Origin of the sequence: Actinokineospora sp. PR83, from assembly GCF_021056305.1 — a bacterium.
In the GTDB taxonomy this organism is placed as follows: domain Bacteria; phylum Actinomycetota; class Actinomycetes; order Mycobacteriales; family Pseudonocardiaceae; genus Actinokineospora; species Actinokineospora spheciospongiae.
Genome location: NZ_JAJCXD010000040.1, coordinates 269,514 through 327,184, shown reverse-complemented (window position 1 = coordinate 327,184; position 57,671 = coordinate 269,514). Strand labels below are relative to the sequence as shown.

Sequence of the window (57,671 nt, the reverse complement as noted above, 5' to 3'; positions counted from 1 at the left end):
TAGCCGCGGTCGGTGGCGATGGAGTTGCCGCACAGCGGGGCCGTGCGGACCTCGGGGACCCACTCGCGGACGTAGTCGAGGACCTGCCGCTCGGCCTCGGCCAGGGTCAGCGTCGAGGCGCGGACCTCCTCGGTGAGCCCGGAGCGGGCGTGCATCTCCCGCACCACGTCGGGCATGCCCGCCAGGGTGTTGTCATCGGTGTGGATCACCAGGTCCACGCCGTCCCCGAGGACGTTCAGCTCGGAGTCGGTGACCAGGGCGGCGATCTCGATCAGGGCGTCCTTGCCCAGGTCGAGCCCTGTCATCTCGCAGTCGATCCATACCAGGCGGTCCGTCACGCGTGGCAGCTTAGCCGGGGGCCGCCGCCGCCCACCGGCGCCGCGCGCCCGTGTCGGGTTCCGGCGGGCGCGTCCGGATGGGCCGGCGTGTGGCGGCGGGCGCCGCGATGGATCACGCTGGGGGCATGGGCAAGGATGTCGAGTCGACGGAGTTCACCCGGGCCGATCGCCAGCGGTTCCGGCAGAAGGTGCGGCGCTGCCTGGACGTGTTCGCGCAGATGCTGGCCGAGTCCCGGTTCGACGCGGGCCGCCCCATGGCGGGGCTGGAGATCGAGCTGAACCTGGTCGACGGGGACGGTGACCCGTCGATGCGCAACGCCGAGGTGCTGGCGGCGATCTCGGACCCGGCCTTCCAGACCGAGCTGGGGCGGTTCAACATCGAGATCAACCTGCCGCCGCAGCCGCTGGGCCCGCACGGCCTGCGCGCATTCGAGGAGCTGGTGCGCGACGACCTCAACGAGGCCGAGCAGAAGGCGCGCAGGGCCGGTTCGCGGATCGTGATGGTGGGCATCCTGCCCACGCTGCAGCGAAAGCACATCAGCCTCGACGTGCTCAGCACGAACCCGCGCTACAAGCTGCTCAACGAGCAGGTGTTCGCCGCCCGCGGCGAGGACCTGGAGATCAACATCGGCGGTCCGGAGCGGCTGGTCGCGCACGCCGACTCGATCGCCCCGGAGAGCGCGTGCACCAGCGTGCAATACCACCTCCAAACCGCGCCGGAGGACTTCGCCAAGTACTGGAACGCCAGCCAGGTCGCCGCGGGCATCCAGGTGGCGCTGGGGGCCAACGCGCCGTACCTGTTCGGCAAGCAACTGTGGGCCGAGACCAGGATCGCGCTGTTCGAGCAGGCCACCGACACCCGCCCGGACGAGCTGAAGGCCCAGGGCGTGCGCCCCAGGGTGTGGTTCGGCGACCGGTGGATCACCTCGATCTTCGACCTGTTCGAGGAGAACGTGCAGTACTTCTCCGCCCTGCTGCCGCTGACCGACGAGGAGGACCCGGTGGAGGTCCTCGCCCGCGGCGACACCCCGGAGCTGCACGAGCTGCGCCTGCACAACGGCACGGTCTACCGCTGGAACCGCCCGATCTACGACGTGGTGCACGGCCGCCCGCACCTGCGGGTGGAGAACCGGGTGCTGCCCGCCGGGCCGTCCGTGGTGGACACCATGGCCAACGGCGCGCTGTACTTCGGCCTGGTGCGCGCGCTGGCCGACCAGGACCGTCCGGTGTGGACGCAGATGAGCTTCGCCGCCGCCGAGGACAACTTCCACGCCGCGGCCCGCAACGGCATCGACGCCCGGGTGTACTGGCCCAACGTCGGCGAGGTCCCGGTCACCGAGCTGGTGCTGCGCCGCCTGCTGCCGATGGCCCACCAGGGGTTGGACGCGTGGGGCGTGGACCCGGCCGACCGGGATCGGCTGCTCGGCATCATCGAGCAGCGCTGCATCACCGGGCGCAACGGCGCCACCTGGCAGGTGGAGACGGTGAAGTCGGTGGAGGCGGCGGGGTCGGTGAGCCGGGAGCAGGCGCTGCGGGAGATGGTGCGCCGGTACGCGGAGTTCATGCACAGCAACGAACCCGTGCACACCTGGCCGGTCGACTGATCTCGCGCTTGGTGCCGGGACGTGGTGGTGGTGCCCGGCTGGGTGGATGTGCTTGGCCGGGGCCCCTACGGCGATCATGTGGCCCAGCGTGACAGGGTGGGGCTGAAGGGATGCCCCACAGCCCAGGGCAGGCTTGCACATGATCGCCACCCCCGGCCAAACACATCCACCCACCCGGGCATCTGCGTAGCCGGGCCTGCGGTTTGTTGGGTGGTCGGCTGGCTTTGAGGACAGGTCCTAGGGCTGCAACCAGGGGGCCAAGAGGGCCGGGTCGGTGACCGAGTCCTCGACGCGGTGGTGGTCCTCGGGGGGCAGGGCGAGGTCGCGGAGGCGGGTTCCCCAGACCGGCACCTGGTCGGTCTTGCCCAGGGCCGTGGCGAGTTCGACGAGGCCCGCCAGCGCGAGGGCCCGCTCCACGGTCGGCGCCGCCTCGCCGTGGCGGCGCAGGCCCGAGTCGAGGGCGCGGTAGGCGGCCCGGTCGTCGTTCTTGAAGTCGCGGAGGATGCGGGCGTTGTCCAGGACCCTGGCGAGGCCGTGCAGCTTCTTCGATCCCCCGTACTCGACCTCCTCCGGTTCCTCGCGGTTGATGAAGATGATCGAGTTGCCGGAGGGGTCCAGAACGGTGAACCGCGAGGCGCCGGGCCGGTGGCGGGTGATCCTGGGCAGCCCCGTGGACAGCACCTTGCCGTACGCGCGGCGCATCCCCTCGGTGAACGCCGCGTGGTAGGCGGCGACGGAGCCGACCATCACCAGGCAGCCGCCGGTGTCCTCCCGCGCCGGGTCCACCGTCGCCGCCGCGCGCCCGTAGTGCAGGGCGAAGCCGCTCCACTGGAACGCCAGGTACAGGTAGGGCTTCTTCTGCTCGTAGGTGACGGTGAACCCCAGCGCCCGCCAGAACTCCAGCGTCTCCTCCGGTGCCGTGCAGTGCAGCAGCGGCACAACGGTCTCATCGGGTCGTACGGTCTCGTCCAGCATCCTCGGTCCCCCAGTGATCGTTCCGGTCGACGACGCCGGATGCTGTCACAGCGCGCGCGGCGGCGCACATGACCAAGATCAACTCCCGGCTGCCCGGTGCTCCAGGAACTGCGCCAGCAGGTCCGGCACGGCGGCGTCGGCGAGGGCGAGGCCCTGCGCCTCCCCGACGTCGAGGACCCGGTAGCCGCCGGACCCCGCCGCGGTGACGGCGGTGATCGTCAGCACGCCCGCGCGCCGCTGGAACAGGGTGCGGCTGATCTTCCAGCCCACGATCCCGGTGCGCTGCAACGCCACCGTCGACCGGTCCAGCGAACCCGACCGGCTCACCAGGTACCGCTCGGTCAGCGCGTGCCCGAGCCCCCGGTAGCGGTCGTACCCGACCAGCGCGGCCACCGGCACCAGGACCGCCACCACGACCCACGGCCAGTGCGGCCAGTCGGCGAGCAGCGCCAACCCCAGCAGCACCACCGCGACCGCCACCGTCGGCACCACCGCCCGGACCAGCCGACGCACCAGCGCGCGCGGCGGGTGCGGGCGCAGCGGCACGTCGACCCGCGCGCCCAGGACCTCCACCGCCACCCGGTGCGCCTCCGCGCGGGGCGCGGGCGGCAGCAGCAGCGCGCTGCCGCTCATCCGGCCCAGCCCGGTCGTCACCGCGCTGAGCCGCGCGCCCCGGCCCGCGCGCAGCAGCAGCGGTTCGTGCAGGTCCACCCCGCGCAGCCGGTCCTCCTCGATGGACACCGACCGGGTCGTCAGCAGCCCGCGGCGCACCCGCAGGGTCCGGTCTGCCTGGCGGGTCAGCCGGTAGCGGTGGTTCTGCAGCAGGTAGCCCAGCAGCGAGGCCAGCGCCGCGAGCACCACGGTGGCCACCGCGGTCACCGGCACGATCGTGGCCGGGCCGGACTCGGCGAACCACGTGTAGACCGAGCGCAGCACGCCGACCTCGGAGAACTCCAGGTCCAGTTCGTTGGCCAGGTTCATCAGGAAGCCGACCGAGGCGCCGACGCCGATCAGCCCGGACAGCGACAGCGGCGCGTACCGGTACCAGGAGCCCGACAGCGCCGCGATCGGCGCACCGTCGTCGGCGGCGTCCTCGGCGGCGTCGCCCGCACCGACCTCCGGGGCGCCCGCGCGGCGGTGCAGGAACACCTGGCGCAGCCGGTCGGCCTCCGCGGCGGTGACCGCGTCGAGCACCACGCCCTCGCCGCCGCCGCGCTCCTGCTTGCCGGTGCCCACCCGGACCGCGGCCAGGCCGAACAGCCGGTGCCCGAGCTTGGCGGTCAGGTCGACGGTGCGGATCCGGTCGCGCGGGATGGCCAGGCGCTGGCGGAACAGCACGCCCTTGTGCAGCTCCACCTGGGTGTCGGTGATCCGGTACTTGGTGGTCAGCCAGGACAGCAGGCCGTAGAGCACCACGAAGGCCACCGCGCCTGCCCCGGACAGCGTGCGCACCAGGTTGACGTCACCGACGAAGACCAGCGCGAACAGCGGCAGCAGCAGCCCGACCAGCTCGTTGAGCGGTCGCACGACGATCATCCTCGGGTCCAGCCGACCCCACTCCGGGGCGGGTTCGACGTACTCCGGGGCGGCGGGCAGGGGCGGGGTCACGTGGCGTCCCCGGGGGTGGCCTGGGTGGTGGCGGTCAGCTCGTCGACGATCCGGGCGGCCACCTGCTCGTCGAGGCCCTCGATGGTCACCGGCCCCTGCGCCGAGGCGGTGGTGACGGTGACGGTCGCCAGCCCGAGGAGCTGCTGCAGCGGGCCGCGGGCGGTGTCGACGGTCTGGATCCGCGAGATCGGGGCCAGCCGCCACTCCTGGTTGACCCAGCCGCCGCGGGTGAACACGGCGTCCGGGGTGGTCTCCCAGCGGTGCACCCGGTAGCGCCACTGCGGCATGACCACCACGTGCGCCACCGCGACCAGCGCGCTCACCAGCAGCGTCACCCGCAGCCAGGTCGGCGCCTCCGCGGCGAGCACGACCGGGGCGGCCTGCGCCAGCAGGACCACCAGCCAGCCGAGACCGGCGCGCAGCGCCCAGTGGCCGATGGCGCGGCGGCTGACCAGGTTCACGGGTGCGCGCAGCCGGGGGCCCGCGCCGCTGGTGGTCTCACTCACCGGGCCAGTCTGCCGGTTCGCAGGTCACCGGGCGTCATCCCGGGGTCGTAGGGGGTGATCGACCCTCCCCACCTTCGGGACCCCTCCCGGGGAAGTTCCGTTATCTCGTGCCTTGCGGCGTCACGTCTCGTCACGGCCCGCGTCGGAAGTGGTGAAGGGGACAGTCGGGGGATGAGAGGTGGGCCGCAGTGACCAGCCACAGGGAGTGGAGTGTGAGCTGTCGTGACCTGGCAGGGCGCAAGCGCGAGGTGACCGTGTTCGTGCGGGCGGGGCGGGTGGTGCTGGTGTCCCCGCCGGGGGAGACGGCCATCTTCACACCGCTGGACGTGGGCAGGCTGCGGGCGGCGCTGCGGGACGCGGTGGTGGACGCGTCGATCGAGCCCGAGAACTGACCGGTCGGGCCCCGGCAGTACTACTGTGCAGTAGATACTGGCGGAATCCGCACGGAGGCACGGCATGGCCACCTACTTCATCACCGGCGCGACCGGGTTCCTGGGGCGCAGGCTCGTCGAGCGGCTGGTCTCCCGCCCGGACTGCGACCGGGTGTACGCCCTGGTCCGCCCCGAGTCGACCGACCGCTTCACCGCGGCCTCGGCGCACTGGTCCCGGCCCGACCTGGTCGTCCCGGTCGCCGGTGACCTCACCGAACCGGGTCTGGGCGTGGACCCCGCCGCGCTGCCCGGACCGGTCGACCACGTCGTGCACCTGGCCGCGGTCTACGACTTCACCGCCCCCGCCGAGGCCAACCACGCCGCGAACGTGACCGGCACCGCGAACGTGCTCGCCTTCGCCGCCGCCACCGGCGCGGGCCTGCTGCACCACGTGTCGTCCATCGCGGTCGCCGGTGACCACCGGGGCCGCTTCGCCGAAACCGACTTCGACCTGGGCCAGCGCCACCACAGCCCCTACCACGCGACCAAGTTCGCCGCGGAGGGGCTGGTCCGCGACCAGGACGAGGTCCCGTTCCGGGTCTACCGCCCGGCCGCCGTGGTCGGCGACTCCACCACCGGCGAGATGGACAAGGTCGACGGCCCCTACTTCTTCCTGCCCGCGCTGGTCCGCCTCGCCCGGCTGCCCCGGGCGCTGCCGCTGGTCCTGCCCGAGCTGGGCCGGACCAACGTCGTCCCGGTCGACTACGTGGTCGACGCCATGGCGCACCTGATGCACCTCGACGCGCCCACCGGCACCACCTACCACCTCACCGAACCGGGCGGGCAGCCCGTGCGCGAGGTCTACAACGCCCTGGCCGCGGTCGTCGGCGCCCCCCGGATCGCGGCCACGCTGCCGGTGCGGCTGCCCGCGGTGCGCACCGTGCCCGCCCCGGCCGCCGTCGTGCTCGCCGAGCTGGGCATCCCGGCCGAGGTGCTGCCGCACCTGGACCTGCCGACCGAGTTCGAGACCGGCGCCACCGCCGTGGCGCTGGCGGGCAGCGGGGTGCGGCTGCCCCCGTTCGCCGACTACGCCCGCGTCCTGGTCGAGTACTGGGCCGAGCACCTGGACCCGGACCGGGCCTGGGTCGACTCCGGGTCGCTGCGCGGGCGGCGGGTCGTGGTCACCGGAGCGTCCTCCGGCATCGGCCGGGCCACCGCGCTCGCCGCCGGGCGGCGCGGGGCGACCGTGCTGCTGGTCGCGCGCAGGCGCGCGGAGCTGGAGGAGGTGCGCGGGGAGGTCGAGGCGCTCGGCGGCCGGGCCTCGGTGCACCCGTGCGACCTGACCGACGGCGACGCGGTGGACGCCCTGGTCAAGGAGCTGGGGGTGGTCGACATGCTGGTCAACAACGCGGGCCGGTCGATCCGCCGCGCGGTGCACCTGTCGGTCGACCGGCTGCACGACTTCGAGCGCACCATGTCGCTGAACTACTTCGCCCCGCTGCGGCTGACCCTCGGGCTGCTGCCCGGGATGCGGGCCCGCGGCTTCGGCCGGATCGTCAACGTCACCACCATGGGGCTGCAGTCGGACACGCCGCGCTTCTCCGCGTACCTGGCGTCCAAGGGCGCGCTGGAGGCGTTCGGCCGGGCGGCCGGGCGCGAGCTGGTCGCCGACGGGGTCACCGTCACCTCGGTGCGGATGCCGCTGGTGCGCACCCCGATGATCGGCGCCACCGGCGTCTACCGCGGCGTGCCCGCGGCCACCCCGGAGAAGGGCGCGGCGATGGTCCTGCGCGCGCTCACCCGGGGCGGCGACGTGGTCCAGCGGCCGGAGGGGTTCGCGCTGGAGCTGCTACGCGTCGTCGCCCCCGGCCTGGCCCGGCAGTTGCTCGGCGTCGCGTACCGACTCTCCCCGGAATCGGCCCCGGAAGCCCGGCGCCGGGCCGAGCCGCCGCTGGCCGTCCTCACCTCGACCCTCGTCCGACCGCTGTGGCGCGCCCTGCGCTGAGGGCACGAGCGCGCCGAGCGGGATCTCGATCTCCATCGTGCGCGCCTCGCGGAAGGCCACGTACCGGCCCGGCCTGCGCCGGGTCGGTCGGATCAGCGCGAACGCCGCCAGCCCGCCCACCGACAGCGCGGCGATCACCAGGGCCATCGGCAGCGCGGACCCGTGCCCGATGCCGACCAGCGGCGCGGCCAGCCCGCCGATGACGAACTGGAGCACCCCCAGCAGCGCCGCCGCGGTCCCGGCCCGGCCCGCGTGGTCGGCCAGCGCCAGCGCGGTCGAGTTCGGCGTCACCATGCCCACGCTGGCCACCACCACGAACAGCCCCGGCAGCAGGAACGGCAGGCCCAGACCGGTGAGCACGGCGGCCAGCACCGCGGCCCCGCCGACGGTGGAGCTGACCAGCCCGGCGGTCAGCAGCCTGCGCGGGGTGAACCAGCGCAGCAGCAGGTTGTTGAGCTGCGACAGCAGCACGATGCCCAGCGCGTTCACCCCGAAGACCACGCTGAACTGCTGCGGGGACAGCCCGTGCAGGTCCTGGAGCACAAACGAGGAACCGGAGATGTAGGCGAACATCGCGCCCAGGGTGAACCCGGCCGCGAGCGCGTAGGCGATGAACGTGCGGTCGGTGCCGATGCGCACGTAGGACCGCACGGTGGCGCGCAGGTGCGGGGGTTTGCGCCGCTGCGGCGGCAGCGTCTCCGGCAGGCCGACCGCGGAGGCGACCAGCAGCAGCACGCCGAACCCGGCCAGCACCACGAAGATGCCCGGCCACGACACCCAGCGCAGCACCTGCCCGCCGATGACCGGGGCGAGCATCGGGGCCAGCCCGTTGACCAGCATCAGCATCGAGAAGAACCGGGCCATCTCGGTCCCGGAGTACAGGTCGCGCACCGCGGCGCGGGCGATCACCACCCCCGCCGCCGCGCTGACGCCCTGGGCGAACCGCAGCCCGATCAGCGCGTACACCGATGGCGCCACCGCGCACACCAGCGAGCTGACCGTGTAGAGCACCAACCCGACCAGCAGCGGTCTGCGCCTGCCGAGGGAGTCCGACAGGGGCCCGGCCACCACCTGCCCGGCGGCCAGCCCGACCATGAACGCGGTCAGGGTCAGTTGGACCCGGGACTCACCCGCGCCCAGGGTGCGCGCCAGCTCCGGGAACGCGGGCAGGTACATGTCGATCGACAGCGGCCCGAACGCGGCCAGCCCGCCCAGGATGAGCGCGAGCCGAGGCTTCTGCGCCCTTGACGCCGGATTCACCCGATCAGTCTAGGTAAGAACGTGCGAGCTGCCCCTGTCGCCTGCGCCACCTGGGGTAATGCCCTGGTAGCGGCTCCGCATTCGGGTCAGGATGGGGTTCGGGCACGGTGGATCACCTGTTTGGCGGTCGTCAGGTCGAGCCCGCTTCGGACGGGAGTCGACACGGACGGTCACCCCCGGTCAGGCGGGTCATTCCCCGACCTGATCGGCGGCTTGACACACTGGGCGTCCGAGGGGTGGGAGGGTGCCATGGCCGAGCCGATCGACGCGGTGCTGACCGAGGCCGCCCAGCTCACCGCCGCCGGACAGCCAGAGGCCGCCATCTCCCTGCTGCGCCCGGTGCTGGTGGTGCACCCGGACAACCCGGCCGCGTGGTGCAGGCTCGCCGCCGCCCTGTTCGACGCCGGGCAGCCCGAGCACTGCCTCACCGCCGCCAAGCGGGCGATCACCCTCGGTGAGCGGTCCTGGGCGCACCGGCTGGCCAGCCTCGCCCTCGGCGAGCTGGGCCGGTTCGAGGAGGCCGCCACCTCCGCCGGGGAGGCCGCCCGCCGCGACCCCGACGACTGGCGCGCGCACGTGGCACTGGCCGAGGCGCACGGCCCGCGCGCGCCGCTGGACGCCCTCGCCGCCGCCCGCCGCGCGGTCGAGGTCGCCCCCGACGAGGCCCGCCCGCACGAGGTCCTCGGCGCCGCCGCCCTCTGGGCCGACGAGCGCCCACTGGCCAAGCGCGCCTTCACCGACGCGCTGCGCCTGGACCCCGCCAACACCGACACCCGCGCCCAGCTGGGCAGGCTGGCCGACGTCCGCGCCGCCCGCGCCGACCCCGGCCCGCAGGTCCCGTTCGGCCGCGCCCAGCGGATCGCGCTGTGGCTGCTGCTGCGCCGCTGCGCCGGGTGGCTGCTGCTGGGCGGGTTCCTGCTGCTGCTCGCCGGGTCGCCGCAGCCGAGCAGGCTGCTGGTCTGGTTCGCGCTGGCGTTGCTGCTGGCGGTCGCCGGGACGGGGCTGCACGGGGTGCTGGGCCTGCCGCGCACCGCCCGCCTGCCGCTCGCGCAGCTCTGGAGCCGGGTGCCGCTGTTCTGCGTCGGCGCGGGCCTGCTCGGGGTGGGGCTGGCGTCGCTGACGGTGTGGACCGTCGCACTGGCCTTCGGCGCGACCGGGACGCAGCCGCTGATCCCGGCGCTGGTGGCGGCGGCGCTGTCCGGACTGGTGTGCTGGGTCGGCCTGGCGCGGATGCGGATGCGCTGACCTCCGCCACTCACCCCCCGTTCGTCCTGGTCTGTCCGGACAGGACAGCCACAGGTGGGGTGCGCCACCACCACCCGCGCACCACCTCGGCCCGCGGTTCCGGCTGATGAGCTGGAGCGACCCGTGGCAGCCCGGCGCGGGCTTGGTCCTCGGCGCCGCCTGCGCGCTGTTGCTGGTGCTCACGAGCGTGTCAGCAAGGACACCCCTGCCCAGGCGCACCCGGCGGACGGTGCCGCCCGAGGGCTTCGCCCAGCCGGACCACGCCCACCCGGGCGCACCGGTGTCGCCCCCGCAGGGCTGCGGGCAGCCGGTCCCGCCGCCGGGCGGCGCGCGGCAGTATCCGCCGCAGGGTTTCGGTCAGCCGCAGCCGAGCCACCCGCAGCCGGGCGGGGTACGCGCCGCCCCCGCCGTTCGGCCCCCAGGGCTGATGCCCTCCCGTCCGCGGCGCCGAGCCCGGTTCCCCACCCGCGCCCCGATCCCCGCTCATCCGTTGTCCCGCCCGGGCGCCGGTGCCACACTGCCGCGGCACGGTTCGACGGCGAAGGCGGGCGGGACGGTCATGCACGCGGGCTACCAGAACGAGATCTACGGACGCGGCCTGGCCGGTGAGGTCCCCCCGTTCACCACCGACGCCACCCGCCTGGAGGCCGCGGCCGCCGAGGTGATGGCGCCGGGCCCGTTCGGCTACGTGGCGGGCGGCGCGGGCTCCGGCGACACCGTGCGCGCCAACCGGGACGCCTTCGCCCACTGGCGGCTCGTGCCCCGGGTGCTCACCGACGCCACCACCCGCGACCTGTCGACGACCGTCCTGGGCACCCGGGTGCCCGCCCCGGTCCTGCTCGCGCCGGTCGGCGTCCAGTCGATCGTGCACCCGGACGGGGAACTGGCCACCGCTCGGGCCGCCGCGGCGCTCGACGTCCCGATGGTCCTGTCCACCGCCAGTTCCCACCCCCTGGAGCAGGTTGCCGAGGCGGGCGGCGACGGTCCCCGCTGGTTCCAGCTCTACTGGCCCAACGAGCCGGAGGTGTGCGCCAGCCTGCTCCGGCGGGCCGCCCGCGCAGGCTTCACCACCCTGGTCGTCACCCTCGACACCTGGACCCTCGCCTGGCGCCCCCGCGACCTCGACCGGGCCTACCTGCCGTTCATCCGGGCCACCGGCGTGGCGAACGCCTTCACCGACCCGGCCTTCCTGGCGGGCCTGGCCCGGTCGCCGGAGGACGACCAGGGGGCGGCGGTGCAGCGCTGGGTCCGCCTGTTCACCGGCACGGACAAGCGGTGGGACCAGCTCCCGTTCCTGCGCGAGCACTGGGACGGCCCGATCGTGCTCAAGGGCGTCCAGCACGTCGACGACGCCCGCCGCGCCGCCGAGGCGGGGGTGGACGGGATCGTCGTGTCGAACCACGGTGGCCGCCAGGTCGACGGGGCGGTGGCGTCCCTGGACGTGCTGCCGGAGATCGCCACCGCCGTCGGCGACCGCATGGAGGTCCTGTTCGACTCCGGTGTGCGCACCGGCGCCGACGCGGTCAAGGCCCTGGCCCTGGGCGCCAAGGCCGTCCTGGTGGGCAGGCCCTACGTCTACGGCCTGGCGCTGGCGGGGGAGGAGGGCGTCCGCCACGCGGTCCGCTGCCTGCTGGCCGACCTGGATCTCACGATGGCCCTCACCGGCCACCGGACCCTCGACGACCTCTCACCGGACTCCCTCCGCCGCGCCTGAACCCGGCGCGCTACTTGGCGTCCGCGTAGGAGTCCACAATGGACGCGGCGAGCGGGAACTGCACGACCGCCCCGGCGAAGACCAACCGGGAGGCCTCCAGCGCCGCCTCCTCGACCTCGGCCGCCACCAGCGGGGCCACCTCGGCCGGGCAGTGCACGATCACCTCGTCGTGCTGGAAGAACACGATCTCGGCGGTCACCCCCAGCAGCCGCCGCCGCAGCGACGCCAGCATCGCCAGCGCCCAGTCCGCCGCCGAGGCCTGCACCACGAAGTTGCGGGTGAACCGCCCCCAGTCCCGCGCCGCCTGCCGGGCCCGCCGCTCCACCCCCTCGTCCCCGGACGCGGAGACCCGCTCCCGCCACGCCTCGCTCGGCGGCGGCGAGGTCCGCCCGAGCCGCGACCGCACCACCTGCCCGGCCTCCCCGACCCGCGCCGCCTGCTCCACGTACTCCACCGCCACCGGGAACCGCTTGCGCAGCACGGCGAGCAGCGCCCCGGCGGGCCCGGAGGTGCCGCCGTACATGGCCGAGAGCATCGCGGTCTTCGCCCGGTCCCGGTCCCCGTCGAACGCGTCCGCCGCCACCCCCGCGTACAGGTCGTCCCCGGCGGCCACCTCGGCGAACCGCGGGTCCCCGGACAGCGCCCCCAGCACCCGCGGCTCCAGTTGCGCGGCGTCGGCCACCACCAGCGCCCACCCCGGGTCGGCCCGGACCGCGGTCCGCAGCACCTTGGGCAGTTGCAGCGCGGCCCCGCCCCGGGTCGCCCACCGCCCGGACACCACCCCGCCGACCACGTAGTCCGGCCGGAACCGCCCGCCCTCGACCCAGCTCTCCAGCCACGACCACCCGTGCGCCACCCACAGCCGCGCCAGTTCCTTGTAGGCGAGCAGCGGCTCCACCGCCGGGTGCTCGACGCCCTTCAACACCCAGGCCCGCGCCGAGTCGACCTCGATCCCCTCCCTGGCGAACGCCTTGACGATGCTCGGCGGGTGGTCCGGGTTGATCGGCCGCCCGGAGAACGCCGCCGAGATCCGCGCGGCCAGTTCGGCGAGCCGGGCGGGCCGGGCGCCCGGCGCGGGCCGCGGCCCCAGGGACGACACCAGCAGGTCCAGGTGCACGTCGACCCGCCACGGCAGCCCGAAGTGCGTCATCTCCGCCGCGGCCAGCCCGCCCGCGGACTCCGCGGCCACCAGCAGTCGCAGCAGGTCGGGCCGGGCGGTCCCGGCGATCCGCCGCTCCTGGTCGGCCAGCACGTCCACCGCCTGCGCCACCGGGTCGGCACCCGCGGGCGTGGTCCGCCGGTCGGCCTCGAACAGCGCGGGCTGCTCCCCGCGCGCCTGCGGCTTCGCGTCCTCCGGCTCGGGCAGCCCGCGCGGTCGCGCCCACGCCGCGGCCACGTTCCGCGGCCTGCCCGGCCGCTCCTCGAAAGCCAGCAAGATCGCCTCCGCCAGCCCCAGGTCGTGGCACCGCCCCAACCGCACGCCCGCCCGCAGCAGCGCCGGGTACACCTCCGCCAGCGACGGCACCACCCACCGCGGTCCGACGCGCCGCTCCAGCTCGCCCATCCACCCGGCCAGGTCGGCCACCTCGGTGACGCCACCGCCCCCGGTGGCGGCGTCCTCGGACACGACCGCCCGCCCACCCCCGTCTTCCCCCGGCACGACCACGACCCGCATACCCGCATTGTCCGGTCCGGCACCGACAAAAAGCGCGCGGCTTGCGCGGGCACGACAAGAATTCCGGCTGGTGGCCAGGGGGAAGTGAGCGGTCCGTACCGGCGGTAGGGCCACTGGTTGACTCATGAGTAGGTTCTACGGCACGGTGTTACCGAAGGGTAACCCCAGGAGGCTATCGGTGACCGAGTACCTGACCCGTGTGCGTGATCTCGCGGCCATGGTCCCCACGGCGGTGCGCAGCGTGGACGTGATGCGCAAGGCGGGACTGGTCCCGCTGAGCAGGCCCGACCACGTGCTCAAGTCGGCGATGGCCGTGCGCAAGTACGGGCCCATCGCCGGAGCCGCCCGCGTGGCCGCGACCAGGGACAGCAAGGCCGTCGGACTCGTCGACGAGCTGGGATCGCTGACCTTCAGCCAGCTCGACCTCCGGTCGAACGCGCTGGCCAGGGCGCTCGCCGCGCAGGGCGTGACCGAGCACTCCGTGGTGGCGCTGCTGGCCCGCGACCACCGCGGCGCCGTCGAGACCATGCTGGCCACCGGCAAGCTGGGCGCCCGGCTGCTGCTGATGAACACCGGCTTCGCCAAGCCGCAGCTGATCGACGTCACCGAGCGCGAGGGCGTCACCGTGTTCGTGCACGACCAGGAGTTCACCGAACTGGTGGACACGCTGCCGGACACCCTGCCCCGGTTCCTGGCGTGGGTCGACACCACCCCGACGGCGGAGCGCACGCTGGAGCAGCTCATCGCCGCCACCGACGACGCGCCGCTGCCCGCGCCGAGCAGGCCCGGCGGGATGGTGCTGCTGACCAGCGGCACCACCGGGACCCCCAAGGGCGCCCCGCGGCAGGTGCGCTCGCCGCTGGCCGCCGCGCAGTTCCTCGACCGCATCCCGCTGCGCGCGGGGGAGGCGACCGTGCTGGCCGCGCCGCTGTTCCACGCGACCGGCATCTCGCAGTTCATCATCAGCTTCGCCCTGCACTCCGCGGTCGTGCTGCGCCGCAGGTTCGACCCCGAGGCCACGCTGCGGATGATCCAGGCCAATCGGGCCACCGCGCTGGTGCTGGTGCCGACCATGCTCCAGCGGATCATGGACCTGGGGCCGGAGGTGCTGGGCAAGTACGACACGTCCAGCCTGCGCATCGTGTTCACCGCGGGCTCCGCCCTGTCGCCCGAGCTGGGCAACCGCGCCAGCAAGGTGTTCGGCGACGTCATCCACAACCTGTACGGCTCGACCGAGGTGTCGGTGGCGACCGTGGCCACCCCGGCGGACTGGCGCGCCGCGCCGGGCACCGTGGGCAAGCCGCCGGTGGGCTGCAAGGTCGTGCTCTACGACGACCGCGGCGCCGCGATCACCGAGCCCGGCGTCACCGGCCGGATCTTCGCGGGCAGCGGCCTGGCCTTCGAGGGCTACACCGACGGCCGCAACAAGGAGGTCATCGACGGGCTGCTGTCCACCGGCGACCTGGGCCACTTCGACGCCGAGGGCAGGCTGTTCATCGACGGCCGCGACGACGACATGATCGTCTCCGGTGGGGAGAACGTGTTCCCGGCCGAGATCGAGAACCTGCTGGTGGAGTTCCCCGGCGTGGTCGAGGCGGCGGTGCTCGGCGTCGAGGACGAGAAGTTCGGCCAGCGGCTCAAGGCCTACGTCGTGGTCGAGGAGGGCACCTCGGTGGCCGAGGACGACCTGCGCGAGCACGTGAAGAGCAACCTCGCCCGGTTCAAGGTCCCGCGCGACGTGGTGTTCCTCGACGAGCTGCCGCGCAACGCCACCGGGAAGCTGATGCGCAAGCGGCTGCCTGAATTCGGCTGAGCGGCATTATCACGCTGCGTTGAACCGGCACAAGCTCCGGGAGTCGGGGATGCCGCTCTGAAATGGCGTTGATTCGACCGTCCGCCGACCTGGGTCAAACAAATTTCACGCAATCGATGCACCATGGTGGTTAATCACCGCGAAACGGGGAAGTTCTCCTGCATCGGGGCTTTGACCTGCTGAAACCAACTGAAACCACGTCACCTCAAGGATCATCTCCCGATGATCGCGCTCGTCCGCCGCTGGGCTGTGCGGCGCACCTCGAATACGCCGTACGGCCCAGTTGTGGCAAGTGTGAACCGTTGCCCCGGTGTCCGCTTCCCGCGTTGCATAACCATCGAGCAACGACGCGGAGAGTGACCACGGTGAACCTCTCCAGCGTCGGAGTGGTTCTTGTCGGGGCAAACGGAAGGCACTCCCATGAACACGAGGCGCGAAGGTCGTCGGGGCCGATTCGCAGTCGGCTTCGGTCTCGTCGGCGCGGCGGCCGCGGTGGCCGCACTGGCCACCCCCGCCCAGGCGGCCGAGGGGCGGATCCGGTTGGCGGGCACCGCGAACGCGGTGGCCGACAGCTACATCGTGGTCCTCAAGGACTCCCTGCGGGCCGCTGAGGTCAGCACCCGGGCGAACGCGCTCGCCGGTCGCTTCGGCGGTCGGGTGGGCAAGACCTACGACTCGGCGCTGGACGGGTTCTCCGTCCACATGGGCGAGGCGCAGGCCAAGAAGCTCGCCGCGGACAGCTCGGTCGCCTACGTGCAGGCGAACCAGCGGTTCCACGTGGACGCCACCGCGTCCTGGGGCCTGGACCGGATCGACCAGGCGGACCTGCCGCTGGACGACACCTACCGCGCGCCCTCCGACGGTGCGGGCGTCACCGCCTACATCGTCGACACCGGCATCAACGCCGCGCACGAGGCCTTCGGCGACCGGGTCAAGAGCGGCTTCGACGCCGTGGACGACGACTCCGACCCCGACGACGAGAACGGCCACGGCACGCACGTGGCGGGCACCGTCGGCGGCGCCGAGTACGGCGTGGCCCCGGGGGTCGACCTCGTCGGCGTCCGCGTCCTCGACGCGGGCGGCTCCGGCACCACCGAGGGCGTGGTCGCGGGCATCGACTGGGTGACCGAGAACCACTCCGGCCCGTCGGTGGCCAACATGAGCCTCGGCGGCGGCGTCGACGAGGCCCTCGACAGCGCGGTGCGCGGCGCGATCTCCTCCGGTGTCGTGTTCGCCGTCGCGGCGGGCAACTCCGGCGACGACGCGGCGTCCTACTCGCCCGCCAGGGTCGGCGAGGCCATCACCGTGGCCGCCTCGGACATCGACGACGCCCAGGCGGACTTCTCCAACCACGGCGACACCGTGGACCTCTACGCCCCGGGCGTGGACATCACCTCGTCCTGGATCGGCGGCGGCACCGCCGAGAAGACGATCAGCGGCACCTCGATGGCCACCCCGCACGTGACCGGTGCGGCGGCCCTCTACCTGGCGCGCAACCCCGGTTCGAGCCCGGCGGAGGTGGCCGACGGCCTCACCGGCGCGGCCACCCCGGACAAGATCACCAACGCCACGGCGGGCACCCCCAACCTGCTGCTCAACGTGGGCTGAGAACAACGCCGGAGATGCCCCCGCCACCCTCGTGGCGGGGGCATCTCCCGTTCCGGGCGGGGTGAGCCGGGCGCCGCGGGTCCCGGTCGCGGCGGCGCCGATCGGGGTGAGCCTGTTGAACCGACCACTACTAAGCGGTAGCTTAGTAAGCAGTGCTCACCAGCAATCCGGAGGTTTCCCCGTGGACTTCGCGCACAGCGCCCGTGCGACCGAGTACCTGGATCGGGTCGGTGAGTTCATCGCCACCGAGATCGACCCGGTCGAACCGGACTACCACCGCGAGCTGGCCGCCTTGGACGACCCGTGGGTCGTCCTCCCGGTCATCGAGGAGCTGAAGGCGAAGGCCAGGGCCAAGGGCCTGTGGAACCTCTTCCTGCCCGACACCGAGCACGGCGCCGGGCTCAAGAACGTCGAGTACGCGCCGCTCGCGGAGCTGATGGGCCGCTCGGCCATCGCCCCGGAGGTCTTCAACTGCAACGCCCCGGACACCGGGAACATGGAAGTCCTGCACATGTTCGGGTCCCAGGAGCAGAAGGACCGCTGGCTGACCCCGCTGCTCGCCGGGGAGATCCGCTCGGCGTTCTGCATGACCGAGCCGGACGTCGCCTCCTCCGACGCGACGAACATGGCCGCCACCGCGATCGTCGAGGACGACGAGGTCGTGCTCAACGGCACCAAGTGGTTCTCCACCGGCATCGGGCACCCCAACTGCAAGGTCGCCATCTTCATGGGCCTGACCGACCCGGACGCGCACAAGTACGCCCGGCACTCGATGGTCCTGGTCCCGCTGGACACCCCCGGGGTCTCCGTGGGGCGGATGCTGCCGGTCTTCGGCCGCGTCGACGCCCCCTCCGGGCACGGCGAGGTCACCTTCACCGACGTGCGGCTGCCGCTGGAGGCGGTCATCGCCGGACCCGGCCGCGGCTTCGAGATCGCCCAGGGCCGCCTCGGCCCGGGCCGCATCCACCACTGCATGCGGCTGATCGGCCTGGCCGAGAAGGCCCTGGAGCTGGCCTGCCGCCGCGCCACCGACCGGGTCGCCTTCGGCAAGCCGCTGGCCAACCTGGGCGGCAACCGCGAGCGCATCGCCAACGCGCGCATCGGCATCGACCAGGCCAGGTTGCTGGTGCTGAGCACGGCGTGGAAGCTGGACACGCACGGGCTGCGCGGTGCGCTGTCCGAGGTCTCCCAGATCAAGGTGGTGGTCCCGAACATGGCGCTCGGCGTGATCGACATGGCCATCCAGCTGCACGGCGGCGCCGGGATGACCGACGACTTCCCGCTGGCCGCGGCCTACGCCGGGGCCCGCGCGCTGCGCCTGGCCGACGGCCCGGATGAGGTCCACCAGGGCGTCGTGTCCCGCATCGAGCTGAAGAAGTACCTCCCGTGAGCCCCCGCGTCCTGGTCACCGGAGCGGGGTCCGGTCTCGGCAAGGCGCTCGCCACCAGGTGGGCGCGGTCCGGCGCGCGCGTGCTGGTCACCGACGTGAACCCGGCCGCGGCGGAGGCGGTGGCCGCGGAGCTGGACACCCGGTTCCTCGCCCTCGACGTCACCTCCGAGGAGTCCTGGGAGGCGGCCAGGCTGTGGTGCGCCGCCGAGTGGGACGGCCTCGACGTGCTGGTCAACAACGCGGGCGTCGGCGCGGGCGGGCGGATCGAGGTCGTCCCGATGGCCGACTGGGACTGGATCATCGACATCAACCTCAAGGGCCCGGTGCGCGGCTGCCGGACCTTCACGCCCCTGTTCAAGGCGCAGGGCAGCGGCCACATCGTCAACGTCGCCTCGATGGCCGCGATCATGAACCTGCCCGCCATGGCCCCGTACAACGTGGTCAAGGCCGGGGTGCTGTCGCTGTCGGAGACGCTGCGGTTCGAGCTGGCGCCCTACGGCATCGGCACCACCGTGGTCTGCCCCGGCTTCTTCAAGACCAACCTGCCCGACGCCGCGCGCAACGCCGACCACCCCGGGGTCAACGTCACCCGCAAGCTGATGGAACGGGCCACCGTCACCGCCGACGACGTCGCCGAGCAGGTCGTCGCGGGCGTGGCCGAGAACCGGTTCCTGGTGCTGACCCACGAGGACGGCAGGCAGTCCCACGAGTTCAAGCGCCTGCAACCGGAGGCGTACGAGGCGCAGGTCGTCTCGTTCTGGGACCGGATGCGGTCGAAGATCGAAGGGGAGAACCCGTGAGCCGCAAGAACATCCTCATCACCGGTGCCAGCTCCGGCCTCGGCGAGGAGATGGCCCGGCAGTTCGCCGCGCTGGGCCGCAACCTGGCGCTGGCCGCGCGGCGCACCGACCGGCTCGACGAGCTGAGCGCGGAGCTGACCGCGACCTACCCCGGCATCACCGTCGGCACCCGGGCGCTCGACGTCAACGACCACGACGCCGTGTTCAGGGTGTTCGGCGAGTTCCGCGAGGAACTGGGCACGCTCGACCGGGTGGTCGTCAACGCGGGCCTGGGCAAGGGGCAGCCGATCGGCACCGGCTACTTCTACGCCAACAAGCAGACCGCGGAGACCAACTTCGTCGCCGCGCTCGCCCAGTGCGAGGCCGCGATGGAGGCGTTCCGCGAGCAGAACTCCGGCCACCTGGTCGTCATCTCCTCGATGAGCGCCATGCGCGGCATGCGCGGCAACCTGTCCACCTACGCCGCCACCAAGGCCGGGATCGCCGCGCTGGCCGAGGGCATCCGCGTCGACACGCTCAAGACGCCGATCAAGGTCAGCACGATCTACCCGGGCTACATCCGCTCGGAGATGAACGACAAGGTCAAGAAGACCCCGCTGATGGTCGACACCGTGCCCGGGGTGCGGGCGATGGTGAAGGCCATCGAGCGCGAGGTGGCCGAGGCGTGCGCCCCGTCGTGGCCGTGGACCCTGCTCGGCTTCGCCATGCGCAACCTGCCGCTGCCGATCGTCGCGAAGATGTCATGAGCGCACCCCGCGACACCGCGTCCGAGGTCCGGGCGGAGGACAGCTTCGACACCGCCGCCGTGCACGCCTGGCTCCGGTCCGTCGTGGACGGTCTGGACACCGAACCGGTCGTGCACCAGTTCCCCGGCGGCGCCTCGAACCTGACCTACCTGCTCACCTACCCGGACCGGGAGCTGATCCTGCGCCGCCCGCCGGTGGGCAAGAAGGCCGCGTCCGCGCACGACATGCGGCGCGAGTACCGGGTGCAGAAGGGTCTCAAGCCGGTCTACCCGTACGTGCCGACGGTCCTCGGGCTGTGCCAGGACGAATCGGTCCTCGGGTCCGACTTCTACGTCATGGAGCGGATCGAGGGCACGATCCTGCGCAACGACCTGCCCGAGGGCGTGGAGTTGGGCACCGAACAGGCGCGGGCGCTGTCGACGGCGCTGATCGACCGGCTGGTCGACCTGCACCGCGTCGACCCGGAGGCCGCCGGGCTCACCGACCTGGGCAAGGGCAGCGGGTACGTCGCCCGCCAGGTCGGCGGCTGGTCCACGCGCTACACGGCCGCGCGCACGGAGAACGTGCCGGACTTCGCCGCCGTCATGGACTGGCTCGCGGCGCACCAGCCCGACGACGTCGCCACCGTGGTCATCCACAACGACTGGCGCTTCGACAACGTCGTGCTGGACGACTCCCTCGACGTCGTCGGCGTGCTCGACTGGGAGATGTCCACCCTCGGCGACCCGCTGATGGACCTCGGCGGCGCGGTCGCCTACTGGATCCAGGCCGACGACGACGCGGTGTACCAGCAGGCCCGGCGCCAGCCCACGCACCTGCCCGGGATGCTCACCCGCGCCGAACTGGTCGACCACTACTGCGCGCGGATGGGCCTGAGCACCGCGAACTGGGCGTTCTACGAGGCGTTCGGGCTGTTCCGGCTGGCCGTGATCATGCAGCAGATCTACTACCGGTTCCACCACGGGCAGACCACGAACCCGCGCTTCAAGGACTTCTGGATGTTCGTCGGGTACCTGGAGTGGCGCTGCCGCGAAGTCATCGGCGGGGCGTGAGGCGGGCATGAGCGTCGTCTACCTGTTGCGCCACGGCCAGGCGTCCTTCGGCGCGGCGGACTACGACGTCCTGTCGCCGCAGGGGGAGTTGCAGGCCAAGGTGCTGGGCGAGGAGCTGCGCACGCGCGGCACCGCCCCGGTCCAGGCGTGGTCCGGCACCCTGTCGCGGCAGCGCGCCACCGCGTCCATCGCCCTGGCCGCGGCGGGCCTCGACCTGCCGGTGCGGGAGGACCCGCGGTGGAACGAGTACGACCACCTGGGGCTGGTGCAGCACCTGCTGGCGCGGGAGGACGTGGGTGCGCCCGCCTCTCCCCGCGAGTTCCAGGCCGTGCTGGACCGGGCGCTGCACGGCTGGATCGCCGACGGTGAATCGGCCGGACCTGCCGGGACCTACGCGGACTTCGACGCCGCCGCCGCGGCCGCGCTGACCGAGCTGGCGTCGGGCCTCGGGTCCGGCGGCACGGCGGTCGTGTTCACCTCGGGCGGGGTGATCGCCACGCTGTGCTCGCGGCTGCTCGGGTTGCCCGGGGCGGCGCTGGTCGCGCTGAACCGGGTCGTGGTCAACGCGGCGATCACCAAGGTCGTGCACGGGCGCGCGGGGGCGTCGCTGGTGTCGTTCAACGAACACGGGCACTTCGAGGGCCCGAACCGGGAGTTGTTGACGTATCGCTGAGGAGTCCGGCATGGGTCGTCCGAAGATCGAACCGGTCGTGTGGCGGGCACCCGCGCCCGGGCCGAAGCCGACACCCGCCCCGCTGCCGCCGCTGACCGTGCACCCGGTCAACGGCTTCGGCGCGGAGGACGTGCTGGTGGACATCGACGGCACTGTCCTCACCGGACTCTCCGACGGGCGGATCGTGCGACTGGCGCCGGACGGCAGCCGGATCGAGGTGGTGGCCGCGACCGGCGGCCGTCCACTCGGGCTGGAACACCACCCCGACGGCCTGCTGGTGTGCGACGCGCACCGCGGCCTGCTGCTGGTCACCGGCTCCGACGTGGCGGTCCTCGTCCCGCGCGGACCGGACCTCAACCTGTGCAACAACGCCGCGGTGGCCGAGGACGGCACGGTGTACTTCACCGACTCCACCAGCCGCTTCGACCTGGAGCACTACCGCGCCGACCTCATCGAGCACTCCAGCACCGGCAGGCTCCTGCGCCGCACCCCCGACGGCGCAGTCGAGGTGCTGCTCACCGGCCTGAGCTTCGCCAACGGCGTGGCCCTCACCCCGGACCGGTCCGGGGTGATCGTCTCCGACATGGCCGCCTACCGGCTGCACAAGGTCCCGGTGACCGGTCCCACCGCCGCCGCCTCCGCCGCCACGGTGTTCGTCGACGACCTGCCCGGCTTCGCCGACAACCTCTCCCTTGGCACCGACGGCCTGCTGTGGCTCGCCTTCGCCAGCCCCCGCGACCCGGTGCTGGACGCGCTGCTGGGCAAGCCGCCGGTGCTCCGGCAACTGCTGTGGCGCCTGCCGCAGAAGCTGCAACCCGCCCCGCAGCGCACGGTGTGGGTCCGCGCGCTCGACCCGCGCACCGGCGCCACCGTGCACGACTTCCACGGCACCCCACCGGACTTCCACATGGCCACCGGCGTCCGGGAGAGCGGCGGCACGGTGTGGCTGGGCAGCCTCCAGGAACCCGCCGTGGCCGCCTTCACCGTCCCGAAGTGACAGTGGACCCCGGCACGGCCGCCCGACCGCGCCGGGGCACCCGGGGTGATCGCCACCCCGGGTGCCCCCACCCGGTCCGAATCGGCGGGACGGCGCCGGGAACGCGCACTGGTTAGCATCGGACCATGCCCAGGACCGCCACCGCGCACAAGCCCGACCGATCGGAACTGATCGACTTCCTGCGCAGGCGCACCAAGTGCGTCCTCGCCACCACCCGCGCCGACGGCAGGCCCCAGCTCTCCCCGGTGACCTACGGCGTCGACGCCGAGGGGCGCATCGTGGTCTCCACCTACCCGGAACGCGTCAAGGCCCGCAACACCCGCCGCACCCCCACCGCCTCCCTCTGCGCCCTCTCCGACGACTGGGACGGCCCGTACGTGCAGGTCGACGGCACCGCCGAGGTCCTCGACCTCCCCGAGGCGCTGGAACCGCTGGTCGACTACTTCCGGTCCATCTCCGGTGAGCACCCCGACTGGGACGAGTACCGCGCCGCGATGACCCGCCAGGGCAAGTGCCTCATCCGGATCACCATCACCCGTTGGGGCCCCATCGCCACCGGCGGCTTCCCGCCCCGCCTAGCAGGCTGAACACCCCCATTCCCGGTCGACCGGGCCGCCCCGCCCGCCACCACCGCGGGCCCCCGCCCCCGGTGCCGCCGACGTGCCCGGTCTCCTCGCCGCGTGCGAACTCCCTGCTGTGCTGTGATTCCCCATGTCGACGACGCTAACAACGACCCCCGACAATCCCGGGCCGATCGCGGTGCCACTGCGCGCCGAGCCGGAACCCGCCCACCCGGCGCGGCCGCGCGGGAAACGGACTTCCACGGGCCGCGGGTGTCACCGGAACAGACCCATTCCAGTGGTATCCGCCACCGCGTCCGCGTCGACCCCCCGGCGCCCGGCGCGCGGGCGGTTATAGTCCGTCGAATCCGGTCGGCAGGCCGCCGCCCGCTGGGATGACCCCACAGGAGACCGCCGTGCGTCCGGGCGCGCCACTCGAGGTCACCACTCGGACCACCAGGTCCGCGGTGGTCGTCGCCGCCGTCGGGCGGGTCGACCTGATCAGCGAGGCCCCGCTGCGGGAGCAGGTGCTCGACGCCTGCGAAGAGGACACCGTCAAGCGGTTCGTGGTGGTCGACCTCACCGGCGTCACCTTCCTCAGCGTCGGTTCGGCCCCGCTGTTCCTGCGCGCGCACTACCACTGCCTGCACCGCGGCAAGCTGCTCCGCGTCGCCGTGCCGCCGGGACCCGCCCTGCACACGCTGCAACTCACCGGCGTCCGGGACGTCGTGGCGGTCTACCGCGACCTCCCGTCGGCGTTGCAGAGCGAAACCCGCTCCCCCTGGTAGCGCAAGCCGGTTCCCGGTGTCCACCGCATGATGCGCCCCATCGTGCATCGGCCGGTGACGAGTGCATCACCGCATCGCAGATCCCCCGATCGGGTGGCAGGTCCACGCCCTCCCCATCCAGTCGGTGCTGCCCCCGCCCCCGGTGACGCCCGCCTGACCACACCGCCCGGCGGACCACGGGCGGCGGTTCCCCGATCCGGCGAGCCGGTGGCCCTGCGCGACCCGCGCCGCCGGTGCGCCGGGGTGATCCAGTGGTCACCCGCCGTCCCCGCTGGTAGCCCTTGGAGGGGCAGGGGCCGATCCGCTCGATCTCGGAGGACCACAGATGAACCGCCACCACACGCGGCCGGTCACCCCGCAGACGTCGGCGAGCGCGGACCGCCTTCGACCTGCCGCACCAGGTCCCCCGGCCACCGACCGACCAGGGGAACCGCACGCCTCGATACCGATCTGAGCTGTTCTCCCCACCGGCCCACAGGCGCCGGTGGGACCCCCGCCTCCGCCGTTGCCCGCCCTGCCCGGCACAGGCGGTCCGGTCACCGGGCCGGGGAAACCCGCCGCCGCCGCACGGCCCGGTGACGACGGACCCCGGCGCCCACCAGGGCGCCGGGGTCCGTGGCGGCACTATCCTCTGCGCCATGCGCCGCGTCACCGGAAAACAGGTGGTCGACCTGGACGCGGCGGGCTTCGCCGCCCACCGCGCCCGGTACCCCCGGGCCGTCCTCGACGTCGGCACCGGCGACGGCAAGCACCCCCAGCACCTCGCCCGCGAACGCCCCGACACCCTGGTCGTCGGCTTGGACGCGGCCAAGGACAACATGCGCAAGGCCGCCACCAGGGCGGCGGCCAAACCGGCCCGGGGCGGCCTGCCGAACCTGCTCTACATCTGGTCCGCGGCCGAGCAGCTACCCGAGGGCCTGACCGGCTTCACCGAGCTGCACGTCCTCATGCCCTGGGGCAGCCTGCTGCGCGGGGTCCTCGGCTCCGACCCGACGATGCTGCGCGGCCTCGCCGCGGCCTGCGAGCCCGGCGCGGAGTTCCTGGTCACCCTCAACCTGCACGCCTGGCAGCCGCCGGTGCCGGAGGTGGGGGAGCACCCCGAGCCCACCCCGGAGTCGGCCGTGGAAACCCTGGGGCCCGCCCTGGCCACCGCGGGCTGGCGCCTGGACACCGCCGCCTACCTCGACGCCGCTGGGATCGCCGCCCTCGCCACCTCGTGGACCCGCAGGCTCAACTCCTCCCGCGACAGGTTGGAGGTCTTGGCGCTGACCGGTGTGGTGAACCCCGGTCCTGGTTGAGCCGTAGCACCAGGTCGTGGGCCTGCTTGTGCGACCGGCGCCGCTGAGATTGCCGCTTTCGCCGCCTCGTGCACTCGCAGGCTCAACTCTTCCCGCGACAGGTTGGAGGTCTTGGCGCTGGCCGGTGTGGTGAACCCCGGTCCTGGTTGAGCCGTAGCACCAGGTCGTGGGCCTGCTTGTGCGACCGGCGCCGCTGAGATTGCCGCTTTCGCCGCCTCGTGCACTCGCAGGCTCAACTCCTCCCGCGACAGGTTGGAGGTCCTGGCGCTGACCGGTGTGGTCAACCCCGGTCCCGGTTGAGGCGCAGCACCAGGTCGTAGGCCTGCTTGCGGGACCACCCCGGCTGACCCGCCAGCGCCTTCACGATCGTCGTTGGCGACACCGACTGCGCCAGCAGCGCCGTGACCAGGCCCTCGGACACCGCCGGGCCGTCGGCGACCACCTCGTCGGCCACCGGGTCCAGCGCGCACAGCACGTCCCCGCGCACCACCAGCTCGCGCACCCGCGCCACCGGCCCCCACACCGGCCGCTCGGCCGTCTCCGAGCCCGCGTCGGCGCCCACCACCGCAGCCGTCCGCGTCCCCACCGCCTTGACCACGTCGTCGAGCACCCGCGCCAACCCCGCGCCCGGCGCCCGGAACACCACCGCCGAGGTCCGGTGCGCCCCCGCCAGCCGCACCACCTCGCGCCTGCCCGGCGCCCCCACCACCAGCACCGGAGCCCACCGCGGCGACACCGCCGCGACGGCCAACTCCGGCGGCAGCCCCAACACCTCCACCACCGGCCGCTCCGCCCACGACAGCACCTCCGCGGCGAACGGGTGCGGACCCTCCGAAGTGGACACGGCGAGCACGCGCCCGTTGTCCCGCAGCACCTCCGCCGCGTCCACCGCCCGGGACACGCCGGACAGCAGGGCCCGGGCGCCGTCGTCCTCGGCGACCACCGCGTCCGCGGCCGCCCGCTCGGCGGCCAGCCGCGCCGGGTCGCCCGCGCGGAACCGGACCAACCGGCCCACCCCGGCCGCGTCGCGCTCGACCACCACGTCCACCTCGACCTCCGGGTCCGCCAGGGCCAGGGCCAGGTCGCGGGGCAGGTCGCGGGCGGTCAGGTCCGCGCCGGTTGCCAGGGTGGTGGGCAGGCGGGCGCCGCTGCGGCGCACCACCGCCGAGTCGCCCGGACGCCAGGCCGAGTTCGCCAGGGCCCGGACGGTGACCCGGTGCCCGCCCGCGCTGACGGTGATCCGCACCGGCCCGGCGACACCGGGCGGCGCCGACCCGACGACGGTCGCCGCCACCCCCAGCACGCACGTCGCCCGGCCGGTGATGTCGGTGTCGACGGCGAACTCCAGGGTCCGGTCGTGCGTCGCCCGGATCTCCGCGTGGCCGCGGCACCGCAGCCGCAGCAGCTCAGCCCCGGGTGCGCTCAACGGCCTGCACCCGGTCGTAGACCCAGTTCCGCGGCAGGCCGGTGACCTCGCGGATGACGTCGCTGGCGAAGCGGGAGGTGGCACCGTGGCCGATCATGGCCGTGGCCAGCTTGCCCGCCAGTTCCTTCGCGCTGTCGTCGTCACCCTCGTCCCGGCCCGCCAGGACCACGGTGAACTGCCCGCGGACGGGGTCCTCCGCCGCCAGCGCGGCGACGACCCCGGTCAGGGGCCCGCGCAGGAACTCCTCGTCGGCCTTGGTCAGGTTCCGCGCCGCCGCGACCTGGCGGTCCCCCAGGGTCTCGGCCATGTCGCGGAGGGTCTCCAACATCCGGTGCGGGGCCTCGAAGAAGATCAGCGTCGCGGCGGTGTCGGCCAGGTCGGCCAGCGCGGCCCGCCGGGCGGCGGCCTTGCGCGGCAGGAACCCGACGTACTGGAACCGGTGCACCGGCAGCCCGGACCCGATCAGCGCGGTCACCGGCGCACTGGCCCCCGGCAGCGGCCGCACCCGCACCCCCGCGTCGATCGCGGCGGCCACCAGCCGGTAGCCGGGGTCGTTGACCAGCGGCGTCCCCGCGTCGGACACCACCGCCACGTCGTCACCGGCGAGCAGCATCTCCAGCAGCTGCCTGCCGCGGGACTCCTCGTTGTGCTCGTGGTAGCTCAACAGCCGGGCGGTGACCCCCAGCGGCCGGATCAGGCTCAGCGTGTTGCGGGTGTCCTCGCAGGCCACCGCCGCGACCGAGGTGAGCACGGCCACCGCACGGGCGGTGATGTCGTCCGGGTCGCCGATCGGGGTCGGCACCAGGTACAGCGTGCCCAGGTCGGGGTCGACGTCGGGGCGCACGGACCCTCCTCGTCCTCGGTGGTCGGCGGTGCCCGAACCGTACCGCCCACCCGCAACCGCCCTCGGTCCCCCCGACCGGGTGGGGACGCGCAGCGACGGAAGTGCACCAGCAGTTGTGCGCTGCTGCATCGTCTCCGCTCAACTCACATACGGTCGCAGGCAACCAATGGCAAGTCACGTACTGGAACAGTAGGCAAACAACCAGGCACCCGCAGTACGCCGGTGAATGAGAGCCGCGAGAGTGTCGGCACTTCGCTGAACCGCAACATCATGTGCCCGTTGCCAATACGTCTCGATTCCGGAAATCAAGCCGACGGACAAATTTGCCCACAAGATGTCTATCTGAGGCAAGGCCAAATCTCCGTTGAGAGCTTCTGTCACAACGGAGAGGTATGACCTCGAAAGAAGATCTCGGCCATGATTGACATGAAAACTGGATTTGAGTGCGCCAACCTGCGATCGCAACACCCACAGGGGGTTGCCCATCTCGTGAAACTGGTCGATCAAAGCAAAGTAGCGCCCTTGAGCCTCCGAGTACTGCCCAACCAGGCCAAGCATTTCCGCTTGCTTGTAGCGAGTTATGAGGCTTCCAAGCATGAGCTCTTGGGCATCGTACTCCCGAGACGCTCTGCCATACCAGTAGTCGGCCTCTTCGCATCGCCTATCGCTCACGTGGTGGCTGCTGTCGAGACTCAGACGGCGAGCAACATCTCCCGAAAATTGTAAAGATTTTGCCCAAGCCACCCGACCGAATCGAATCAGATCATGCTGGTTGACTATTGCATGGATTTGTTCGACCAAATCCTCGCTCGTTCCCCTGTCGTCTTGATCCAAGGCGACATCGCCGAGCGCCTTCAGCACGTCGACCATCAAGGAAGCTGACGCGGATCCGTCAACCACGAGTCGGCTTCGCGCTTTCAAGAACAAGGCTTTTGCATCTTCGATTCTGCCTTGCCTGAACGCGGAACTTCCCTCCTGCAGGAACAACTGGATCAAAGACATGGACGAGTTGTACGAGCTGTCTTGGGTTTGGTTCTCGCTGTCGACCAGGAGACTCTGTGGCGAAGCAGTTGCTCCACCAGATTGAACAGCCAGTCGAAACAGCGCTGCCCGAGCTGCAAATTTTGATGCGCTTGAGGCTGCGGTGAGATCCGCTCGCACGAAGGAACGATGAGATCTGTCGTAATCGTCCGCCAGTCGGTAGGCGTGTCCCAAAACCAATGACAACTCTGTCTTCGCGGAGGTGCCCAGCCATCGATCCAACTCATCCACGACCATGATCCAAGATCTTCGACGGGTGCTGGAGAAGAGGTCCATTGCGGTCATGGAAAAGACCTCGCTGACCGCGTCCTCACACCCTTCTGCCCAAAGATGCGACTCGATGAAACAAACAGTTGCCCGTAAGGTCTGCAATAGTTCTATCGAAGAGCTGTCGACCTGCCCCTTGAGCGTGAACCTCGTGAACTTGACGAAGGTGTCCCCGTATTCCGGAAGAATTTGTCGGATTCGATCTGCGAAAACCTTCGGTACCGCCAAGAAATCGACGTCCGAGACTACGATCCCATAGCGCTTCGTCATTTCGATGCTGATCGCTGAAGACAACTCGTCAGTTGTTCGATCGGCCAGAAACCCGTGCAGTTGTTTTCGCGACACGTAAACGCCGGGGGCCGCGCTGAGAATCATCAGCAGCTCTGCGGCTCCCGGAAATCGGGAGGACAAACTTCTGACCATCACTTCCAGGTCCAGCGGCTCCAGGCTCCCCTCATCTCTGAGCTGGTAGGGATCCAGAAGGTGGGCTGCTCGAAGCAAGCGCTCCAACTCGTGCAAAGAGCCACCTGATGCCGAAACGATCTCTTCCAGGGAGTACACGCGGAAGCCAGGACTGTTCAAGCTTGTTTTCTGAAAACGAACCGCATCGTCTTCCGTGGGGAGATAGGAAACGACATCGTTTGCGTTTTCGATAGCTTCTGCCGGGATTGAATTGATTTCTGTCGAGCTGATCATGATCTGACGCCGTCGACTCAGTTCCAGTGCCTCATTCCACACGTCGGGTTGCGAGGCGTTGTGAAGTACAACCGGTCCTTCGTCATCCGACGTGACACTCGTCGCAACCCGACTCAAATCGAGCTGGGACAGGCTCCTCCCGTCCAATCGTGTGAACTTGCTTTCAAACCCGGCGCTGCCTGCGAGATACGCATCTGCGAAGGGATGGGGCTCGCTGGTGGAGATCGTCATTCCTCGGCGCCGGTCTTTGGACTGCGATGGGATGTAGAGAGGGCTGCCGGTTGAGAACGGTCCTCGACGCAGCCGGAACTTCAGACCACTGCCTTGTCCGGAATAGTGGACGTAGGGTCTCGCCACTTGCCGTCGAGTTGAGTCAGCAGCCAAGAAGAGCAAAAGATCCGACAACGAGAGTTCTGAATTTTCCGGTAGGTATGCCAAACCACGCAGAGCTCGGTGGAGGGATTTAGTGAAAGGACTTCCTTGGCCGGCGCCCATCTCAGCGGAAGTCCGCTCGTAAATGCTGCTGCTGGCGATGACCAAGTGGTCATACATGCCTTGCACCACTTGCGGCAGATCGTTGACCGCCATTCCGTGGCTATAGCACCCGTCCACTATCCAAGCATGCATGGCTCGAGGACAGTTGAGCAGGTAAGTATGCAGTAGGCGTGATGACAGGACACTGGCTGGATCACGGGAATCGGAATCCTCGGCCACCAATGCTGTTTCATTGCTGCGCATCTGGACCACGTGACCCGTGTAGTACAGGAGAAGATTATTTTCAGCAGCCGGCGAAGTCGGATCATAGAGCCATTTCAAAGCTTCGACGACCTCAGCCAGGGTGCGGCTGTGCACTACCTTTACCAGCAGAGGGGAGTTCGTGTGGAGGTGGCTTTCCAGTACGTCCTGCATCAAGTGTAGATCTACATCGGTACCCGCCGGAGCTTGCAAGCCGTAGCCGAGGCATTGACCAGAAGCGATCAGAAGTGCGCGCGATTCCCGTTCACTCGTTGTGGAAGCCTCCATGCGTCCCCCTCATGGTAACTAATTCTTGTCAGGTATTCGCTTCAGAACCTCGGTCACGCTGCTGATGAATTCTTCACTACCCAGTCCGTCGGCCTCGATGACGACCGTCTTCGTGCCGGACTCGCTTTCGATCTTCGCGCTGATGCGCTGCTGCCGCGGACGGTTCAACCAGGTCCGCAGCGTCGAAATGAACACGGCATGAGTTATTTTCAACGAACCAAGGGACAACAGTACGCCGGTGATCAGCTCTCCACCCTTTGTCGTTGGAGTTTCATCACCCGTCTTCTGCTCCAGATCACACCCGGAGACTTCGAGGTCGCGGCTCAGGCTTTCAAGAGCATTCTCGTACTCGCTGAAATCGGCCAAGGTCAATTCGATACGCGGTTCGTTCACGGCAGATTCCTATACTGAGACAACAGCTCGGTCGACATCCGCAAGGTCGTAGCCCTTGCCGCCGTCACGTTGGTAACCCATTGAAGAAACTTCGTTCCACCGGAATGACTCCGCTCGGATGAACATTCCTTGCGCGAGTCGCTCACCGCGCTTCACGGTGACAGGTCGGGAAGTGATGTTGAGCAGTTGCATCACAATCTCGTCCTGGTCGCCGCAGAAGAAGGGGTCCACGATACCAATGCCATTCGCGAGGATCAGACCACGTTTGACCGGGGTGCTGCTACGGATGGCGAGCAACAGAAAGTACCCCTTGGGTACCTTCACGATGCTGTTGAGTGGGATGACTCCAATTTTGCCGGGCTCGATCGTGACATCCTCGCGGCAAGGAAAGTCGAAGGCGGCAGCACCTGGCTCTCTGTCCGGAAGTGACAGGTCCGGGTCGACGCGCTTGGTGTCGACGGCGTCAATGTGATTCATTCCGCTTTTCCTTTCCAAATGAAAAATCGTCAGGCGGTCCAGGTTGTCAGACCTTGTGGAACTGAGGCTTCCAACTTCCGGATTGATCGCGGTCAAAGTCACCGAACAACGCCGGAAGTTCTGCCTTCATCAGTGTCGCCACCTGGTCGAATACGACCCGAATTTCTGCTTCGGCTGCAGAGTCGGTTCGAATGGCGATGATATGCCTGAGCGCGCGCACGTTGGCTGTCCAACCAATCGTTGTGGACAGGCCGTCGGGCGCGTACCTCCTGGCAGCAGAGGTGATGGACTTCTTGTCCTTGAAGCTGGTGTCGGGTCGATCTATCCCTGTGGCCTGAACGGTGAGTTCCTGGAACTTTTCCATCTGTTCCAGCAGTGCGTTGGCCGCCTGCAGGAGTTCGGGGTTGTCCAGAACGTACGCCGGGTGGGAAAACGGTATGTCAGTCAGGCGCACGTATCGGAGAGATTCCTGGCTGATGGCCGTGCCTGCGCGGTGACGAACCAGCTCGTGTGTGAACACCCTGCTGACGTGATGAAATACAAATGAATAGTTGATGTGCTCGAGGACGCTGCCGTGCGCGCTTGAGATGATGTTACCGAGGTACTCGGAACTGTCCTGCCGAACTCGGGTGACATTCGGGTTCAGGCCGGCCTCCCAGGAGCGATAACACATGCGCCCCATGAACTCGACAAGTTTCTCACCGTCGGGAGCATCGAGCTCCACGATTCGACGATACCAACCCGTCCCGTCGACAACGTCCAGGTACTCGCCCATGGCGGCCCAGTCGATTTGCGGTCTCGATATGAGAAAAACTGCGGGTTTGGTCTCAAGCATGGCTCATCTGCTTTCCGGGGTGGCACTGCCGGTGAAAATAACTGTCGACTTCAACCGGTCGACCCGAAGCCGCCTTCGCCTCGTGCTGTCACATCAAGCTCTTCGACCTGCTGGTAAAGAACATCCTCTACGCGTTGGACGACGAGTTGGGCAATCCGATCGCCTCGGGAAAGTTCGATGGTTTTCTGCTGGTCGAGATTGATCAGAGCAACCTTGATCTCGCCCCGATATCCGGAGTCAATCGTTCCGGGGGAATTCACGATCGACAGACCGTGCTTCGCGGCAAGGCCTGACCGCGGGTGGATGAAGCCGGCAAGTCCTGGTGGCAATTCAATCGCGATGCCGGTCGAAGCGAGACACCGCTGACCTGGGCCCAGGACGATGTCTGCTGTGGTGAAGAGATCCGCCCCGGCATCGCCTGGGTGGGCGATCTGCGGAACCTGTGCTGTTGGATCCAGGAGCTTCACCCGGATGAGTTGACCCACGAGGCTGGTACTCCGTTCGTTTTCGGTGACGAGATGTCGGCGCATAGTCTCATGGCAGGCGCCTGGTTCGTAAGCTCCGACACGTGGTGGTGCGCCGCCGGTCCCGCAAAGCATCCCCCTGCCGCCACGTTGTCGGTCGACCGGTTCGCGCATCATGGTGGCGCCGAGAGTCGGCGTCGGCCGACAGGTCGTCGACGCGAGCGGCGTTGCCGCTGCGCTGCGATGTCAGCTTGGGCAACAGGTTTCCGAACACCCGGCTTCGCTGCTGCTTCGGTCCGATGTGCGTCGCCCGATCTGCTCGGCGGCAGCAACCGCTGCCTGGTCAGCGATTGCCGCGAGGCCCTGACGTACTGGTGTCCTGAGCCGTTGATTCATTGCAAGTTGTTGTGGTGGCTCGTCGTGGACCCGCGTTGCCCCGGTTGAGTTGACCGACCGCGAGCGGCAGACGGTGCAAGGCTGGAACGTCGTTCGACCACGCAGGCGTGGGCATTTCGATCACTGACCGCGCTGACCTGCACCGAGACCTGTCCACCATGGACGTCGTGCGGCGATTGGGCGTCTCACATCCCACGGTGGCCAAGTGGCGTCACAGGTTCATCGAAAAACGCCTGGGTGGCGAGTGCGGTCCACGACCGATGATCACCAATGCCGAGAACCGCCACGGGTGGTGTGCCGGTATTGCTTGGGACGACAGCCGTATGAGCGGACTGCGGGCTCAAGGCAATGTTGATCTCCGGGGTCGAGGAGTACTGGGGCACGATCCAGTCGACGTCGGGACTGAAGGCGCTGATCGGGGCCAAGCTGCGCGAGACGCTCAAGCTTCCCAATCGAATGCTGAGCTGACGTGGCAGTCAGCGGCCACGAAGGGGCGCAACGGTTGCCGTTGCAGCACCCTTCGCTGTGCTTATCGATCCAAATTGAGATCGACCGTCAGTCGAACGGGTTCAGCTTCTACCCGAACGGGCGGAAGTTGGGACGCCTGACGTTGTCACAGTGACCGCTTTGGTCGCCGCCACCCAAGACAGAACCGACGAACTGCCCAGCAGCACCTGGTGGTGCTGCTGGGAGTTATCCGCGCTGACCTCGACATCCGACTTCCGGCCGGAAGTTCGGACAAGCACACTTCGGTGCCCCTGGCAGGACTCGAACCTGCGGCCAAGAGCTTAGAAGGCTCCTGCTCTATCCGCTGAGCTACAGGGGCGCGGGGGCGGACTGCCGAGGGAGCACAGTAGTCCGTTCCCCCTGTGTGATCGCCAGAGACGGTCCTCGCGTTTCGGGTTCGGCCGCATCGGGTGGGGCGTGGGCGTTCGGCGTACGCCGCGAGCAGCCGATCGCGGGGCTGGGGCGGCGCGGTTGCAGCAGTGGGGGTCGTCGTGCGGTGGCCGTGCCTCCGGTGGGTGGTGACGTGGCGATTAGGCTCGGATCGTGGCTGTCGACGGTGTGACTGGACGTGAGGCGTCCGCTCCGGTGCGTGGCACCGGGAGCGTGCTGGCGCTGCTCCTCGTCGGGGGGTTGCTCGCGGCGGTCATCGCCGTGGTGCTGCTCACGCTGACCGGTGGGACCACCACCGAGTTGCCCGGGCTGCCGAAGCCGGACCCGTTCACCGAGTACGCGCTCACGATCGTCCGGGTGATCACCGAGACCGGGTCCGTGGTCACCGTCGGCGGGCTGCTGTTCGCCGCCTTCTTCGTGCCGCCGCAGAAGTCCGGGACGCTGGACGTCGGGGGCTACGGGGCGTTGCGGATGGCCGGGTGGGGTGCGGCCGTGTGGTTCCTGGGCGCGCTGCTGTCGACCCCGCTGACCGCCGCCGACGCCGTCGGGACAAGCGTGTTCGACGTGCTGCGCTCCGATGTGCTGCTCAACCTGGTCGGCACCCTGGAGCAGGCCAAGGCCTGGCTGTTGACCGCCGGGTTCGCCCTGGTCGTGCTGGTCGGCACCCGGATCGCGCTGAGCTGGGGGTGGACCGCCGCGCTGTTCGCCATCGCCGTCGTCGGGATCGCGCCGGTCGCGGTCACCGGGCACTCCTCCAGCGGCGGCCAGCACGACGTCGCCACCAACAGCCTGCTGTTCCACCTGGTCGCGGCCGCGGTCTGGGTGGGCGGGCTGATCGCCCTGCTCGCGCACGGCCGCCGCCGCGCCGAGCACCTGGGGCTCGCCGCCTCCCGGTTCTCCAGGGTCGCCCTGGTCTGCTGGGTGGTGATGGCGCTGTCCGGCGTGGTCAACGCCCTGGTCCGGCTGCCCCTGGGCGACCTGTTCACCTCCGGTTACGGGCTGCTGGTGCTGGCCAAGCTGGTCCTCCTCCTCGCCCTCGGCGTGTTCGGGTACTTCCAGCGCGAGCGGGGCGTCCGGGCCGTCGTCGAGCGGGGGAGCCGGGGGGCGCTGGTCCGCCTCGCCGGGGTCGAGGTGCTGGTCATGCTGGTGACCATCGGGGTCGCCGCCGCCCTCGCCCGCACCCCGCCGCCCGAAGGCGCCACCGCGCAGCCCGGCCGCACCGAACTCCAACTCGGCTACCCGCTGGACGAGCCCCCGACCGCGCTGCGGCTCGTCTTCGACTGGCGCTTCGACCTGGTCTTCGGCACCGCCGCGCTGGTCATGGCCGCCCTCTACCTGCGCGGCTTCCAGCGGCTGCGCAAGCGCGGCATAGCCTGGCCCGCAGGCAGGCTGGCGGCCTGGCTGGCAGGCTGCTTCGTCATCCTGCTCGCCACGTCCTCCGGCTTCGGGCGCTACTCCCCGGCCATGTTCAGCGTGCACATGGAAACGCACATGATGCTCTCCATGCTGGCGCCGGTGCTGCTCGTGCTGGGCGCGCCGGTCACCCTGGCGATGCGCGCGCTGCCCCCCGCGGGCCGGGACAACCCGCCCGGTCCCCGGGAGTGGCTGCTCTCCGCCGTGCACTCCCCGGTGTCGCGCCTGCTGACCAACCCCGTCGTGGCCCTGGTGCTGTTCGTGGGCTCCTTCTACGGCCTCTACCTCTCCGGTCTGTTCGACTCGGCTGTGGAGGAGCACTGGGCGCACCTGGTCATGAACGCCCACTTCCTCGTCGTCGGCTACGTCTTCTACTGGCCGGTCATCGGCGTCGACCCGGCCCCGCGCAGGCTCCCGCACCTGGGCAGGCTGGGCCTGGTCTTCGCCTCCATGCCCTTCCACGCCTTCTTCGGCGTGATCCTGATGAGCACGCAGACCGTGGTGGGCCAGCGCTTCTACCAGTCACTGGGCCTGCCGTGGAACACCGACCTCGCCGCCGACCAGCGGCTCGGCGGCGGTATCGCCTGGGCCTCCGGGGAGATCCCGCTGCTGTTGGTCCTCATCGCCCTCCTCGTGCAGTGGTCCCGGTCCGACGACCGGGAGGCGCGCCGGTCCGACCGCCGGGTCGACGAGGGCGACTCCGACGAACTCGACGCCTACAACGCCATGCTCCGCCAAATGGCGGACAAGCGTCAGTAGTTGTCCACAACCCCTGAACCATCCACAGGTTCGAAACCGGCCTGGATCCCCCCTCGCCTGCCCGGCACCGTTGGTCCCACACGACCGAAACGGAGGCCGACGGTGAACGAGACGATGGTGACCATGACCGGCTGGGTGGCGGGGGAGATCACCCAGCGGCGCTTCGAGGGCGACTCGCAGGTGACCCGGTTCCGCATGGTGAGCCGGGAACGCCGCTACGACCCGGAGACCAAGGATTGGGTCGACGGGCACAGCATCTTCGTCGACGTGCAGTGCTGGGACCGCTTCGGCGAGAACGTGGCCACGGACCTCAAGCGCGGCGACCCGGTGCTCGTTCACGGCAGGCTGCGCTGCCGCGAGTTCGAGCACGAGGGCGTCCAGCGCGTCGCACTGGAGGTCCGGGCGACGGCCGTAGGCCGCAACCTGCGCTTCACCGCGGGCCCCGACGTGCCGCTGTCCCTCGCCGCATGAGGGGTGTTTGTGCTGATGGCGAGCCGGGCACCCCGACGGCACCCGACGAACGGAGGAGACCGGTGCCGAACCCCAGCATCAAGGACGAGAAGACCTACGAGGCGCTCCGCGACAAGGGCGAGTCCAAGGAGAAGGCGGCCAGGATCGCCAACGCCTCCGCCGCCCGCGGCAAGTCCTCGGTGTCGGCGAAGGGCGGCAAGTCCGGTTCGTACGAGGACTGGACCGTCGACGACCTGCGCCACCGCGCGGCCGAGATCGGGATCGACGGCCGCTCGTCGATGTCCAAGGACGAACTGGTCAAGGCGCTGCGCGACCACTGAGGGGTGTTCGCATTCGGCCGCGGCCGGTGAATCCCCCCGGTCGCGGTCGAGCCGCCCGGCCGACCACTCTACGATCGCTGCCATGGCCGAGTTCATCTACACCATGAAGAAGGTGCGCAAGGCGCACGGGGACAAGGTCATCCTTGATGACGTCACCATCCAGTTCCTCCCGGGCGCGAAGATCGGGGTGGTGGGCCCCAACGGCGCGGGCAAGTCCAGCGTGCTGAAGATCATGGCGGGACTGGACCAGCCGAACAACGGCGAGGCCTTCCTCTCGCCCGGCTACACCGTCGGCATCCTGCAGCAGGAACCCCCGCTGAACGAGGAGAAGACGGTCCTGGGCAACGTCCAGGAGGCGGTCGGCGAGATCAAGGGCAAGCTCGACCGGTACAACGAGATCGCCGAGCTGATGGCGACCGACTACTCCGACGAGCTCATGGAGGAGATGGGCTCGCTGCAGGAGGAGTTGGACCACGCCGACGCGTGGGACCTCGACTCGCAGCTGGAGCAGGCGATGGACGCCCTGCGGTGCCCGCCGCCGGACGCCGACGTCACCCACCTCTCCGGTGGTGAGCGCCGCCGCGTCGCCCTGTGCAAGCTGCTGCTCTCCAAGCCCGACCTGCTGCTGCTCGACGAGCCCACCAACCACCTCGACGCCGAGAGCGTGCTCTGGCTCGAACAGCACCTGTCCCAGTACCAGGGCGCCGTCCTGGCGGTCACCCACGACCGGTACTTCCTCGACAACCTGGCCGAGTGGATCCTCGAGATCGACCGCGGCCGTACCTACCCCTACGAGGGCAACTACTCCACCTACCTGGAGAAGAAGGCCGAGCGGCTCGCGGTCCAGGGCAAGAAGGACCAGAAGCTGCAGAAGCGCCTCAAGGACGAGCTGGCCTGGGTCCGCTCGAACGCCAAGGCGCGCCAGACCAAGTCCCGCTCCCGCCTGGAGCGCTACGAGGAGATGGCGGCGGAGGCCGAGAAGACGAGGAAGCTCGACTTCGAGGAGATCCAGATCCCGCCGGGCCCCCGCCTGGGCAGCATCGTGGTCGACGTCGAGAAGCTGAAGAAGGGCTTCGACGGCCGCGTGCTGATCGACGACCTGTCCTTCGACCTGCCGCGCAACGGCATCATCGGCGTCATCGGCCCCAACGGCGTCGGCAAGACCACCCTGTTCAAGACGATCGTCGGCTTGGAGAAGCCGGACGACGGCACGGTGAAGGTCGGCGAGACGGTCCTGCTGTCCTACGTCGACCAGAACCGGGAGAACATCGACCCGAAGAAGACCGTGTTCGAGACCGTTTCCGGCGGCCTCGACTACATCAAGGTCGGCCTCGTCGAGATGCCCTCCCGCGCCTACGTCAGCGCGTTCGGCTTCAAGGGCCCGGACCAGCAGAAGCCCGCGGGCGTGCTCTCCGGTGGTGAGCGCAACCGGCTGAACCTGGCGCTGACCCTCAAGCAGGGCGGGAACCTGATCCTGCTCGACGAACCCACGAACGACCTCGACGTGGAGACCCTGGGTTCGCTGGAGAACGCGCTGGAGCAGTTCCCCGGCTGCGCGGTGGTCATCTCCCACGACCGGTGGTTCCTCGACCGGACCTGCACCCACATCCTCGCGTGGGAGGGCACGGAGGAGAACCCGTCGAAGTGGTTCTGGTTCGAGGGCAACTTCGAGGGCTACGAGAAGAACAAGATCGAGCGGATGGGTGCCGACGCGGCCCGACCGCATCGGGTCACCTACCGCAAGCTGACCCGCGACTAGGTGGGGACCGGCGACGTGGCGGCCTGGAACGAGTTGACCGCGACGGTCGGCGCGGCCGAGTGCACGGCACTCGTGGACGTGGCCGACCGCCTGCGGTGGAGCGCACCCGAACTGGCGGTCCAGTTCGCGGCGCGCGCCCTCGCCGGGTCCGCTGACGCCGCCACCCGCACCCGGGCGCAGGCCCTGCTGGGCACCGCGTTCGTCCACCTCGGCCGCCCGGCCGAGGCGGTCGAACCGGGCCTGGCGGCGCTGCGCGCGCTCACCGGCGGCGGCCTGGTCGAACGGGCCGCCGCGGTGCGCACCGCCCTGGCCGCCGCGGCCAGGGCCCTCGGCGACCCGCTGGTGGGCGCCGAACTGCTCCGGCCCGTGCTCGCCGCGGCATCGGTGCGCCAGGCGACCCGGGCACTGGCGCTCGGCGAGCTGGTCGCCTGCACCACCCACGTCGGCGGCCGCGACGACCTGGAGGACGTGCTCGCCGAGGCCGACCGGCTGCTGGCCGCCGACGAGGGGCTCAGCCAGGACGGCCGCCGCCTGGACCGCGCCTTACTGGCCGCCGAGGCAGCGGCCTACCACCGCCGCCACGGCGACACCGAGGCGGCGGCCGAGTCTGCCCGCGACGGCCTCTCCCTGCTGAATCGCATGGCGGACAAGCGGATCGAGGGTGGCCGCGCCCGCGGCAGGCTCACCCTGGAACTGGTCTGCGCCCTCCTCGACGACGGCGGCGCGGACGAGGCGGCGGACGCCGCCGCACCCGCCCTGGCCGAGCCGCTCCGCGCCACCTCCGCCCCGGCCCTGGGCAGGCTCCGCCTCGCCCTGGCCACCCGCGTCCACCTCCCCGCGGGCCGCGCCAGAACCGGCCGAGCCCTGCTGTTCGAGGTCGTCCGCACCGCCGAACGCCACCACCTCGACTCCCTCCTCGGCGACGCCTGGACCCTCCTCGCCAACGCCGAGGAAGAGGCCGCCCACCCCACGGAGGCCCTGCACGCCCTGCGCTCCGCCCGCGCCGCGGAGTACCGCCACCTCACCGCGGCCGAATCGGCCCGCACCCTCCTCGCCACCGAGGTCGGCACCGCCACCCCCGACCCCACCCGCGCCACCTCCCTCCTCCACGACGCGGTGGTCCGCCCCCCGGGCCACACCCCTTCGGACACGAGGACAACGCCCCCACCCGCCCTGAACCTGTCCGGCGCCGCCCCGAACCCCCACCCGAACCGGACGCACCGCTCCACCGCCACCGCGAGGCCGCGACCCCCCGCACAGCCGTCGTCCCCCGATCTCGCCGCGCCTTCCGCCGCAGCGGTTCCACACCCGGTCGCGTCGGGAACGCACTCTGCGGTGCCGGGAACGGACCCGGTGGCGCTGGAATCGCGGTCGGCGGTGTCGGGAACGCACTCCGCCGCACCGGGAACGCGATCGGGTGCGTCGAACTCCGCCGGTGCCGCTCCAGGCTTGTCCGCGGATGGATCGATGGGACCTGCCGCCGAGTCGGGTTCGCGGTCGGGCACACCGGATCTGCTGACCGCCGGACCGGTTTCGTCGTCCACCCCGTCGGACGCGCCGTCATCCGCGCCCGCCCACTCGACCGCTGCGGCCACCCGGTCCGCCACTGATTCGTCGGCCCCGGGTCCGGACGAGAGCGACTACTCCGCCACCCTGGTCCGCGTCGCCCCCCGGGGTTTCGTCGACCCGGTCGACCCGCCCGAGGACGCCCTGCCGATCGGCGGTGAGGCCCTGCTGAACGCCCTGGCGGGCCACGTCCGAGCCCTCGCCCCCGACGACGCCGAGTTCATCCGCTCCGACCGGGGCGAGTTCGCCGTCCTCCTCCCCAACACCACCCAGGACGAAGCCGAACGCCTGGCCGCCTCCATCCGCGACACCACCGACGGCGACTGGCTCCCCGGCCACCCCAACCACGGCGTCGGCATCACCACCGGCGTCGCCACCCGACCCGGCACCCCCGAAGGCCCCCGCGACGGCATCGAAGACCTCCTCCTCGCCGCCCGCGATGCCCTCACCGCCCTGACCACCACCCCCACAACCACCCCCCGCCGTGCCGACGCCCTCCGCCGCCCCAAACCCACCCCCGGCGACGCCCGCGCCACCACCGCTCCCGGCAACCCCACTGCCGAAAGCGTCCACTTGGGACCAGAAAACCCCGACCCCGCCACCGGTCCGACCCCGGGAACCGTTGTCGCACAACCGGACACCACAAACCTCGGTGACTCCGACATCCCTTGGTCCAGCCCCACCGGACTCGCGTCCACCTCGGCCACTGCTCGACCCGGCGCCACCGAGCCCGAGGCCTCGCCCGCCCTGTGGTCTGGCGTCGACGGTTCGACTGCTGTTCGATCGGGCGTCGCTGGGTCCGCAGGCTCGTCCGCCTCGTGGTCCGGTGTCGGTGATTCGGCATCGGGTTCGACCGCTGCTCGGTCAGGGGGCGCCCAGCCGGGAGACTTCGCCGCTTCGCCGCCCGGGTCCGGTTCGGCCGCAGCAGAACCAACTGCGCCGGGCCCTGCCGTCCCCGGGACCGAGTGGTCCGGTCGAGGCGAGGCGACCGAGGGGAGTGCCGCCACCGGTCCGTTCGCGGTGCAAGGAGACCCGGCCGACTGGTCCGTGCACCGCATCCCGCCACCCGGCACGCTCGGCAGGCGAGCCTCCCGCCGGGCGAGCCAGGAGATCCGCAGGCCCTCGCCCGCGGAACTGGCCGCCCCCGGCATCGGCTCCGACGTCGCCGCCCTGCTGTCGCGCTCCGGCGTCACCGGCCAACCCACCAGCGGCGGCAGGCGCCGAGCCGAGGACCTCCCCTTCGGCGGCGAGGACCCGACCGCCCTCCCACCGGAAATCCCCACATCCGACCCGACCCCTTCCCGCCACAACGCCGCAGCGGCCCACCACCGGCCCACCACCGACCCACGCGAAAACAGCGCCACCCCACGCCACGGCGCCGACCCCACCCAACCCGACGCCGCCACCGCAGGCGCCCGGCGCGAGGCCGACCCCATCCAGCACGGCGTGGCCGCGCAAGACGGCGCCGCCCCCGCGGACACCGCAGGCACTCGCCGCGCGACCGGCACCACCCAGCACGGCATGACCGTCCAGCCCGGCGCCGCTGGAGGCCGAGACGACACCGGCGCCGCCCAGCACGCCGGTGGTACCGCGCAGCACAGTGCCGACAGTGCCGACACCAGCGGCGCCCGGCACGAGGCCGGTGTCGCCGAGTACGGCGGCGCTGGTCAGCACGGTGTCGCCGCCCAGCACGGCGCCGCGGGCGCTGGCGGCGGTGCTCGACACGAGGCGGGTACTGCCCAGCACGGCGCCGGTGCCGCGTACGCAGGCGGTACCGCACAGGACGGTGTCGCGGCCCGGGACGGCGCCGCTGCCGACGCTGTCGGGGCCCGGCACGAGGCCGGTGCCGCCGATGGCACGGATGCGCAGGCCATCCTCCGCCGTTTCGACAGTGCCGAGATCCGGCGGGTCGCGGGGCGTGGTTCCCGGGCCGACACCGGTGGACTCCGCCGCCGCGCGGAGAGCGGTGGGGGCGCCCGCCGCGCCGCCGACCGCACCGGCACCGACGGTGGTACCAACGACACCGACCGCCTCCGGCGTCGCGCCCAGGCCGCCTCCGGGGAGACCGTCGACGCCCGCTCCGCCCTGCGCCGGTTCGACACCGCCGAACTCCGCCGCCGGGTGCAGCAGGTCAGCGGCAAGGTCGATCCCCAGGCCCGCCGCGCCGACACCGCGGGCGTCCGTCGCCGCGGCCAAGACGCCGTCGCCGGCCCCAACAACGATCCGGCGGTCGGCGGTCCCCTCGACGTCCAGTCCGTGCTCCGCAAGTTCGACAGCGGAGAGGTCCGCCTCGGCGGCACCCGCTACGCGGGTGCTCCCGAGCCCGACACCCACACCGAGTCCGCTGCGAGCCCCACCGCCACCGAGTTCGCTGCGAACCCCGAGGCTCCTGCCGCCGACGGCACCCCCGCAGGCCCGGACACTGTGCAGCCCCCTGCCGGGGCGATCGCCTCCGCATCGGGTGCCACGCCGACAGATCCCACCGCGCTCCAATTCCCTTCCGGGCCAAGCGCTCCCGCGTCAGGCGCCATGCCCGTCGACCCTGCTGTCGCCCGGCTTGTGGCCGAGCCGGTTGTTCCTGCACCGGCCGCGACGCACGCAAGTCCGGTCGACCCGGAACCCCCTGCCGGGTCGGCCGCTCACCCGTCAGGCACAGCTCCCACGGGCTCGGTCGGAGCGGCCCTCCCCACCGGGTCGGCCGTTCTTCCACCAGACGCCGTCCCGACAGGCTCGATGGCTGCGCAGTCTCCCGCCGAGTCGGCGGTTCCTCCTCCGGGCACCACACCGACGCGACCGGTCGATGTCCAGTCGCTGCTGCGTGACTTCCCCGTCGGGGAGGTTCGCTTCGGCGGCACCCGCCGCGCGGGTGCCGCCGACCTCGGCACCGATCCCACCGAAGCAGCCACCACCACACCGGCAGGCGCCGACGCCCGCACCGAGCATGGGGACCCCCCGAGCGCGGACGCCGAGGCAGGCGCCTCTACCCCGGCACCGGACGGGTCCGGCACTGCCCAGTCCGACGAGCCCAGCGCCGCCCGTCTGGTCCTCAACCGTTTCGGCGTGATCCCCGCCCGCCGCAGCCGTCGCCGGGCGCAGGACGGAGAACCCGCCGTCCCGCCCGAGGCCACCATCCCCAGCCCACCCGAACCCGACGAGATCCCCTCCCCGGACCCACGGCCCGCCGCACCCGAGGTCGAACCGCCCCCGGGCCACGACGAACCCACCGGCGACCCCCGCACCGATCCCGGCGCGGACCCCGACACCACCCCCCGCACCATCCCCGGATCGGACACCGAGTCAGGTTTCCGGGCCATTTCCGGCTTGACCCCCCTCTCCGCTGCGCAGGTCACCACCGGAACCGATCGCGCGACCACCTCCCAGGCTGCTCCGGGCACCGAAGCCGATCCCGGCGCCGACGGCGCGGCAGGCTCCCCGGCCGATTCGACGGCAGGTGCCCGGCCCATCCTCGAGTCCCCGGCCGCCCCTGAACCGCAGGCCGATCCGGAGCCCCCGGCGATCCCCGACAACGTCGCCAGCCTCGCCGACCGCCGCGCCATCGACTTCTCCGCCAGGCTTCGCGGTCTCCCACGTCCCGCCGAGACCACCTCCGCCGATTCCCTCGGACCCCTGCACGGCCCCGAGGTCCGCCCCCCGGACCTGCCGCCCCGCCGGGGCGGCAGGCGCGAGCGCACCGCCTCCAGCGGCCTCGCCGACCTGCTCGCCGAGGCGATGGCCGCTTTCCAGGCCACCCAGCCCGAGGGTGAGCGCAACGGGTCCGCCTGGGCGGATGACGCCCGGGCCGCCGACCCCGAGCACACCGACCCGGCCCCGACTCGATCCCCCCGACCCGAGCGCGACACCGGCCGTGGAGCAGGCCGGAGCGCCGACAGCGACGCCGGGATCGGCCGAACGGCCGATCCCGGTGGTGATCACGGCAGGCACCGCTCCTCGGAGTGGGCCCCGGCCGACTTCGACAGCGGATGACCGAAATCCGCCGCACACGAGCGACCGGCAACGGAAACCTGCTCGACAACCCTGCGCCTCCGGTGATTCGCCGGAAAAACGGGGCATCAGGCGTAACATCACGCGCAAGCCGTAGGTGGCACACCGGCGTGCCACCACCGATGTGGAGCTGAAAAACCATGACCTCGACTGGTTACTCGACCCGCCTCGACAGAGCCGTCAGCGCTGACGGCCCGGAGTCGACGGGGCGACCGGTCACCACCAGCAGCCCCGAGCAGAACCGCGACGACCTCATCGAGCGCGCGGCAGGGCAGGCGCCCGACATCGCCGACCTGATCCGCCTCTACTACCGCTACATCCCACCGGAGGAGGTCGTCGGGGACGATCCGGTGGACCTCGTCGGTGCCGTGCGGTCGCACGCGGACCTGGCCGAGCGCCGGGTTCCCGGGCGGCCCTCCGTGCGGCTGCTCAACCCCAACTCCGGCGCCGACGGGTGGTCCTCGAACGGCACCGTCGTGCAGTTGGTGACCGACGACATGCCGTACCTCGTCGAGTCCGTGTCCGCGGAGCTGGTGCGCTGCGGTGTGCAGGTGCAGCGGGTGGTGCACCCGATCGTCGTGGTCCGCCGCGATGTGGCGGGGGCGCTGCGGGAGGTGCTGCCCACCGCCGACCCGATCCAGCCGCCGGACGACGCCTTCGCCGAGAGTTGGATGTACATCGAGGTCATCGACCTGGTGACCGACGGCGGCCGGGCGCGGGAGATCGAGAACGGTCTGCTGACCGTGCTCAACGACGTCCGCGAGGTCGTCGAGGACACCGACCGGATGGCCGGGACCGCCCGGGCGCTGGCCGACGAGCTGGAGAACACCCCGCCGCCGCTGGAGGACCGCGAGGAGATCACCGACGGCGCCGCGCTGCTGCGCTGGTTGGCCGACGGCCACTTCACCTTCCTCGGCTACCGCCGCAACGAACTGGTGCACCCCGACGGCGAGGGGGAGCCCGCCCTGCGCGCCGTGCTGGCCAGCGGTCTCGGCGTGCTCCGCCAGGACAGCCTCGCCGCGCGCAGCCTCACCGCGGGCCCGGACGCCGTCGCGCACGCGCTGGCGCCGAAGCTGCTGGTGCTCACCGAGGCCAGCGCACCGTCCACAGTGCACCGGTCGACCTACCCGTACTACGTCGGCGTCAAGATCTTCAACGAGCGGGGCGAGGTCACCGGCGAGCACCGCTTCCTCGGTGTGTTCACCACGACCGCCCTGCACGAGGACGTCCTCGACATCCCCGTAGTGGCACGCCGGGTGCGCAACGTGATCCACCAGGCCGGCTTCCCGATGGAGTCCTACTCCGGGCAGCGCATGCTGGAGGTCATCCAGAACTGGCCGCGCGCCGAGCTGTTCTCCACCAGCACCGACGCCCTCTACGCCACCGCCACCGGTGTCATCGCGCTGGCCGACCGCCGCAGGCTGCGCCTGTTCCTGCGCCGCGACGCCTACAACCGGTTCTTCTCCTGCCTGGTGTTCCTGCCGCGCGACCGCTACACGACCACCTCGCGCATCGCCATGCAGGAGGTCCTGCTCGACGAGTTGGCCGGTACGAACCTGGAGTTCAGCACCCGCGTCGGCGAGACCCCACTGGCGCAGGTGTACTTCATCGTCCACACCGACCCCGGTCGTGCCGTGGAACCCGACGTCACCCGCATCCAGGAGCGGCTGACCGAGGCCGTCCGCGGCTGGGACGACCTCATGGTCGAGGCGCTGCTCGGTGAACAGCGCAGCCGGGTCGACAGCGGCGGGGCGGTCGGCGCCGAGTCGGCCACCGAACAGGGCCAGCGCTACGCCGCGATCTTCCCGGAGGCCTACAAGGAGGACTTCAGCGCTGCTGTCGCCCTCGCCGACCTCCGCGAGCTGCAGGACCTCAAATCCGACACCGACCTGCGGATGTCCTTCTACGTCCCGGAGAACCCGGAACCGGGGGAGCGGCGGTTCAAGCTCTACCTCTCCGGCAAGGGCGTCACCCTCTCCCACGTGCTGCCCATGCTGCAGCGCATGGGGGTCACCGTCGTCGACGAGCGCCCGTACGAGCTGCGCAACGACGGCGGGAGCCCGTGGTGGATCTACGACTTCGGCCTGCGCATCGACCCGGTGGTGCTCGAAGCGCGCGGCGAAGAGGACATCGACCAGCTCAAGGACGACTTCCAGAACGCCTTCGCCGCCATGTGGCGCGGTGATGCCGAGGCCGACAAGTTCAACGCCCTGGTGCTGCGCGCCGGTCTGACCTGGCGGCAGGCCTCGGTGCTGCGCGCCTACTCGCGCTACCTGCGCCAGGCGGGCACCCCGCACAGCCAGACCTACATCGCCGACGCCGTCCTCGCCCACACCAACGTGGCGACCGCGCTGGTGCGGCTGTTCGAGACTTCGTTCGACCCGGCGCTGTCCGAGCAGTCCCGCCTCGGCAGCGCCGCCACCCAGACCACCGAGATCACCGCGATGATCGACGAGGTCACCAGCCTCGACGAGGACCGCATCCTGCGCAGCCTGCTCACGGTCATCCGGGCGACCCTGCGCACCAACTACTACGTGCGCGACGAGAACGGCGATCCCCGCCCGTACCTGGCGGTGAAGCTCGAGCCGCGGGCGATCCCGGAGCTGCCGGAGCCGCGGCCGCGGTTCGAGATCTTCGTCTGCTCGCCCCGCGTCGAGGGGGTGCACCTGCGCTTCGGCGCGGTCGCGCGCGGCGGGCTGCGCTGGTCGGACCGCCGTGAGGACTTCCGCACCGAGGTGCTCGGCCTGGTCAAGGCGCAGGCGGTGAAGAACGCCGTCATCGTGCCGGTCGGCGCGAAGGGCGGGTTCGTCGTCAAGCGCCCGATCACCCCCACCGGCGACCCGAGCCTGGACCGCGAGTCCTTCATGGCCGAGGGCATCGCCTGCTACCGGATGTTCATCTCCGGCCTGCTCGACCTCACCGACAACCTGCACCTGGGCGAGACGATCCCGGCACCGGACGTGGTCCGCTACGACAGCGACGACACCTACCTGGTGGTCGCCGCCGACAAGGGCACCGCGACCTTCTCCGACATCGCCAACGAGGTCGCCGCGTCCTACGGCTTCTGGCTGGGAGACGCGTTCGCCAGCGGCGGTTCCGTCGGCTACGACCACAAGGCCATGGGCATCACCGCCAAGGGCGCGTGGGAGGCGGTCAAGCGCCACTTCCGCGAGCTGGGGATCGACACCCAGAGCGAGCCGTTCACCGTGGTCGGCGTGGGCGACATGTCCGGTGACGTCTTCGGCAACGGGATGCTGCTCTCGGAGCACATCCGCCTGGTCGCGGCCTTCGACCACCGGCACATCTTCATCGACCCCGAGCCGAGCACGGCCGAGGCCTTCGCCGAGCGCAAGCGCTTGTTCGAGCTGCCGCGGTCGTCCTGGGACGACTACGACCGGGCGCTGATCAGCGAGGGCGGTGGTGTCTGGCCGCGATCGCTCAAGTCGATCCCGGTCAGCCCGCAGGCGGCCAGGGCGCTGGGCCTGCCCGAGGACGTCGGCAAGCTCTCGCCGCAGGAACTGATGAAGGCCGTGCTGCTGGCCGAGGTCGACCTGCTGTGGAACGGCGGCATCGGCACCTACGTCAAGGCCAGTACGGAGTCGCACGCCGACGTGGGTGACAAGGCCAACGACGCGCTGCGCGTCGACGGGGCCGCGCTGCGGGTCAAGGTGGTCGGCGAGGGCGGCAACCTGGGCCTGACCCAGCGCGGCCGGATCGAGTTCGCCGCCCGCGGCGGGAAGGTCAACACCGACGCGCTGGACAACTCCGCGGGGGTGGACTGCTCCGACCACGAGGTCAACATCAAGATCCTGCTCGACCACCTGGTCCGCGACGGCGCCCTGGGCCGCGAGCAGCGCGACGCGCTGCTCGCCGAGATGACCGACGAGGTCGGCCAGCTCGTCCTCGCCGACAACTACCGGCAGAACGCCGTGCTCGGCGCGGGCCGGGCGCACGCCGCCGCGATGGTGCCGGTGCACGCGCGGCTGGTGGACGCCCTGGAGCGCGACACCGGCCTCGACCGCCGCCTGGAGGCACTGCCGACCCGCGAGCGGTTCCGGGCCATGGACAAGGCGGGGGAGGGGCTGACCTCGCCCGAGCTGGCCACCCTGATGGCGCACGTGAAGCTGGCGCTCAAGGAGCAGGTCCTCACCTCGGACCTGCCCGAGCAGGACGTGTTCGCCCGCAGGCTGCCGGACTACTTCCCGTCGCAGCTGCGCGAGCGGTTCGGCCCGGCCATCAGCGCGCACCCGCTGCGCAGGCAGATCACCACGACGCTGCTGGTCAACGAGGTCGTCGACGGCGCGGGCGTGACGTACGCGTTCCGCCTGGCCGAGGAGCTCAACGCCAGCGCCACCGACGTGGTGCGCGCGTTCGCGGCAGTGACCAGGATCTTCGACCTCCCGGCCATCTGGCGCGAGATCGACGCGCTGGACAACGTGGTCCCGACCGAGGTCGCCGACGGGATGGTGCTGGAGACCCGCAGGGTGCTCGACCGCGCGGCCCGGTGGCTGCTGTCGAACCGCCCGCAGCCGCTGGCGGTGGGGGCGGAGATCACCCGCTTCCGCGAGTCCGTGCAGTCGCTGCTCGCCGAGGTCCCGGGGCTGTTGCGGGGCCAGGCGCGTGCGGAAGCGGAGGCGGACGCCCAGCGCATGGTCGCCGCCGGTGTCCCCGCCGACCTGGCCCGCCGGGTGGCGACGCTGCTCGACGCCTACGCCCTGCTGGACGTGACGGAAGCCGCCGAGCTGTCCGAACAGGACGGTGGGGTGGAGGCGGAGCGCAGTGGGTTGGAGACGGCGGAGCTGTACTACGCGCTGTCGGACCACCTCGACTTCGACGTGCTGCTGACCTCGATCAGTGCGCTGGAGCGCGGGAACCGCTGGCACGCGCTGGCCCGGTTGGCGCTGCGCGACGACCTGTACGGGTCGCTGCGGGCGATCACGCTGGACGTGCTCGCCCAGGCCGACCCGGGGGTGCCCGCGGCGGAGAAGATCACCGTGTGGGAACAGGCCAACGCCTCGCGGCTGGCCCGGTCCCGGGTGGCCCTGGAGGAGATCCGCGCGTCGGGCAGGCTCGACCTCGCCACCCTGTCGGTGGCGGCCCGGCAGTTGCGCAGCATGGTCCGCTGAGCCGGGCGGGCTCCCGGGCACCGTGTCCGGGAGCCCGCCCAGCGGGTGGGTGTTCGGCGCCCACCGGGAACGCGGCGACCGCGGTCCCGTCGAAGCGGAGGCGACCGGTCGTCGGGCTCTCGGAGTCCCGACACCGGCCTCCCCGAGCGTGGTCCACCACTCCACGCGGGCGCCCCCGCCACCGAGGCCATTCCTGAGCCCGCCCATCGTCAGTTCCCGATCTTCTCAAGTTCGGTGCGCACAAGGTGGACCGTTTCTTCTTCCGAGACAGCGAGTTCCCGCACAGCGCCGAACAGGGTGGTGAACGACGAGACGTCCGGCTCGCGCTCCACGGTCTTGCCGCCCGTCGGGTACTCCAGGTAGACCGAGTACGGGCTTTCCGCGTCGTTGTCGAACTCCAGGATGACCAGTGGCCCGCTCATCGGGCCGAACGCGCCCGCGCGGAACGGGACGACCTGGAAGGTCACGTTCTCCAGTTCCACCATCGCCAGCAGGTGCTCGAACTGCTCCGCCATCACCTCCGGGCCACCCACCCGGAGGTGCAGCGCGGCTTCGCTGACGAGCGCGTGCAGTCGGAGCGGGTCCTCCCCGAGCAGGAGCCGTTGCCGAGCCGCGCGTTCCTCGCCCGCGCGCTCGCTCCACGCGCTGTCGTGCCCGCCGAGCAGCCTGGAGGCGTCGGCGACCGCCCTGGCGTAGTCGGCGGTCTGGAGCAGGCCAGGCAGGGTGGTGTAGTCGATCGTCAGTTCGGCCAGTGCCTGCGTCTCGTCGCGCCGGAACGCCACGTACTCCGGTGGGAAGTCGGTGGCGTGCTCGATGCGCACGGTGCTCTGCTTGGCGTGCGTCCACAGCAGCAGGGCCTCGAAGCGTTCCTCCGTGTTGGCTCCGAGGGCGCCCAGGATCGCGATGAACAGGTGCTTGTTCGGCACCTGCAACCCGTTCTCCATCCGGGAGATGGTCGCCCGGGAGGTTTCCACCGCGTCGGCCAGTGCCTCCGGGAGCATGGCGGGCTCGTGGCGCTTGCGGATCGACTCCATGAAACGCCCGAGCTGGCGCTTGCGGCGGGTCGTGTCTGACGGCATGGCTCCACGATATAGCCGAACTGTGCGCAGCGCATTCACTCTTTCGTGCGTTGCGCGGCGCACAGTGCGCGGATAGCTTGGTTGTACGAGGCGATCAGCGCTTCGAGGCGAGGTTCCGCCACGGCGAACCGCGTCCGATCGATCGAGGGGGCGGTTCGGACGGGCAAACGGTCTCGGGGAGAGCCCTCCCCCTGTCGGGCACACCGCCGCGCCGGCACGGTGGACCCATGCAGATGCGTTTCATGGCGGCCGCCTTCACCGCGCTGGGTGAGCGGGAAACCAACCAGGACTCCGCGCACGCCGATCCCCGCCTCCTGGTCGTCGCCGACGGCGTCGGCGGAGCCCCGGCGGGGGAGGTCGCCTCGGCCGTCGCCGTGCGGGCCGTGGTCGACGCCGGGCCGGACACCGACCCGGCACTGCTGGCCGAACGGGCCAACTCGGCCGTCGTCGCGCACGCCGAAGCCGACCCCGCCACCGCGGGCATGGCCACCACCGTCGACATCGCCGCCCTGGTGCCCGGACCGGCGGGGTGGGAGGTGCGCGGCGCCCACGTCGGCGACAGCTTCACCCTCGTGCAGACCGACCGGGTCACCCGCCTGGGCCGCGCGCACACCCTCGCCGAGGAGCTGGTGGCGGGCGGCCACATCACCCCGGAGGAGGGTGCCCGCCACCCCAACCGCTCCGCCCTCATGCGCGCCGTCGGCATGGGGCCCACCGTCGAACCGGAGCTGTGGTCCCACCTCGCCGCGCCGGGCACCCGCTACCTGCTCAGCAGCGACGGTCTCTTCGACGCCCTGGGAATGGAGGCCGTCGTCGCCCTGCTCGACTCCCTGCGGCCCTCCCCGCCCGCGGACGTCGCCCGGATGCTCGTCGAATCCGCCTGCGCCGCGGGTGCGCGCGACAACGTCACCGTCGTCGTCGCCGAGGTCACCCCGTGGCAGGGCTGACCGCCGAGCACCCCGCGGCGGACTCGACCGGCGACTCGACGGCGGGCTCGACCGGCGATGTGACGGCGGGTCAGACCGGCGATCTGACAACGGATTCGACCTGCGGCCGGATGGCGGACCCGGCCAGCGGCCCGGTGGCGGACTCGATCAGCAGCCTTGCGGCGGGTCCGACCGGCGGCCGAATGGCGGTCTTGACCGACGGCCTGATGGCAGATCCGGTCAGCGACCGAATGGCGGGTCCGATCGGCGGGTCGACGACGGGTCTGGTCGACGATTCCGCGGCGGAGTTGACCGTGGACTTCCACGCCCGCCCGGAGCGCACCCTGACCGCGGCCGATCGCCTCTCGCTCGACCGCGACTTCCTCAGCGGTGGCGCCGATGAACGACTCTCCCGCACCCCGAGTGCGCCTGCGCTGCGCCACATGGGCGGACAGTGGTGGCTGGTCAACGGCCACGACAATGCCACCCCGGTGGTCGTCTACGCCACGACGGAAGGTCGTCGCTTCACCGTCGGCGAGCGCTGTGCCTTTCCGCTGCCGGACGGGGAATCCGAGGTCACCGTCGGGGGTCACCGGGTCCGCGTCCTCGTCTCGACCCCGGCGACCGCGTCCCCGCAGGTCCCTGAGGCGATCACCGGACCAGAGACCAGCATCGGCCTGTCGGGCGCCGCCGTGCGCGTCCAGCTCCTCTTCGGCCGCAAACCCCGCCACCGGGCTGTCCTCGCCGCCCACTACCGCGAGTACTTCACCCCCGGTGTCGAGTCGCCGAAACCGTTGGAACGCAGGCAGACGCGCCTGTGCATGGGCCTCACCTCCCACACGGCGCTGGAGCGCGCACTGAACGAGGTGGTCACCGAGATCTGGGGTGAGCCCGTGGGGCACCGCCACGAACTCCCGGATTACCTGATCCGCGAACGCCTCCTGGTCGCCGCTGACCAAGACCTGGTTCCGCACCGCTTCTGCCGCCACACCGCCGGACCCCCGCGTCTTCCCCCGGTTGCCCACGGGGGCGGTCCGCGCCGCTAGGGTTCGGGGGGTTTGGGTGACGTGCGGGAGGTCGCGGGTGGGTGCGTTTGTGGCTGAGGTGCGGCCGCGGTGGTCGGACATGGACATGTACGGGCACGTGAACCACGCCCGGACCGTCACGCTCCTCGAAGAGGCCCGCGGCGACATGCTGTTCCGGGAGGCCGCCGCCTACGGGACCGAGGACCTGGCCAAGGGACTGGTCGTCGCACGGCTGGACGTGCAGTACAAAGCCCCGCTGTTCGCCTTCGGCACCACGCTGCGGGTGGAGATCTCGGTGCGGGAGATCCGGTCGGCGTACTTCGTGCTCGACTACCGGGTGCGCAGCGGTCCCACCGAGGACGACCCGGTGGCGGTGACCGCCTCGACGACGCTGGCGCCGTTCGACTTCGTGGCGCAGAAGCCGCGGCGGATCAGCCAGGGGGAGCGCGAGTTCCTCAGCACCTGGCACAACGCGGTGCCCGAGGACGGGGACAACAGTGCCTGAGCTGGTTTTCGCCGACCCCGACGAGCGGTCCGACCTGGGTGCCTTCGTGGCCAGGGCGGTGCGGCTGGACCAGCAGGCCGTGGTGCGGCTCAAGGCGCGCGAGGGTGGGCTGGTCGACGCGTGGACCTCCACGCCGTTCGACGTGCTGGCGACCCGGTCGGCTCGGGCGACGCTGGAACCCGGCGACATGACCGTGTCCGGCAACGAACTGCTGGCCACCCTGGCCGTCGTGCGCGGTGACCGGCTCGACCCGGGGCTCTCGCAGGACATGCTGTGGCGCTCGGCGCTGCCGCCCACCCGGCACTGGCAGCAGGTCGACCACCTGCCCGCCAAGCTGGTCAACGACCTCGCCGACAAGGGCATCGCCGTGGCCAAGGAGAACGTGGGGCCGCAGGGCACACCGCCCGCCTCGCTGCTCGACCAGACGGTGCTGACGGTCAGCGGCGACGGCCTGGAGATCAAGGTGCCGCTGCGCTGCCTGTTCGCGCTCTCCGGCATGGGGTTCCTGACCGACGGCGAGGACGAGACCATCCGGGTCACCGCCACCGACTCGTGGCTGCGCCTCGACGCCCGCTACGGCGCGGTCGTGCGGCGCAGGCACGCCCTCCTGCCGCTGCTGGTCTGAGTTCCCCGACCGAATCCTTATGGATCGGCGCGAGGGGAATCCCCACCACCGCCTCGGACGTCTTACCGGTATGAGCGACGACCCCACCGCGGAGTGGCTGCACGAGACGACCCCCGGCACCGACGGCGCGGAGTGGCGCCGCGACCGGCCACCCGGTGAGATGGAACCGGAGATCCGGATCGAGCGCTCCCGGGCCGAGCGCGCCAGGGAAGTCGCGGCGCAGGTCGCCCACCTCAGCGTTCCCGCGCTCCTGTTCACGGCGATCGCCACGGAGGGCTTCGGCGAGTGAGCGGCGCCCCGGCGACCGGTCAGACGAGCCAGACCGCGGTCTCCGGCGGGAGTTCCTCGCCCGCCATCGGACCGCTGGCCAGCAGGATCTGCCCGGGCGGCAGCGGCACCGGGGCGTCCGAGGTGTTCAGCGCGCAGATCAGGCCGCCGCCCTTGCGGCGGAACGCGAAGCACCCCGGCGGCGCCCCGTACCACTCCAGCTCCGTGCCCGCGAACGCCTCCGTGGTCTTGCGGACCTCCAGCGCGTGCCGGTACAGCGACAGCATCGACGCCGGGTCCTCCAGCTGCGACTCCACCGTGTACCCCGCCCACTCCGCGGGCACCGGCAGCCACGAGCGGTCGCCGGTGGAGAAGCCGAACGTGGGCGGCGCGCCCTCCCACGGCAGTGGGACGCGGCAGCCGTCGCGGCCCCGGACCGTGCGGCCGCTGCGCTCCCAGATCGGGTCCTGCAACGCCCAGTCCGGCAGGTCGGCGTTGGGCAGGCCCAGTTCCTCGCCGTTGTAGAGGAACGTCACGCCCGGCAGGGCCAACTGCACCAGGGCCATCGCCCGGGCCCGCCGGGTGCCCGCCGCTCCGCCGCCGTAGCGGGTGACGTGGCGTTCGACGTCGTGGTTGGACAGCGTCCAGGTCGGGGGCACCCCCGAGTCGGCCACCGCGGCGAGGGAGTTCTCCACCGTGCGGCGCACCGAGTCGGCGTCGAACCCGGTCAGCGCCAGCTTGAAGTTGAAGCCCAAGTGCAGCTCGTCCGGGCGCACGTAGCGGGCGAAGCGCTCGTCGGTCTCCACCCAGATCTCCCCGACCGTCACCGTGTCCGGGTAGCGGTCGACGACCTGGCGGATCATCCGGTGGATGTCGTGCACGTCCTCGTTGTCGAACCGGGGGTCGGCCTCCGGGTGGGCGTGCGCGCCGGTCCGGACCGGGACCACCGCCGGGTCCAGGTCGGGCAGGCCCGCCGCCTTCGCCATCCCGTGCGCCACGTCGATGCGGAAGCCGTCGACGCCGCGGTCGAGCCAGAACCGCAGCGTCTGCACCAGGTCGGCGCGCACGTCGGAGTTGTCCCAGTTCAGGTCGGGCTGCTCCGGGGCGAACAGGTGCAGGTACCACTGGCCGTCCGGGGTGCGCGTCCACGCCGGGCCGCCGAAGACGCTGGTCCAGTTGTTCGGCGGCTGGGAGCCGTCGGGGCCCCGGCCGTCGCGGAAGTGGTAGCGGTCGCGCTCGGGGCCGCCGCGCAGCGCCGCCCGGAACCACGGGTGCTGGTCGCTGGTGTGGTTCGGGACCAGGTCGATGGTGACCCGGATGCCGTGGTCGTGCGCGTCGGACACCAGCCGGTCGAACGCGTCGAGGTCGCCGAAGAGCGGGTCGACGTCGCGCGGGTCCGCCACGTCGTAGCCGTGGTCGGCCATCGGCGAGGTGAAGAACGGGGTCAGCCACAGCGCGTCAACGCCGAGCAGCTCCAGGTAACCGAGGCGGGACCGGATGCCCTCCAGGTCCCCCACCCCGTCGCCGTCGGAGTCGGCGAACGAGCGGACGTAGACCTGGTAGAAGACCGCGTCGCGCCACCACGGCGGCGCCGCGGCGTCGTCGGCGGTTGCTCCCACGGTCGACCATCCTGCCAGTCCGCGGCCCGGCGCACCGGGGAATCCGATCACTCCGGTTGCGCCCGGGGTGATCTGCCGCACTCGGTGAGCGGATCAGACCCAGCTGTTCATCATGCTGTTGGCGGCCATTTCCAGGTACTGCCACAGCTGGGTCCGCTGGTGCTCGGGCAGCCGCTCCTCGTCCACCGCGATCCGCATGCAGCGCAGCCAGGCGTCGCGCTCGATCGGGCCGATGGTGAACGGGTTGTGCCGCATCCGCAGCCGGGGGTGCCCGCGCTGGTCGGAGTAGGTGTGCGGTCCGCCCCAGTACTGGATCAGGAACAGCCGCAGCCGCTCCTCGGCCGCCGCCAGCTCCGGCTCCGGGTACATCGGCCGCAGCACCTCGTCGCGTTCGACCTCGGCGTAGAACCTGGCCACGATCCTGGTGAAGGTCGCTTCGCCGCCGACGGCGTCGTAGAAGCTCTCGGGTGTGCCCACGGGGTCAATCCTCGCTCACCGGCGCTCAGGGCGTCTGGTTGGGGAACAGCCTGCCCATCGGCGGGGCGATGTCGGCGGCTTCCAGCTCGCGCAGCGCGCGGGCCCGCAGCGCCCGCTGCACCGCCCACTGCCTGCCCGGGCGCACCTTCACCGTCATCCGCACGATCAGGCTCTCCGGGGTCACCTTCTCCACCCCGAGCACGACCGGCGGCTCGATGACGTCCTCGGACACGCCCTCCTCGCCGACGACCTCGCCCGCGACCCGCTCCAGCAGCTCGGTCACCTGGGCCACGTCGGCGCTGTAGCCGACCGGCAGGTCCACCACCGCCACCGCGAAGCCCTGGCTGGAGTTGCCCACCCGCAGGATCTCGCCGTTGCGCACGTACCAGACCGTCCCGTTGACGTCGCGCAGCGTGGTCACCCGCAGGCCGACCGCCTCGATGGTGCCGCTGGCCTCGCCGACGTCCACGACGTCACCGACGCCGTACTGGTCCTCCAGCATCATGAAGATCCCGGACAGGAAGTCCTTCACCAGGTTCTGCGCGCCGAAGCCCAGCGCCACGCCGACGATCCCGGCCGAGGCGATGATCGGACCCAGGTTCAGCCCCAGTTCACCGAGCGCCAGGATGAACGCCAACCCGTAGACGATGAACGTCACCAGCGACTTGAGCACCGAGCCGATCGTTCTGGCCCGCTGCGCGCGGCGTTCGGAGATCAGGTTCCCGAAGGCGCCGGGCGCCCGCTCCTTGAGCGGCTTGAGGACCGTGGGCACCTTGCCGTCGCCCGCGGTGACGCGCTCGATCAGCCGCCGCAGCAGCAGCCGGACCACGACTGCCACGGCCACGATCAGCAGGATCTTCAGCGGCTTCGCCACCAGCCAGCTCGCCGAGGCCGCCAACCACTCGTTGTGGGTCAACCGCCACACCTCGGCGCACCAGGTGCCTTCCTCGGTGGTGCAGGTGGGGGCTTCCATGTCCAGGAACTGGGTCAGGGTCGTGGCGTTCATCGGCGCCGACGATAGCGACGACTCCGGGTGACGTCGAAGCCGGTGGTGTGCGCCTTCCGGGGGATGATCGCCGGACACGTGGGAGAACACACGTGCGCGAAGGGGCCGGTGTGTGGTCGACTTAGGCAGCACCGGTGGAGGTGGTCGAGTGCCAGAGCGACAACCGACCCGCCGCGGCGCGCCCCCAGGGCTCGCGCCGCGGCCGACGCTGTGCCCGCCGCAGGGCACTCCCGTCGAGTCCGCACGCGCCGCTCCGGCGGCCCTGACCCCGCTACCCACGCCCGTGGCGATGGCGCTGCCGCCGCCAGCACCCACCTGGGGCAGGCGTCGCGTCCTGCTGCTCAACACCACTTTTGAGCCCCTCACCGCGCTGCCGCTGCGGCGCGCGGTGGTGCTCGTGGTCTGCGGCAAGGCCGAGGTCGTCCACGGTGACCCGACCGGCATGATCGTGCACTCGGCGACGGCCAGCGTGCAGGTCCCGTCCGTCATCCGGCTCAGCAGCTACGTCCGCGTCCCCTACCGGGGGCGGGTGCCGCTGACCAGGGCGGGTCTCATGCACCGCGACCGCTACCGCTGTGCCTACTGCGGTGGTCGAGCGGAGACGATAGACCACGTGATCCCGCGCAGCCGCGGGGGGCAGCACACGTGGCAGAACTGCGTCGCGTGCTGCGCCAAGTGCAACCACCGCAAGGCGGACAAGCTGCTGGCTGACCTGGGCTGGCGGCTGCGGGTGGTCCCCACCGCGCCGCGCGGCCCGCACTGGCGGCTGCTGGCGGGCGTCACGGACGCCGACCCGCTCTGGCTGCCCTACCTCGGCGAGGCCGCCTGAAGCTCGGCCGGGTGGGCGGGGGAGTTCTCAGGCCGAGGTGACCCGGGTGCCCGCGGTGACGCGCGTGCCCCGGGTCACCCGCGTGCCCAGGTGCAGCGAGGTGACGCGCGTG

General features: G+C 71.3%; 44 protein-coding genes, 1 tRNA gene and 2 pseudogenes (1 of these 47 only partly in view). 29 read left to right on the top strand and 18 right to left on the bottom strand.

Annotated features, from left to right (window positions below):
• A protein-coding gene (gene orn / locus L6E12_RS15240) for an oligoribonuclease (protein WP_236228548.1) crosses the window boundary here: on the bottom strand, positions 1 to 338 show its 5' portion. Its footprint begins 268 nt before the window's first position; only the first 338 of its 606 coding nucleotides appear in the window; the start codon lies at positions 336 to 338; the stop codon falls past the left edge of the window.
• Positions 339 to 463: 125 nt separating this feature from the next.
• Here orn and L6E12_RS15235 point away from each other — a divergent pair, with 125 nt between their 5' ends.
• The gene (locus L6E12_RS15235; RefSeq protein ID WP_236228547.1) at positions 464 to 1,942 is read left to right on the top strand and encodes a glutamate--cysteine ligase; all 1,479 of its coding nucleotides are present in this window, start codon (positions 464 to 466) and stop codon (positions 1,940 to 1,942) included.
• A gap of 237 nt (positions 1,943 to 2,179) precedes the next feature.
• On the opposite strand, the gene L6E12_RS15230 is transcribed toward L6E12_RS15235, so the two are convergent.
• From L6E12_RS15230 to L6E12_RS15220, 3 genes are all read right to left on the bottom strand, one after another.
• Entirely contained in the window at positions 2,180 to 2,917 is a 738-nt protein-coding gene (locus L6E12_RS15230; RefSeq protein ID WP_236228546.1) for a glyoxalase, read from the bottom strand.
• 78 nt (positions 2,918 to 2,995) lie between these two features.
• Positions 2,996 to 4,525 (bottom strand): PH domain-containing protein, encoded by a 1,530-nt coding sequence (locus L6E12_RS15225; protein WP_308074906.1) that lies wholly within the window; start codon positions 4,523 to 4,525, stop codon positions 2,996 to 2,998.
• Positions 4,522 to 5,031 carry a PH domain-containing protein gene (locus L6E12_RS15220; protein ID WP_236228545.1) on the bottom strand — a complete coding sequence of 170 codons (510 nt, stop codon included), beginning with the start codon at positions 5,029 to 5,031 and terminating at the stop codon, positions 4,522 to 4,524. Before L6E12_RS15220 ends, L6E12_RS15225 begins: the two co-directional genes overlap by 4 nt.
• A gap of 188 nt (positions 5,032 to 5,219) precedes the next feature.
• Between L6E12_RS15220 and L6E12_RS15215 the strand changes: the two genes are divergently transcribed.
• A complete protein-coding gene (locus tag L6E12_RS15215) occupies positions 5,220 to 5,423 on the top strand; it encodes a hypothetical protein (RefSeq protein WP_035278931.1) in 204 nt (67 codons plus the stop codon).
• Positions 5,424 to 5,487: 64 nt separating this feature from the next.
• Complete coding sequence (locus tag L6E12_RS15210; protein ID WP_236228544.1) at positions 5,488 to 7,407, top strand: SDR family oxidoreductase; 1,920 nt, start codon at positions 5,488 to 5,490, stop codon at positions 7,405 to 7,407.
• Positions 7,408 to 7,557: 150 nt separating this feature from the next.
• On the opposite strand, the pseudogene L6E12_RS15205 reads toward L6E12_RS15210, so the two are convergent.
• Positions 7,558 to 8,667: pseudogene (locus L6E12_RS15205) on the bottom strand (Bcr/CflA family multidrug efflux MFS transporter); the annotation flags it as partial.
• 249 nt (positions 8,668 to 8,916) lie between these two features.
• Between L6E12_RS15205 and L6E12_RS15200 the strand changes: the two are divergent.
• Both L6E12_RS15200 and L6E12_RS15195 read left to right on the top strand, forming a co-directional pair.
• Entirely contained in the window at positions 8,917 to 9,912 is a 996-nt protein-coding gene (locus tag L6E12_RS15200; RefSeq protein ID WP_236228543.1) for a tetratricopeptide repeat protein, read from the top strand.
• A gap of 559 nt (positions 9,913 to 10,471) precedes the next feature.
• Complete coding sequence (locus L6E12_RS15195; RefSeq protein ID WP_236228576.1) at positions 10,472 to 11,626, top strand: lactate 2-monooxygenase; 1,155 nt, start codon at positions 10,472 to 10,474, stop codon at positions 11,624 to 11,626.
• A gap of 10 nt (positions 11,627 to 11,636) precedes the next feature.
• Here the strand turns inward: L6E12_RS15195 and L6E12_RS15190 are convergent, their stop codons facing one another.
• Positions 11,637 to 13,301 (bottom strand): bifunctional 3'-5' exonuclease/DNA polymerase, encoded by a 1,665-nt coding sequence (locus L6E12_RS15190; RefSeq protein WP_236228542.1) that lies wholly within the window; start codon positions 13,299 to 13,301, stop codon positions 11,637 to 11,639.
• Between the two features lie 217 nt (positions 13,302 to 13,518).
• On the opposite strand from L6E12_RS15190, the gene L6E12_RS15185 reads away from it, so the two are divergent.
• From L6E12_RS15185 to kamB, 11 genes are all read left to right on the top strand, one after another.
• The gene (locus L6E12_RS15185) at positions 13,519 to 15,114 is read left to right on the top strand and encodes an acyl-CoA synthetase (protein WP_236228575.1); all 1,596 of its coding nucleotides are present in this window, start codon (positions 13,519 to 13,521) and stop codon (positions 15,112 to 15,114) included.
• Positions 15,115 to 15,534: 420 nt separating this feature from the next.
• Positions 15,535 to 16,722, top strand: a complete 1,188-nt coding sequence (locus L6E12_RS15180; protein ID WP_236228541.1) for a S8 family peptidase — start codon at positions 15,535 to 15,537, stop codon at positions 16,720 to 16,722.
• Positions 16,723 to 16,903: 181 nt separating this feature from the next.
• Positions 16,904 to 18,112, top strand: coding sequence for an acyl-CoA dehydrogenase family protein (locus L6E12_RS15175; RefSeq protein ID WP_236228540.1), 1,209 nt, complete (start codon positions 16,904 to 16,906; stop codon positions 18,110 to 18,112).
• Positions 18,109 to 18,912, top strand: a complete 804-nt coding sequence (locus L6E12_RS15170) for an SDR family oxidoreductase (RefSeq protein ID WP_236228539.1) — start codon at positions 18,109 to 18,111, stop codon at positions 18,910 to 18,912. Before L6E12_RS15175 ends, L6E12_RS15170 begins: the two co-directional genes overlap by 4 nt.
• A complete protein-coding gene (locus L6E12_RS15165; protein WP_308074904.1) occupies positions 18,909 to 19,658 on the top strand; it encodes an SDR family oxidoreductase in 750 nt (249 codons plus the stop codon). The genes L6E12_RS15170 and L6E12_RS15165 overlap by 4 nt, the downstream gene beginning before the upstream one ends.
• Positions 19,655 to 20,710 carry a phosphotransferase family protein gene (locus L6E12_RS15160; RefSeq protein ID WP_236228538.1) on the top strand — a complete coding sequence of 352 codons (1,056 nt, stop codon included), beginning with the start codon at positions 19,655 to 19,657 and terminating at the stop codon, positions 20,708 to 20,710. Before L6E12_RS15165 ends, L6E12_RS15160 begins: the two co-directional genes overlap by 4 nt.
• A 7-nt stretch (positions 20,711 to 20,717) precedes the next feature.
• The gene (locus tag L6E12_RS15155; protein WP_236228537.1) at positions 20,718 to 21,383 is read left to right on the top strand and encodes a histidine phosphatase family protein; all 666 of its coding nucleotides are present in this window, start codon (positions 20,718 to 20,720) and stop codon (positions 21,381 to 21,383) included.
• A 10-nt stretch (positions 21,384 to 21,393) separates the two neighbouring features.
• Positions 21,394 to 22,380, top strand: a complete 987-nt coding sequence (locus tag L6E12_RS15150) for an SMP-30/gluconolactonase/LRE family protein (protein WP_236228536.1) — start codon at positions 21,394 to 21,396, stop codon at positions 22,378 to 22,380.
• A gap of 125 nt (positions 22,381 to 22,505) precedes the next feature.
• A complete protein-coding gene (locus tag L6E12_RS15145; protein WP_236228535.1) occupies positions 22,506 to 22,967 on the top strand; it encodes a PPOX class F420-dependent oxidoreductase in 462 nt (153 codons plus the stop codon).
• Positions 22,968 to 23,356: 389 nt separating this feature from the next.
• Positions 23,357 to 23,728: an STAS domain-containing protein gene (locus tag L6E12_RS15140; protein ID WP_236228534.1), complete on the top strand. Its 372-nt coding sequence runs from the start codon at positions 23,357 to 23,359 to the stop codon at positions 23,726 to 23,728.
• A gap of 638 nt (positions 23,729 to 24,366) precedes the next feature.
• Positions 24,367 to 25,026 carry a 16S rRNA (adenine(1408)-N(1))-methyltransferase KamB gene (gene kamB, locus L6E12_RS15135; RefSeq protein WP_236228533.1) on the top strand — a complete coding sequence of 220 codons (660 nt, stop codon included), beginning with the start codon at positions 24,367 to 24,369 and terminating at the stop codon, positions 25,024 to 25,026.
• Positions 25,027 to 25,306: 280 nt separating this feature from the next.
• Here kamB and L6E12_RS15130 read toward each other — a convergent pair whose 3' ends face one another.
• From L6E12_RS15130 to dut, 7 genes are all read right to left on the bottom strand, one after another.
• Positions 25,307 to 26,452, bottom strand: coding sequence for a DUF371 domain-containing protein (locus L6E12_RS15130; RefSeq protein WP_236228532.1), 1,146 nt, complete (start codon positions 26,450 to 26,452; stop codon positions 25,307 to 25,309).
• Positions 26,433 to 27,296, bottom strand: coding sequence for a 16S rRNA (cytidine(1402)-2'-O)-methyltransferase (gene rsmI, locus L6E12_RS15125; protein WP_236228531.1), 864 nt, complete (start codon positions 27,294 to 27,296; stop codon positions 26,433 to 26,435). The genes L6E12_RS15130 and rsmI overlap by 20 nt, the downstream gene beginning before the upstream one ends.
• Positions 27,297 to 27,470: 174 nt before the next feature.
• Complete coding sequence (locus L6E12_RS15120) at positions 27,471 to 30,323, bottom strand: caspase family protein (protein ID WP_236228530.1); 2,853 nt, start codon at positions 30,321 to 30,323, stop codon at positions 27,471 to 27,473.
• 18 nt (positions 30,324 to 30,341) lie between these two features.
• Complete coding sequence (locus L6E12_RS15115) at positions 30,342 to 30,716, bottom strand: hypothetical protein (protein ID WP_236228529.1); 375 nt, start codon at positions 30,714 to 30,716, stop codon at positions 30,342 to 30,344.
• Positions 30,717 to 30,725: 9 nt separating this feature from the next.
• The gene (locus tag L6E12_RS15110) at positions 30,726 to 31,295 is read right to left on the bottom strand and encodes a hypothetical protein (RefSeq protein WP_236228528.1); all 570 of its coding nucleotides are present in this window, start codon (positions 31,293 to 31,295) and stop codon (positions 30,726 to 30,728) included.
• Positions 31,240 to 32,028, bottom strand: coding sequence for an FAD-dependent thymidylate synthase (gene thyX, locus L6E12_RS15105; protein WP_236228527.1), 789 nt, complete (start codon positions 32,026 to 32,028; stop codon positions 31,240 to 31,242). Before thyX ends, L6E12_RS15110 begins: the two co-directional genes overlap by 56 nt.
• 50 nt (positions 32,029 to 32,078) lie before the next feature.
• A complete protein-coding gene (dut, locus tag L6E12_RS15100; RefSeq protein ID WP_374201879.1) occupies positions 32,079 to 32,558 on the bottom strand; it encodes a dUTP diphosphatase in 480 nt (159 codons plus the stop codon).
• A 437-nt stretch (positions 32,559 to 32,995) separates the two neighbouring features.
• Here dut and L6E12_RS35720 point away from each other — a divergent pair.
• Positions 32,996 to 33,112: pseudogene (locus L6E12_RS35720) on the top strand (helix-turn-helix domain-containing protein); the annotation flags it as partial.
• Positions 33,113 to 33,641: 529 nt separating this feature from the next.
• Here L6E12_RS35720 and L6E12_RS15095 read toward each other — a convergent pair.
• Positions 33,642 to 33,714: transfer RNA gene (locus tag L6E12_RS15095), tRNA-Arg, on the bottom strand.
• Between the two features lie 239 nt (positions 33,715 to 33,953).
• Here L6E12_RS15095 and L6E12_RS15090 point away from each other — a divergent pair.
• The 6 genes from L6E12_RS15090 to L6E12_RS15065 all read left to right on the top strand — a co-directional run bounded on the left by L6E12_RS15090 (position 33,954) and on the right by L6E12_RS15065 (position 49,201).
• A complete protein-coding gene (locus L6E12_RS15090; protein ID WP_374201883.1) occupies positions 33,954 to 35,957 on the top strand; it encodes a cytochrome c oxidase assembly protein in 2,004 nt (667 codons plus the stop codon).
• A gap of 102 nt (positions 35,958 to 36,059) precedes the next feature.
• Entirely contained in the window at positions 36,060 to 36,428 is a 369-nt protein-coding gene (locus L6E12_RS15085) for a single-stranded DNA-binding protein (RefSeq protein ID WP_236228524.1), read from the top strand.
• 62 nt (positions 36,429 to 36,490) lie between these two features.
• Positions 36,491 to 36,748 carry a Rho termination factor gene (locus L6E12_RS15080; protein WP_236228523.1) on the top strand — a complete coding sequence of 86 codons (258 nt, stop codon included), beginning with the start codon at positions 36,491 to 36,493 and terminating at the stop codon, positions 36,746 to 36,748.
• An 82-nt stretch (positions 36,749 to 36,830) separates the two neighbouring features.
• On the top strand, positions 36,831 to 38,507 hold the full coding sequence (gene ettA / locus L6E12_RS15075; protein WP_236228522.1) for an energy-dependent translational throttle protein EttA: 1,677 nt from the start codon (positions 36,831 to 36,833) through the stop codon (positions 38,505 to 38,507).
• A 15-nt stretch (positions 38,508 to 38,522) separates the two neighbouring features.
• Entirely contained in the window at positions 38,523 to 44,057 is a 5,535-nt protein-coding gene (locus tag L6E12_RS15070) for a hypothetical protein (RefSeq protein ID WP_236228521.1), read from the top strand.
• A 158-nt stretch (positions 44,058 to 44,215) separates the two neighbouring features.
• Positions 44,216 to 49,201 carry an NAD-glutamate dehydrogenase gene (locus L6E12_RS15065; protein WP_236228520.1) on the top strand — a complete coding sequence of 1,662 codons (4,986 nt, stop codon included), beginning with the start codon at positions 44,216 to 44,218 and terminating at the stop codon, positions 49,199 to 49,201.
• Between the two features lie 209 nt (positions 49,202 to 49,410).
• On the opposite strand, the gene L6E12_RS15060 is transcribed toward L6E12_RS15065, so the two are convergent.
• Complete coding sequence (locus L6E12_RS15060) at positions 49,411 to 50,280, bottom strand: helix-turn-helix transcriptional regulator (protein ID WP_236228519.1); 870 nt, start codon at positions 50,278 to 50,280, stop codon at positions 49,411 to 49,413.
• Positions 50,281 to 50,507: 227 nt separating this feature from the next.
• On the opposite strand from L6E12_RS15060, the gene L6E12_RS15055 reads away from it, so the two are divergent.
• From L6E12_RS15055 to L6E12_RS15035, 5 genes are all read left to right on the top strand, one after another.
• Positions 50,508 to 51,227, top strand: a complete 720-nt coding sequence (locus tag L6E12_RS15055; RefSeq protein ID WP_236228518.1) for a PP2C family serine/threonine-protein phosphatase — start codon at positions 50,508 to 50,510, stop codon at positions 51,225 to 51,227.
• Complete coding sequence (locus tag L6E12_RS15050) at positions 51,215 to 52,252, top strand: hypothetical protein (RefSeq protein ID WP_236228517.1); 1,038 nt, start codon at positions 51,215 to 51,217, stop codon at positions 52,250 to 52,252. Before L6E12_RS15055 ends, L6E12_RS15050 begins: the two co-directional genes overlap by 13 nt.
• A gap of 79 nt (positions 52,253 to 52,331) precedes the next feature.
• Entirely contained in the window at positions 52,332 to 52,736 is a 405-nt protein-coding gene (locus L6E12_RS15045) for a thioesterase family protein (protein WP_236228573.1), read from the top strand.
• The gene (locus L6E12_RS15040; RefSeq protein ID WP_236228516.1) at positions 52,729 to 53,361 is read left to right on the top strand and encodes a hypothetical protein; all 633 of its coding nucleotides are present in this window, start codon (positions 52,729 to 52,731) and stop codon (positions 53,359 to 53,361) included. Before L6E12_RS15045 ends, L6E12_RS15040 begins: the two co-directional genes overlap by 8 nt.
• Before the next feature lie 70 nt (positions 53,362 to 53,431).
• Positions 53,432 to 53,650, top strand: coding sequence for a hypothetical protein (locus L6E12_RS15035; RefSeq protein WP_236228515.1), 219 nt, complete (start codon positions 53,432 to 53,434; stop codon positions 53,648 to 53,650).
• A gap of 19 nt (positions 53,651 to 53,669) precedes the next feature.
• Here L6E12_RS15035 and L6E12_RS15030 read toward each other — a convergent pair whose 3' ends face one another.
• The 3 genes from L6E12_RS15030 to L6E12_RS15020 form a co-directional block, all read right to left on the bottom strand.
• Entirely contained in the window at positions 53,670 to 55,247 is a 1,578-nt protein-coding gene (locus tag L6E12_RS15030) for a glycoside hydrolase family 13 protein (protein ID WP_236228514.1), read from the bottom strand.
• Positions 55,248 to 55,340: 93 nt separating this feature from the next.
• Positions 55,341 to 55,724 (bottom strand): globin, encoded by a 384-nt coding sequence (locus L6E12_RS15025; protein ID WP_236228513.1) that lies wholly within the window; start codon positions 55,722 to 55,724, stop codon positions 55,341 to 55,343.
• 25 nt (positions 55,725 to 55,749) lie between these two features.
• Entirely contained in the window at positions 55,750 to 56,730 is a 981-nt protein-coding gene (locus L6E12_RS15020; RefSeq protein WP_236228512.1) for a mechanosensitive ion channel family protein, read from the bottom strand.
• 262 nt (positions 56,731 to 56,992) lie between these two features.
• Between L6E12_RS15020 and L6E12_RS15015 the strand changes: the two genes are divergently transcribed.
• Entirely contained in the window at positions 56,993 to 57,559 is a 567-nt protein-coding gene (locus L6E12_RS15015; protein ID WP_374201882.1) for an HNH endonuclease, read from the top strand.
• Positions 57,560 to 57,671 lie beyond the last annotated feature (112 nt).

Excerpts from the sequence above, each read along its gene's own strand:
- L6E12_RS15195 (WP_236228576.1), top strand. The coding sequence starts at position 10,472 with ATGCACGCGGGCTACCAGAACGAGATCTACGGACGCGGCCTGGCCGGT.
- L6E12_RS15235 (WP_236228547.1), top strand. The coding sequence starts at position 464 with ATGGGCAAGGATGTCGAGTCGACGGAGTTCACCCGGGCCGATCGCCAG.
- L6E12_RS15150 (WP_236228536.1), top strand. The coding sequence starts at position 21,394 with ATGGGTCGTCCGAAGATCGAACCGGTCGTGTGGCGGGCACCCGCGCCC.
- L6E12_RS15055 (WP_236228518.1), top strand. The coding sequence starts at position 50,508 with ATGCAGATGCGTTTCATGGCGGCCGCCTTCACCGCGCTGGGTGAGCGG.
- kamB (WP_236228533.1), top strand. The coding sequence starts at position 24,367 with ATGCGCCGCGTCACCGGAAAACAGGTGGTCGACCTGGACGCGGCGGGC.
- L6E12_RS15035 (WP_236228515.1), top strand. The coding sequence starts at position 53,432 with ATGAGCGACGACCCCACCGCGGAGTGGCTGCACGAGACGACCCCCGGC.
- L6E12_RS15200 (WP_236228543.1), top strand. The coding sequence starts at position 8,917 with ATGGCCGAGCCGATCGACGCGGTGCTGACCGAGGCCGCCCAGCTCACC.
- L6E12_RS15190 (WP_236228542.1), bottom strand. The coding sequence starts at position 13,301 with ATGCGGGTCGTGGTCGTGCCGGGGGAAGACGGGGGTGGGCGGGCGGTC.
- L6E12_RS15065 (WP_236228520.1), top strand. The coding sequence starts at position 44,216 with ATGACCTCGACTGGTTACTCGACCCGCCTCGACAGAGCCGTCAGCGCT.
- L6E12_RS15180 (WP_236228541.1), top strand. The coding sequence starts at position 15,535 with ATGAACACGAGGCGCGAAGGTCGTCGGGGCCGATTCGCAGTCGGCTTC.
- ettA (WP_236228522.1), top strand. The coding sequence starts at position 36,831 with ATGGCCGAGTTCATCTACACCATGAAGAAGGTGCGCAAGGCGCACGGG.
- L6E12_RS15155 (WP_236228537.1), top strand. The coding sequence starts at position 20,718 with ATGAGCGTCGTCTACCTGTTGCGCCACGGCCAGGCGTCCTTCGGCGCG.
- thyX (WP_236228527.1), bottom strand. The coding sequence starts at position 32,028 with ATGCTTGAGACCAAACCCGCAGTTTTTCTCATATCGAGACCGCAAATC.
- L6E12_RS15160 (WP_236228538.1), top strand. The coding sequence starts at position 19,655 with ATGAGCGCACCCCGCGACACCGCGTCCGAGGTCCGGGCGGAGGACAGC.
- L6E12_RS15230 (WP_236228546.1), bottom strand. The coding sequence starts at position 2,917 with ATGCTGGACGAGACCGTACGACCCGATGAGACCGTTGTGCCGCTGCTG.
- L6E12_RS15020 (WP_236228512.1), bottom strand. The coding sequence starts at position 56,730 with ATGAACGCCACGACCCTGACCCAGTTCCTGGACATGGAAGCCCCCACC.
- L6E12_RS15060 (WP_236228519.1), bottom strand. The coding sequence starts at position 50,280 with ATGCCGTCAGACACGACCCGCCGCAAGCGCCAGCTCGGGCGTTTCATG.
- L6E12_RS15045 (WP_236228573.1), top strand. The coding sequence starts at position 52,332 with ATGGACATGTACGGGCACGTGAACCACGCCCGGACCGTCACGCTCCTC.
- L6E12_RS15120 (WP_236228530.1), bottom strand. The coding sequence starts at position 30,323 with ATGGAGGCTTCCACAACGAGTGAACGGGAATCGCGCGCACTTCTGATC.
- L6E12_RS15185 (WP_236228575.1), top strand. The coding sequence starts at position 13,519 with ATGGTCCCCACGGCGGTGCGCAGCGTGGACGTGATGCGCAAGGCGGGA.
- L6E12_RS15210 (WP_236228544.1), top strand. The coding sequence starts at position 5,488 with ATGGCCACCTACTTCATCACCGGCGCGACCGGGTTCCTGGGGCGCAGG.
- dut (WP_374201879.1), bottom strand. The coding sequence starts at position 32,558 with ATGCGCCGACATCTCGTCACCGAAAACGAACGGAGTACCAGCCTCGTG.
- L6E12_RS15145 (WP_236228535.1), top strand. The coding sequence starts at position 22,506 with ATGCCCAGGACCGCCACCGCGCACAAGCCCGACCGATCGGAACTGATC.